The organism is Edwardsiella hoshinae NBRC 105699 = ATCC 33379 (assembly GCF_000474215.1).
GTDB lineage: Bacteria > Pseudomonadota > Gammaproteobacteria > Enterobacterales > Enterobacteriaceae > Edwardsiella > Edwardsiella hoshinae.
In genome coordinates, this window is the sequence record NZ_BAUC01000021.1 from 1 (window position 1) to 57,671 (window position 57,671).

Consider the following 57,671-nt stretch of genomic DNA (forward strand, 5'->3'; position numbering starts at 1 on the left):
TCAACAGTATACCGATAACGCGCAACAGGCGGCACAAGTAGATACCAACAATAAGCTCTCGGCTATGCATGATAAAGTGAAAGCATACAGTGATCAGCTTAACCAGGCAGAGTCCGCAGCACGCCTAGAGGCCGATAAAACAGAGCTCTCCGCCAGACTTGCAGGGGATAAGCAGGAACAGGCAACTCGCCTAGAGAGCGATCAAAAAGAGCAAAGCGCAAGAGCGCAGGCCGATTATGCGGAAAGCATTGCTCGCGCTAACGGAGATAAACAGACACTAGCCTCAGCGAATCATTATACCGATGAAAAGGTAAATCGCACCGAAAAACGGCTCAATGCCGGGCTCGCTGGCATCGCAGCAATTTCATCAATACCTTATGTTAATGGAAATACATTTTCTTATGGCGTCGGCGTCGGTAATTATCGCAACGGTAATGCGGCTGCGATGGGGATGCAATATAAAATCAGCCATAACATCAATGCTCGGCTCAATGCATCCTGGGACTCATCACATAATACAGCGGTAGGGTTCGGCTTGGCCGCGGGTTGGTAACACAGATAATGATATCAAGTTGTTATTGCCATTAATTAAAAATAACCGAGCTATAAATAAAGTGCTGCTATGCGCATTAGCTTATTAAGGCTATAACAGCACTATTTTATTTCACTGGATAAATATTAGAAACCTGTTTTTAAATGTATTGGTGGTATAATGACTCAAGTAACCGTCTATACGGATAACAACCTACTTGCCAATTTTATTTGTGATCTTATCTTAAACATAGAAGAGAATGCATCCATCCTGGAATATCAACCATTAAAACTACTAAGATGTGAAAATGAGATCATCGTCTTTAATTTAATTAGAAGCAGTCATAATATTGTGGCAACAATTAACTTTCTCAACAAATACAAAATCAGACTCTCACGCATGATAGTTTCTATGATTGTCCCCAGTAAACTAATCGACTTATGCCTGGAGCTCTCTTTATTTAAAATTAGTTATCTACTAACGGAAAAATCGACACCGAATGATTATGCTCGACTTCTGCATGGCAATATACCTAGCGCTGCTCCTCGTAAAAACATACTCAGTTGCCGGGAGAGAACCATTTTACAGCTACTCTTGCAAGAGTATAGTCCCCAGGGAGTGGCTAACGAATTGCATATATCGTATAAAACCGTCTGTGCCCATAAGCTAAATATAATGAAAAAACTACAATTAAAAAACCTAAGCGGCATCTTTATGTATTGCTAACATAGGAATAAAATACCCAGAGATGACTAAATATCTTATTCCCTTCCCCCAACCTTCTCGTCGCGCAAATGTCGCCCCCTATAAAGTGCTAAAGCCATCGCGACTGAGCGTACCCTTGCAGCTCCATGCTAGTTACTGAACGCCACTGGGCATTGCCGCCTCGATAGGCGTTTGGCTTTACCTAAAGTAAACAATTGCCCCTGAGATACGTCATAAGGAAGAGAAAGCTAATACATTTTAGCGTCCATGGCATGTATCAACACACTCCGCTACATATTGGTTTTCCTGGCCTCGACTGCGCGTGATGCTCCCCTTAGCAGAGTCAGGAGTAAACACAGGTCTGGTGCGCCGGCACCGCCCCCTTCCCCACTGTCATCCTGCAAGATAGTAACCCGGTGGATTATCGTCCTGGCCCGAGCAATGCCGAACATCCCCGCAACGCCGATGTAATACGGTCACGCGCTGTCATAAAATAGGATTATTTTACTCGTACTCCCCCATTTCAGGGCTCGGTCAACACCTCAACGGGACAGCTGAAACGCAATAATCTGGCTGTCGCACTCGTTATCCAGCTTAACTTTTTGGTACGCCTCAAACTCAGCCTTGCTGATCACCACAGCCACTGCACCATTACGGCGGGTGATTTCCACCACCTCTCCGCGGCTAACGGCATCAAGAACAGCGGAAATTTTGGCGCGAGCCTGTGTGGATGTATAAATGAGCATAATCCCTCCGGTCTCCGATTTAATCGTACAGTTACAGCGTACATACTCGCATTGGGCATGGGGAAAGGTGTCCGCTGCCACTCCGCGCGCTACGCAACGGCTAGGCCAGTCTCTTAATTCCCCGCGCATATCCATGGTGTCTTGCCAGGCTGTTTTACCCTAGGGAAAAGCACCTCCCGGACAACGCCCGCCGAGTCGCTCATCGGGTAAAGATAGACGACAGCGCGCCTGATGGTGCTTACTGGGCCATGTCACACCACTTACGGGACAAGCAACGCGAAAAATAAATGATGGCCTGATCGGCGCAGTCGAGACGAAAGAATCCTGCAACGCGTCAGGCGCCCTCTCATCGCTGAAAACGATGTTGAATGTGGTCCGCCACCGAGGCCTCGAACCTCGCACCTACAACCTCGAATCGTCGTCGGCTCTTACCATGCTGAGCTAGTGGCGGATAGTTGGAGCGGGCAGCGGGAATCGAACCCGCATCATCAGCTTGGAAGGCTGAGGTAATCGCCATTATACGATGCCCGCTTATCTGGTGGCCCTTGCTGGGTTTGAACCAGCGACCAATCGGTTATGAGCCGACTGCTCTAACCACTGAGCTAAAAGGCCAGACGCTGTAATGGGGTGGCTTATCCCCAGACTTAAGCACCCGACTCTAACCAAGGGCCCCATTACAGCGGGAGAGGATGGTAGCGACGGCACGGACAATGGGCAATGGCCAGATGCTATTTTCAGACATTCCCCACACAGGTCAGCGAACACCTGCACAAGGGGAGAATCGCATAGCCGACAACGCCAGCGGTAGTGAGTCACTGCATGTGCTCAATGGGCAACGCTAGGGGTTCACCGCCTTGCCAACGCCGCAGAAAAACGCTCGTGCTTACGCCCAATGCGCACCGAACGAATGCCGGCGGCGCAATAATTATTGTCGTTTATCCCCTAATGCGTTAGCTAACACCATGGCATATGAACGGGGAAAACGCCACAACCTCACCTATCGCTACCCCCACCGCCAGCGCCGGAAATCAATCACAAGGGTAGATGTCACACCCTAAGACAGCGCATTGTGAGAGGGATGGCCCCGTCCTGCATTCTATTCTCATCGCGAAAGAAACGGAGGCGTCAATCGAAATGGTGCGCAGATATGCACATCTGGTACCAAATCACCTGACCGAGCACGCGAGAAAAATAGACCAACTTTTTGAGCTTAACGACACAAAAACGACACAGGAGGGAAAGCAAGCAGGATTGAAAATTGCGTAACTCATTGAAATAAAATGGTGCGCCCTACAGGATTCGAACCTGTGACCCACGGCTTAGAAGGCCGTTGCTCTATCCAACTGAGCTAAGGGCGCATCGGGGATAACCGCTGCATCTGCCTGATGTTTCAAGCGGGAATGGATTATACGGTCCCACTCTAATGAGTCAATGCCTTTCACGGTAAATCATGGATTTCCCGCCTAGAATGGGGAAATAGCCTGCATACTCAGCGCCAGGTTGATGCTTGATAGAGATCAATATCTACCTGACAGCGCACCAGCCATCTGCGACAATGAAGACTTACCCCGCAACATAACCAGGATGGATTAACTCACCATGACAGCAAAAATTATTGATGGAAAAACGATTGCGCAACAGGTCAGAAGTGAAGTGGCGGCGCAGGTACAGCAGCGTCTGGCGGAGGGTAAACGTGCGCCCGGACTGGCCGTCATCATGGTCGGCGACGATCCGGCCTCCCGAATCTATGTCGGTAGCAAGAAACGCGCCTGTGAGGAGGTGGGTTTCCTCTCACGCGCCTATGCGCTGCCGGAAAACACCCACCAAGCGGAACTGCTCGCGCTGATCGACACACTCAATGCCGACGCCGCGATCGATGGCATTCTGGTGCAACTGCCGTTGCCTGTCGGGATCGATAATAGCAAGGTCTTGGAGCGAATTCGTCCAGACAAAGACGTCGACGGTTTTCATCCCTATAACCTGGGCCGTCTATGCCAACGCACCCCCAAACTCCGCCCCTGTACTCCGCGCGGGATCATCACCCTATTGGAGCGCTGCGGCATCGAAACCCAGGGAATGGATGCCGTCATGGTCGGTGCCTCTAACATCGTAGGGCGGCCGATGGCACTGGAGTTACTATTGGCAGGCTGCACCACCACCATCACCCATAGCCGCACGCGAGACCTGCAACAGCATGTTGAACGTGCCGATCTGATCGTGGCCGCCGTCGGTAAACCGAACTTTATTCCTGGCGCATGGGTGAAACCGGGAGCGGTGGTGATCGATGTCGGTATCAACCGGCTAGAAAGCGGCAAAGTGGTCGGCGATGTCGACTTCGCCGGTGCTGCCCAGCGCGCCAGTTGGATCACCCCAGTTCCCGGCGGGGTAGGGCCGATGACCGTGGCGACCCTGATGCAAAACACCCTGCAAGCCTGCGAAGCGTTCCACGACTGCTAGTGGCCACCTGTGCGGCAGCGGGCGTACCTTTCCCGTGCGCCCAGCCTCTCACACTGGCACAATAGTGGCGTGTCCGCCTATGCGGCGGTTAATTTTTCAGGCAAGAGACAAGAGCATGCAAACTTTCCATCTGGACAATCATCCACACGTCGAGCTGTGCGATCTGCTGAAGCTACAGGGCTGGTGTGACAGCGGCGCCCAGGCCAAAAACCTGATCGCCGACGGCCAGGTCAAGGTCGACGGCGTCATCGACACACGCAAACGCGCGAAGATTGTCGCCGGTCAGGTGGTCGACTTCGCCGGGCAACAGGCTCGCGTCGTCGCCTAAGCGAGCGGCAGACGTAAAAAAGCCGGCGCTCAGTCCGGCTTTTTGTCCCCTGCCGCGCTTATTTGCGGCGCCAAGTGGTTCCCTGCGGGCCATCTTCCAGCACGATCCCCAAGGCGTTCAGTTGATCACGCGCATCATCGGCACGCGCCCAATCCTTGGCGGCACGGGCATCGTTTCGCTGCTTAATCAACGCCTCAATCTGCACCACTTCAGCGTCATCGTTGCCAGCACCACTCTGCAAGAAGGCATCAGGTTCCTGCGCCAAGAGCCCTAACACCCCGGCCAGACGACGTAATTGCGCCGCCAGCGCGTTGGCCTGCGCCATATCTTCCCCCTTCAAACGGTTCACCTCGCGCGCCATGTCAAATAGCACCGAGTAAGCCTCCGGGGTATTGAAGTCGTCATCCATCGCCGCACGGAAACGCCCTTCGAAGGTTTCATCCGCCGCTGGCTGCGCCGTGGCATCCGTTCCGCGCAGTGCGGTATACAGACGCTCTAGAGCCGCCCGCGCCTGCTTCAGGTTCTCTTCACTGTAGTTCAGTTGACTGCGATAGTGTCCAGACATCAGGAAGTAACGCACCGTTTCCGCATCGTAGTGCGCCAGCACGTCGCGGATGGTGAAGAAATTCCCCAGCGACTTGGACATCTTCTCGCGGTCGATCATCACCATACCGGAATGCATCCAGTAATTGACATAGGCTCCATCGTGCGCACAAGTGGACTGGGCTATCTCGTTCTCATGGTGCGGGAACATCAGATCCGAACCGCCGCCATGGATATCAAAATGGGAGCCGAGTTGCTTACAGTTCATCGCCGAGCACTCGATGTGCCAACCGGGACGCCCTGCTCCCCACGGTGACGGCCAGCTCGGCTCGCCCGGCTTAGACATCTTCCACAACACGAAGTCCATCGGGTTGCGTTTCACCTCCGCCACCTCGACGCGCGCGCCAGCCTGCAACTGTTCTAAATCTTGGCGCGACAACAGGCCATAATCCGGGTCAGTGTCAACGGCGAACATCACGTCGCCGTTGCTGGCCACATAGGCGTGACCACGGGCGATCAATTGTTCGACCAGCGCGATAATTTCAGCGATGTGGTGCGTGGCGCGCGGCTCCACGTCCGGACGGGCAATATTCAAGGCGTCGAAATCGCGATGCATCTCCGCCAACATGCGCTCGGTCAATTGCTCGCAGCTCTCTTTGTTTTCCAGCGCACGCTTGATGATCTTATCGTCCACATCAGTCACGTTACGCACATACTTCAGCTTATAGCCCAGGTAACGCAGGTAGCGTGCTACCACGTCGAAACAGACGAAAGTACGCCCATGGCCAATATGACACAGATCGTAAATGGTTACCCCACACACATACATACCGACTTCTCCGGCATGAATGGGTTTAAATTCCTCTTTCTGTCGACTGAGTGTATTAAAGATTTTAAGCATCGGGGGTATCCGTGATGGTTGCTGATAACAAAGAAACGTTAGAGTTATACTAACGCAGCACCAAGGGAGAATGAAGCCCACACCGGTGCCTGGGGCGAATATTCCCCGAGAAAGAGGTGCCAGCGGCAGGGGCATCGGCTACAATCATCCCGCTCGCTTCAATCATCATAAAACAGGATTATTGTTATGGTTACTTTCCACACCAATCATGGTGACATCGTCATCAAAACCTTTGACGACAAAGCGCCGGCTACCGTTGCCAACTTCCTGGAATATTGCCGCGAAGGCTTCTACGACAACACCATCTTTCACCGCGTGATCGATGGTTTCATGATCCAGGGCGGCGGTTTTGAGCCAGGCATGAAGCAGAAGGCTACCAAGGCGCCGATCAAGAATGAAGCCAACAATGGCCTGAAGAACAGCCGTGGCACCCTCTCCATGGCGCGGACCAACGATCCGCACTCGGCTACTGCCCAGTTCTTCATCAACGTCGTCGACAACGACTTCCTGAACTTCCGTTCCGAGCGCCCGGACGGCTGGGGTTATGCCGTATTCGCCGAAGTGGTAGAGGGTATGAATGTGGTCGACAAGATCAAAGGGGTCTCCACCGGTCGTCACGGCATGCACCAGGATGTACCGCGTGAAGACGTGATCATCGAACGCGTCACCGTGAGCGATTAATCGCCCGAATGGCAACGCTGTTCATCGCTGATTTACATCTCAGCCAACAGGAACCGGCGATCACCGCCGGTTTTCTGCGCTTTCTCGCCACGGAGGCGCGCCAGGCCGAGGCGCTCTATATCCTGGGTGATTTCTTCGACTACTGGATCGGCGACGACGATCCGCAGCCGCTGCACCAACAGGTCGCCGACGCACTGCGTCGCCTGAGCGATAGTGGTGTACCTTGTTACTTCATTCACGGCAATCGCGACTTCCTACTGGGCAAGCGCTACGCCGCACGCTGTGGCATGACCCTATTGCCGCAAGAGCAGGTGATCACCCTGTATGATCGACGTATCTTGCTGCTGCACGGCGATACCCTATGCAGCGATGATCGGGATTACCAACGCTACCGGCGCAAGGTACATAATCCGCTACTCCAGTGGCTATTCCGCCGCCTCCCCCTACGGCTACGCCTGAAGATCGCCGCCGGTATGCGTCAACAAAGCGCACGCAGCAATAGCGCCAAGTCGCTGACTATTATGGATGTCAATCAGGAGACGGTCTGTGCCACCTTGCAGCGCCACGCAGTACACTGCATGATCCACGGCCATACGCATCGCCCAGCCATTCACCACTTTACTCTGGCTGACGGCAGCCGCGCCCAACGGGCGGTGCTCGGTGCCTGGCACCAACACGGCTCCATGATCCGCGTCGATGCCGCAGGGCTGGCGCTAATCGACCTGCCCATCCATCCCGCTTAAGACGTGCCGGGGGCGAGTACCACCCGATTACGGCCCGTCTGTTTGGCTTGGTATAACGCACTATCCGCCTGTACCATGTATCCCTCCGCGCTCTGTCGCGCCGTGCGACAGACCACGCCCCCGATGCTCAGGGTTAATGCCACCGGCTGCCCATCTTGTGCCCTGAAGGCCAACGCGGCGACCTGCTCACGGATCTGCTCCGCCAACCGATAAAGCCCCGCCTCATTCTCTACCGCCAGCAGCAGTACACAGAGTTCATCGCCGCCGATACGCGCCAGTACATCGCCGGCGCTAAGGGACTGTTCGATCACGTCGCTCACGGCAATCAGGGCGCGATCACCGCTCAAATGGCCGTAACGATCGTTGACCTGCTTAAAGTGATCAATATCGATGATCAGGATCGCCAATGGACGCTCGGCGCTTGCCTGTGGCAAGGCGTGGTGTAACGCATCATAGTAATAGCTACGGTTATAGGCGCGCGTCAATCCATCACGGATGGCGTTATCGTGGGTAATGACATAGGCATGCTGCATGCAGCGATAGCGTTGAAAAATATCATAGAGAAAGATCGCCATCACACAGAAGTTCGCCAATAGACCGAACAGTAACGAACCGTACCAACCGACACTGTTCACGTGCGGCGCCCGCCACTGCAAGAGAAACCCCCCGACGATGGCCAAACAGGCCAACGTCACCGCCAACCAAAAATGCGTCGCCAGACGCGTCTGCCATATCAGTAACAGCGCCACCCCGGCCCATAGGGCCCCCATCGTCGGCAAGAGTAGATAGCGATAATCGGCGTGATAAGAAAGACTCTCTTGCAGAATGGCGGGATTCGGCCAAGCCGTCCGGCTGGAGAGCAACAGTGCACTCAAGGTGACAAGCGAAACGATCGCGGCACAAATCGCCGGCACTGAACGGTGCCCGCCCAGCCCTGTACGACCGCGTACAAACAGGTACAAGGCATACAGGAATAACATGCCCATACCGCCGTAACGCAACAGATAAAATAACACGAAGTCATTTAGGGTCAGCGCGTGCGAATTCCTGCTCTGAAATACATCTGGATAGAATAATAAGCTATAGGACAGAATAAGCGCCGAGAGAATATAGGCCGCGATCAACGGCAATTTATATACCTGCGTCCGATCACAATTAAATTGCATAAAAATAAATATCGCAATTAACAGATGAAGAATGAGCAGCACGGCGTTACATACCGCGACGAAGCCATACAATAAGGTGATCGGGTACTCGGCAGCATACAGTATCAATACGTAGCTAATGATCGTCAGTGACAATAAAGAGACGCCTAACGGTCCCCCGCAACGCGATACTCGCGGCGCTTTTCCTTCCATGGTAATCCTTAACTAACAACTTATTTATCCATTTATTAGCGGCTGCGCAGCATAACGCTGCACGAACAGGCGGGTACTCCATGAGCTAATATTTTTAGCTTAGCATAAACGTATCGCGAGAGCAGATGACTAATCTTATGCTATGCCCTACCCAGCCACTTTCACCGCGCCCGCTGTCGCCGCACGCCGACCATCACCGTACACATCAGTCCGTTTTTCCCCCGTCTCACAGCGACGCAAACGTTTTCCTGTGTGAGATAGCTATGTTATGCTTGGCTCCTGTTAACGCCGCCCATCGGCGGTATCTATCGATAACCGAGCCACCACAGGAGCACGCCATCCATGTCCGTCAGCGCCGCACCGGCCAAGATTGCCATCGTCATGGGATCGAAAAGCGATTGGGCCACCATGCAGTTTGCCGTCGAAATCCTGAGCCAGCTTGACGTGGCATACCACGTCGAGGTGGTTTCCGCGCACCGCACCCCGGATAAGCTGTTTCGTTTCGCCGAGCAGGCCGAGGCGCGTGGACTCCAGGTGATCATCGCCGGTGCCGGCGGAGCGGCACATCTGCCCGGCATGCTGGCCGCCAAGACCCTACTGCCCGTGCTCGGCGTTCCGGTGCAGAGTGCCGCATTGAGCGGAGTCGATAGTCTTTACTCCATCGTCCAGATGCCGCGTGGAGTCCCGGTCGGTACCCTGGCCATCGGTAAGGCGGGGGCCGCTAACGCCGCCCTGCTGGCCGCCCAGATCCTGGCGCTGCACGATGCCGCTCTCGCCGGCCGCCTGGCTGCTTGGCGTCAGGCCCAGAGCGATGAGGTGCTGAATCATCCCGACCCGCGGGAGGAAGCATGAAACCGGTCTGCGTATTAGGTGACGGCCAATTGGGACGCATGTTGCGCCAAGCCGGGGAGCCCCTGGGTATCGCGGTCTACCCCATCGGCATCGAGGCCGATCCGCACAGTGTGCCCTGGCAACAAGCGGTGATCAGCGCCGAGATCGAGCGCTGGCCTGACACCGCCCTGACCCGCGAGTTAGCCCGCCATCCGGCCTTCGTCAATCGCGACGTCTTCCCGCTCTTGGCCGATCGCTATAGCCAAAAACAGCTATTGGATGAACTGGCGCTACCGAATGCGCCATGGCAGTTACTGGCTAGCCCCGCGGCTTGGCCGACACTATTCGAACGCCTCGGCCCGCTGACTATCGTCAAACGGCGTAGCGGCGGCTACGACGGGCGTGGCCAATGGCGGGTGCGTCCCGGCGAGCAGCATCAACTCGATCCGGCTCTGTATGGCGAATGCATCGTCGAACAGGGGATCAACTTTCGTGGCGAGGTCTCGCTGATCGGGGCACGTGGACGCGATGGGCACTGCGTGTTCTATCCGCTGACCCATAACCTACACCAGGATGGTATCTTGCGTGCCAGCGTAGTTTTTCCGCAGCCAGAGACCTTCTTGCAGGAGAAAGCGCAAACGATGCTGCAACGCATCATGCAACGCCTGGAATATGTGGGGGTCATGGCGATGGAGTGTTTCGTTGTCGATGACGACACTCTGTTGATCAATGAGTTAGCCCCACGGGTACACAATAGTGGTCACTGGACCCAAAACGGCGCCTCGATCAGCCAATTTGAACTGCATCTGCGGGCCCTACTCGATCTGCCCTTACCACGCCCCGATGTCTCGACCCCTTCGGTGATGATCAACCTGATCGGCACCGAACGCGATACAGCCTGGCTGGCCGGACCGTTGGTGCATCTGCACTGGTATCACAAGGCAGTACTCCCCGGGCGCAAAGTCGGCCACCTCAACCTGAATCACTTCCAGTCTCAGCGTCTGGTCGGCGCGCTGGAAGCCCTGCGCACGCAGCTACCAGCGGCGTATCAAGACGGCTTGGCATGGGCTATCGCCCACCTGAGCTAACCCTGACGCGGGGGCCTGCCCAGAGCGACACGCCCCCTCCGGCCACATGCGCGAGTCAACGAATACACTGGCGGCGGCCGAGCAGCCCGTGGCCCAGTGCTGCCCCACAGGCACCGAGCAGCAAGGCCGCGCCCGACGGCAACAGCCACCACAACGACCAGGTAGGCTGCCAGGGGAAGTCAAAAACCCGACGCTGCAACAGCCACAATGCCGCCTCAGCCCCGGCGGCAGCCACCATTCCCGCGACCCATCCCAACAAGATAAACTCGGCATACAGCGTCGTACGCAACAGGCGACGCGGCGCGCCGAGGATACGGTATACCCGCAGCTCCTGGCGCCGTCGCTGCATGCCGACCTGAACCTGCGCCAGCAACAACAACACGCCACACAGCACCACCAGCGCCACCATCACCTCCAAGGCACGCCCGACCTGCGTCAACACCTGCTGCGCCTGTCGCAGGATCGCCCCCATATCCACCAACGTCAGAGTCGGAAACTGACGATTCAACTGCACCAACAGGCGTGTATCCCCCTGATAACGGAAGCTGGTCAGCCAGCTCTGCGGTTGGGCATCCAGCGCCCCCGGAGGAAAAATAAAGTAAAAGTTGGGGCGCAGACTCTCCCAATCCACCCGGCGTAAGCTGGTGATTTTGGCGCTAAACTGGCGGCTATCGCCGCTAAAGGTCAGGCGATCGCCCAACTTTAGCCCCAGACGCCCAGCCAGCCCTTGCTCTACCGAGACCCCACCCTCACCCGGTGGCCAATGACCGGCCGTCAAGGGATTCCCCGCCGGCAAATCCGCCAGCCAGGTAAGATTTAACTCGCGATTGAGCGACTCCTCTTGTCCCTGGCGTACGGGCCGCTGGTCATTGATCGCCGTCAGTCGTGCCAGCACGATGGGATAAAAGCGCTGCGGCGTCACCCCATGTTGCCGCAGAAAATCCAGCAACGGTTGGTGCTGCTCCGCGCCAATATTCAACAGGAAGTAGTTGGGACTATCGGCCGGCAACTGCTGACGCCAACGCTCCAGCAGATCACCACGCAAGGTTAATAACAGGGCCAACAACATGAAAGAAAGGGAAAAGGCCGCCAACTGACTCAGCGTGGCACCCGGCTGGCGCAACAGACGCCCCAAAGCCAGGCGTAACGCCAAATGCCCTGGAACCAGACGACGTAGCCCACATAGCGTCAGCCAGCCGATCACCGCCAACACTAGGGCCAACAACGCCATACCGAACAACAGCGACCAGAGCAGCGGACTGGCGCCGATCAGCCCCAGCAACACCGCCAGTAACACCACTGCCATCAACGGTAAGTAATAGCGCAACGGCCAGACCGGATGCAACGCATCGGCGCGCAGTACCCGCAGCGGCGGCGTCGCCAACAACTGGCGATAGGGACGCAAGCCGACCAGTAGCGCCATCAACGGCATGCCGGCCAACGCCCACAACCAGGGCCATGCGCTTGGGGCCGGGAGATCGGCGGGCAGCAAGGGGGCGAGCAACCACAGTAGCCCGCCCTCGACGGCCAATCCGAGCCCGACACCGACCAGCAGTGCCGAAGCCAACAGCCATAACCACTGGCCCGCTATCCAGCGGAATACGGTGCGCCGTCCCCCTCCCAGCGTTTTCAACAACGCCACCCAGGCATAACGGCTGCGGCAGTAATGGTTCATCGCGATAGCGACAGCAGCCATCGCCAACAGCAACGTTAACAGCACCGACAACAGCAGGAACTGTTGCGCCCGCGCCAAGGTACGACCCAACACATTCGAACCTTGATCGGCCTGGGTCAGACGCTGATCAGGCTGGAGACGCGTGCTCAGATAGGCATCGTAACGCGCCAACGCCGCACGACTCCCCGCCAACCCGTAACGGTAGCTCACCCGACTGCCCGGTTGCACCACACCACTGCGCCGCGCATCCGCTAGGGTGATCACGAGGCGTGGCGCGGTAGGCAACAGGCTAAAGGCGGCATCCGGCTCCTGCATCACCTCTCCGGCGACGCGCAGGCGGATATCGCCCACCTCCACGGTATCGCCGGGGCGCAAGGCTAACTGCGCCATCAGCCGTGGGGCGAGTAGGGCCTCGCCGGGGCGGGGCAGTAAGCCGGGCGGCTGTGTCGTCAAACGACCATACAGGGGATAGGCGGCATCGACCGCCTTGACCTCCGCCAATTGGAGCTGGCCTGCGGCATAGACCATGGTTGAGAAGACCCACTGCTGGCTGACACGCACCTCATCACGCCGTGCCTGCGTCAACCATGTCTCGGCCAGTGGCTGGTAACTGCGCACCACCCGATCGGCGGCGATCGCCTCACGCCCCTGCCGTTGCAACCCCTGCTCCAAACGGTCACCGATGCGCCCCAGCGCCAACACGCAAGCCACCGCCAAGGCCAACGCCAGCCAGACGATCAATAACGACGGGGTACGCCATTCGCGCCAGAACCAGCACCGGATCACGCAACCTCCCGCAGACAACCCTCTTGCAAGCGCAGGCGCCGCTGACAACGCGCCGCCAACTGTGCATCGTGCGTCACCATCACCAGCGTCGTTCCTTGGCGCAGGTTCAGTTCGAAGAGCAGATCGGCAACGCGCTCTCCAGTCTGGCGATCCAGGTTACCCGTCGGCTCGTCGGCAAACAGGATCTGTGGCCGGGCGCTAAAGGCACGCGCCAGTGCTACCCGCTGCTGTTCACCGCCAGACAGTTGCGCCGGAAGATGTTGCAGACGTTGCCCTAGACCAACCTGTTGCAGCAACGCCACCGCACGCTGGCGACTCTCGCGCTCGCCCTCACCACGCAGTAACGCCGGCAGTTGCACATTTTCCAGCGCCGTCAAGGTCGGTACCAGCATAAACGCCTGAAAGACGAAGCCGATGTCGTGAGCCCGCAACGCGGCACGCTGATCCTCGTCGAGATGCGCGAGGGATTGACCCAGTAACCACACCTCGCCGGAACTAGCATCATCCAGCCCGGCCAAGATGCCCAACAGCGTCGACTTTCCCGATCCGGACTCCCCGATCAGCGCCAAGCTCTGCCCACGTTTGACAACTAGCTCGACAGCAGTGAGGATGGAGATCTGACTTTCACCCTCACCGACGCGTTTGGCAACATGATGAACTTCAATAACGTTTTGCGCTGGCATCTCCCGCTCCTGTTGGTGATGTGCCTATTGAGCCTGACAGCGGCGCGCGCCGACACCCTGTTGGTATTGGGTGACAGCCTGAGCGCCGCCTACCGCCTGCCGGAACAACAAGGCTGGGTCGCTCGCCTCGCCTTACGTGCTCAGGCACTGACGCCGCCAGTGACGGTGATCAACGCCAGCATCAGCGGCGATACGGCTGAGCAAGGGCTGCATCGTCTAGCGGCACTGCTGCGCCAACACCAGCCCCGCTGGGTCCTGATCGAGCTTGGTGCCAACGATGGCCTGCGCGGCTTCCCGCCTGACGCCATCGCCGCCACCCTGACGGCGATCGTCGCTCAGGTGCGTGCGGCCGGGGCCACACCACTGTTGATGCAGATCCGCCTGCCTCCCAACTATGGCCGGCGCTACGGCGAGGCCTTCGCCGCCCTCTATCCTCAACTGGCCGAGCGCCTCCATCTGACGCTACTGCCCTTCTATATGGAGCAGGTGATCACACGGCCCGAATGGATGCAGGACGACGGTTTGCACCCCAACGCGCAGGCCCAACCGTTCATCGCCGACTGGATGGCACAGCAGCTATTACCACTACTGAGACCGATGAAAAAAACAGCGGCATCCCATTAATTAAACATGAATATTCAGCGACCAACAGAGCAACTTAGGTAAAATTATGCAAAAAGCCATCTTAATCACCGGCTGTTCGAGCGGTATCGGCCTGGCAGCGGCGCAGGATCTTCAGCGGCGCGGCTACCGGGTACTGGCCGCCTGCCGCAAGGCCGAGGATGTGGCGGCGATGAACGCCATGGGGATGGAGGGGATCCTGTTGGATCTCGACGACGCGCGCAGCGTCGAGCACGCTGCCCAGCAGGTGCTGGCGCTGACCCATGGCCGCCTGTACGCCCTGTTCAATAACGGCGGTTTCGGTCTCTATGGCCCCCTCAGTCAGATCAGCCGAGCCGATCTGGAGCGCCAGTTTTCTACCAATCTATTCGGAACTCATCAACTGACGCGCTTACTGCTGCCAGCGATGCAGGCCCAGGGCGAAGGACGCATCATCCAGACTAGCTCGATCATGGGGATCGTGGCGACCCCGGGAAGGGGCGCCTACGCCGCCAGCAAGTTTGCCCTGGAAGGATGGTCGGACGCATTACGCATGGAACTACGGGGTAGTGGCATTCATGTGGCGCTGATCGAGCCTGGTCCCCTCACCACCCGCTTCACCCACAACGTGCATCAGTGTAATCACGAGCAACCGGTCACCAATCCCGGCATCGCCGCCCGCTTTACCCTGACGCCAGAGGCGGTGCTGCCCAAGCTGCGCCATGCATTGGAAAGTCCGCGCCCACGCCAACGTTATCCCGTCACCGTAATCGCCCATGTTCTCAGTCTGTTGCGGCGCATTCTGCCCGGTCGACTGCTGGATCGCATTCTCAGTGGCCATGCGACGGCACGCTAGGCTTGCAATCGCGGCAACAGCCCCCATATCTAAGATCATCTAGCCGAAGGGATCGAGAGAAACCACCATGATCAACGCTACCGTAGTCAATATTACCGAAGCCAACCTGCACCAGACCCTGGAGCAATCCATGTCCGTGCCGGTCCTGTTTTATTTTTGGTCGGCCCGCAGCCAGCATTGCGAGCAGCTCACGCCGCTGTTGGATAAGCTGGCCAACGAATACGCCGGGCAGTTTATCTTGGCCAAAGTCGACTGCGACGCCGAGCAGATGGTAGCGGCACAGTTCGGCCTGCGCGCCATCCCGACGGTCTACCTATTTAAAGACGGTCAACCGCTTGATGGTTTTCAGGGGCCACAACCGGAAGAGCAAATCCGTGATCTGCTAGCACGCGTATTGCCGAAACCGGAAGAGCTGAAAGCCGCCCAGGCCGCCGAGCTAATGGCCAATGGCGACATGGCCGGCGCGCTGCCGTTACTGAAAGAGGCTCATGCGCTGGCTCCGACCCGCAGTGACATCACCCTGGCGTTGGCGGAGACGCTGATCGCGCTCAACCGCAGCGAGGATGCCAGCGAGTTGCTGACTCGCGTGCCGTTACAGGATCAAGACAGCCACTATCAGAGCCTGATCGCCCAGATAGAACTGCTGAAACAGGCGGCCGATACGCCGGAGATCCAGCTACTGCAACAACAGGTTGCCGAGCAGCCGCAAGATGTCTCTCTGGCCGTACAGCTGGCGTTGCAACTCCACCAGGTGGGACGCAATGAAGAGGCGTTAACCTTGCTGATGGATCACCTGCGCCACGATCTGAACGCCGGCGATGGCGCCGCGCGCAAGACGCTGATGGATATTCTGGCCGCGCTAGGCACCGGTGATGCGCTGGCTGGTAAGTTCCGCCGCCAACTCTACGCACTGATGTACTGATGTGCTGATGTACTGATGTGCTGATGTGCTGATGTGCTGATGTACTGATGTGCTGATGTGCTGATGTGCTGATGTGCTGATCGCTACAGGCTGTCTGCCGCCGCCGCGTCTGTCCACTACCCCGTTCGCTTTCCGCCGACGGGGTATTTTATTGCCTGCCGTGTAAAGGTTCCCGGTAACATTTCTGCGATACCGAATGGTTAGCACGGAATTTCAATTTTTTCCCCTGCCAGACCTCAAATTCTCGATAAATCATATAAATAACCAAACTTTTTATTGAGCAAAGTCATATATTCTGCAAAAGTATTGCTGAATATTCTAAATCTTGTATTTTGTAACACTTCTACCCCAGGCATAAGGAAATGATCCATGAGTAGTCCAATCTCCCCCCATGTACCCCCCAGCGCAAGCGAACCGCGCGTCGGTTTTGGGGCATATATCGCCCTGCTGTTTGCAATGGTGTTCTTCTCCGGTCTATTGGGCGGCAAAGAGTGGTATGGCGTCTTCGACTTCACCACGCTGAATGGTGCATTCGGTAAAGTCGTCACCGGTGTCAACGGTGCCGGCGAGACGATCAACGCCGCCACCAGTTCTTTCCGTGGTAAGGGCGGCTCCGGCGCTATGGACGGTTTTCTGTTCGCCGTCGGTCTGATCCCGGCGGTCATGTTCGCCTTGGGGATGATCAACGTGCTGGAGCACTACGGTGCATTGAATGCGGCGCGCAAGCTATTAACCCCGCTGCTGCGTCCGCTGCTGGGCATCCCGGGCTCCGCAGGCCTGGCGATGATCGGCTCCCTGCAAAGCACCGACGTTGGTGCCTCGCTGACCCGTAATCTGTCCGACGACCGACAGATCACCGAGCATGAGCGCGACGTCTTCACCATGTTCCAGTTCTCCGCCGGCGCGATGATCACCAACTTTTTCTCTTCCGGTGCGGTCCTGTTCACCCTGATGACCATCGATGGTACCCCGGCGGTTCCGGCCTCCATCGGCCTGTGCGTAGCAGTGATGTTCGTGATGAAGATCTTCGGCGCCAACCTGCTACGTCTCATCCTGCGCCTCACCGCAGGGAAGCACGCTAAAACCGACATCAATCCGGCACAGGGAGAAGCCTAATGTCTGCACCGACTTCAAATCCGATGATCACCGACGTCTTTGTCGCCGGCGCGCGCAAAGGTTGGAATATCGCCACCACCAGTACTCTACCCAACGTCTTGATGGCCTTCGTGTTGATCAAAGCGCTGGAAATCACCGGCGCCCTGAAAGGACTGGCGTTGGTATTCGGCCCGCTGATGGGACTGTTTGGCCTGCCGGGTGAAGCTGCCGCCGTTCTGATCGGCGGCTGGATGTCGATGGGCGGCGGTGTTGGTGTTGCCGTGGCGCTGTTCGACCAGGGCATGCTCACCGGCACCCACTTGGCAATCCTGGCACCGGCTATCTACCTGATGGGCTCGCAGATCCAGTACGCAGGGCGCATCCTCGGGGTGATCGGCACCGCCGCGAAACGCATTCCGCTGATGATCGGCATCTCGGTCATCAACGCCTTCCTCGCCATGTTGATCATGCGCGTCATCCTGTAACGTCACGGAGCGATAAGACGATGCAAATGGAACAGTATCTGGACGAACTGCGTAGCGTAGTCAACGTCGATTGTGGCACCCAGACCCGCGAGGGCGTGGCCCACGTCGCCGACACTTTCACCCGCCTGTATCGTGATGCCGGCTGGCACGCGGAGCAGGTCGATCTCGGCGATCAGGTCGGGCCGGGGGTCTTTGTCACCAACCAGCCGCAGGCCGATCACTACGATGTGCTGCTGGTGGGCCATATGGACACCGTCTTCCCGCCGGGTACCGCCGCCGAACGGCCGCTAAGCGTACGCGACGGCCGTGTCTACGGGCCGGGCGTCTCCGACATGAAGAGCGGGCTGCTCAACATCCTGTGGGCATTACGCGGCCTGGAGGCATCAGATCGTCAGCGTCTGCGTATTGCCGTCGCCATGAACCCGGACGAGGAGACTGGCTCGGTCTACTCCCACCAGTGGATCGGCGAACTGGCCAAGCGCAGTGGCTGCGTACTGGTATGCGAAGCGGCACGGGCCGACGGCTCGTTAGTGAAAGCGCGTAAGGGTATGGCGCGTTATCGCCTCAACTTCCACGGTGTCGCCGCTCATGCTGGTAACGATCCGGACAAGGGCCGCTCCGCCATCACCGCGCTGGCCCATGCCATCATCGCCATCAACCAGCTAGCGGACAGCGATAAGGGCACCACCCTCAACGTCGGGGTAATCAACGGTGGCGACGCGGCAAACATCGTCCCCGATCACGCCCAGGCGGTGGTCGATCTGCGCTTCTGGTGCAATGACGAATACCAACGCGTCAGCCAAGCGTTGCAGGCACGCTGCCAGAAGCCTTTCCTGGAAGGGGTTAGCTGTGAGCTGCATCAGGACGCACACACCCCGGCTATGGCACCGTCGGCGGATACCGAAGCCCTGATGGCACGCGTCGAGCAGGCGGGGCGTGAAGAGGGGATCGCCATCACTTGGCAGGCGGTCGGTGGCGGCTCCGATGCCAACCACACCGCCGCGCTGGGTATCCCCTCGCTGGATGGCTTCGGCCCGATCGGCGCCGGTTTCCATAGCCCGGCGGAGTACCTAGAGCTGGAGAGCATCGCACCCCGCATCCGTCTGCTACGCCGAGTGATCGCGGGTCTGTAATCTAACCCGCGCCATCCCAGGGGGGGAACCTCCCCCCTGATTATCGCGACAGTTTCCCTTTTGCCTATCACGCCCCCCTCACCACGCCTGAATCCTCTGTCTTCGCTATCTGCTCGGTGTAACACATCGACGTAACATATCGTCCTAAACTTATCGCGCAACATCACCCCATCCCCAAAAGTGCGAAACAGAATATTGTCAAGCATAAAGATTAATGTTATTAAGTTTAATATCAATTGATAATAGCCTTATATCTGCTGTCACTATTTTTAGTTAAAAGATAAATAAGTCGTTTCCAATCTACCAGATGCTATCTATCTTCGCGAATAGCATAAATCTGGTTATTTTCATTGCGCCGCACACAACGGATGCGCGGACTTCGCCACCAACCTCAGCGGCGTCGGGTTAAATAGCTTTATCTTCTTACTCATGTAGTCCACAAAAAAATGCAAAGCAAAAACAATAGGATAAAAAGGAAAACCCATGGCGAACACGGTATTAACGGCACTACCCTTATTCTCAACGCCTAGACTTTTATTTATATGTAACAATAGATATAGGGAATTAAATTAATAAATAAAATAGATGAAAAGGACCATCTATTGCGTCATATAACGCATCAATTCACTGAAAGTTTTATTTTGTTTTATTCATAATATTTTTAGGTCATATTAATGAGCATCTCTCACACGCTGCATCACCGTACCGCTTTCGGGCTGCTGATCTACTGGCTGCTAAGCACGCTGATTCTTCCCCTTTACCCACCGCTGGCACAGGCCAGTCGCGGCGACGAGTCACTCCCTTCGTTAGAAATCAACGCAACAGACACCGGACAGTCCGGGGATGAGAACGCTATCGCCGAGCATATGCGGTTATGGGGAAATGTCCTGGCGGCACCGTCGCCAACGGCAGCCGTTGGGCAACTGGCAGGCAACCAGATAAGCGCGCAAGCTAATCAGTTTGCCAATGAGACGCTGCGCGACTGGCTCGGGCAGCAAGGCAAAGGGAACGTGAATGTGCAATTTACCCGGCACGGCACCGGCAGTGCCGACCTCCTACTGCCCTGGTACGACACCGAAAACCGCCTGCTCTTTAGTCAATTAGGCGGACGCATTGACGAAGATCGCACGATCTTAAACGGCGGTATCGGCTGGCGGCAGTATATCGCTGAACGCTGGATGCTAGGCGGCAATGCCTTTTACGATTATGACGCCAGTGCAGGTAACGCCCGCTGGGGATTAGGGCTGGAAGCCAGAACCGATTGGCTCAGCCTCTCGATCAATCGCTACTTCCGTCTGACCGACTGGCGAGCATCCTCGCAGGCCGGTTATGATGAACGCCCGGCGGAAGGCTATGACACCCAACTGAAATATTGGCTACCGATGATGCCAACGCTGGGTGGTGAACTGAGCTATGAAAAATATTTTGGTGAGGGTGTGGCGCTTTCCGGCACCGGCGCGGTAAATGCGCTGAAAACGTCACCCTATACTTTGACAACCGCCGTCAACTATACCCCTTTTCCGCTGCTGACCCTCAGCGTTGGGCAGAAAATGGGCGACGTGTCGGAGACCGTCGCCAAACTGGAATTCAACTGGCGTTTCGGTCTGCCACTGGCGGCCCAACTCGACAGCGCTAATATGGCGATGCTGCGCTCGCTGCAAGGCAGCCGCTACGATTTGGTGGCGCGCAACTACGACATCGTGATGCAGTATCGCCGCCAGCCCAGCGCGACACTCTCGTTGCCGTTAATCAGCGGCGTGGCGACGAACCGCGTCGAAGTACACGCCCGGGTGCAAGCAAGCGCGGGCCTACGTGATGTGCTGTGGCAAGCGGACGCATTGCAAGCTGCGGGCGGCGCCCTTTTCCCCGGCAACAAGCCGACAGATATCACCCTGCTGTTACCGCCGTGGAATCCGCCGGAAAGCGGGCGACCGAACCAGTATGCATTAAGTGCACAACTGATTGATACAGATGGCAACCGTAGCGAACCTGTGGTGACGACGATCACCGTGTTAGATGCTGGCTATAGCCCGCAGGTCAGTCTATCGACCGCACACGTCGCCGCCGGCAAGGAGATCAGCGCCGATTTGACGGTGACCGATGAGCAAGGCAAACCGGCGGCAAAGATGCCGGTACATGTCACTGTGACGGCGCAAAGTTCACCGCCAGCCCCCTTGCAATACGGTGCGCCGGCGGCATTAATCAGCCCCGCGCTAGAGCCGACCTGTCTGATTAACGGCCAGCCCCGCTGCGACGGCTTTGATACCCAAACCGATGATGCCGGCAAACTGCCTCTGCGCCTCGCCAGTACTAAAGCGGGCGTGCATCAGCTAACAGCAAGGCTGGCCACGGGCAACCAAATAAGCCAGGAGATTATCTTTACGGCGGACCCGGCCTCCGCCCAGATGGCGGCAGGTGCATTGTCGGTCACGACGAATAACGCCCCTGCTGATGGCCTCAGCGCTAACCGAGTGACGGCGCGGGTGAGCGATCATTACGGTAATCCGCTAAGCGGGCAACGCGTAACCTTTACCGCCCGCGATGAGGCCCAACTCGCCCCGGCGGGGCAAGCCAGCGGTCAGGGGGCCAAAACTGCCGACGTACTCACCGACAACAATGGCAGGGCGGCCGTTGACGTGACCCAAACGCGGGCTGGGAATAGCGTGATCGACGCCCAACTGAACGGTAGTCGACAACAAGTAACGCTGCACTTCGTCGCCGACAGCGGTAGCGCACGACTGGTACCCGGCAGTTTACATGTGACTCAGCGTAGCGCCACCGCCAGCGGCCCGCGCGTGAATCTGGCGTCGATCAAGGTAACGGATAGCAACGGCAATCCCTTACCGGGCGAGACGGTGATCTTCACGGTAACCCAAGGCGCTTACCTGGCGCCGGTTGGCATACCGAATGAGGCACAGGGTACCGCGTTAACCACCCTCAGTCGTGTTACGGACCGCGATGGCTTAGCGCAGGTAGTACTCCACAGCCGCTCCGTTAGTCGCGCCACGCTGAGTGCAGCCTTGGCAAACCAGCCATCGGCGCAAACCGTCGAGGTAAGTTTTGCCCCCAGCGTTGCAGACCCTGGCCGTTCGGCGTTACAGCTCAGTCAGAGCACCATTGTGGCAGATGGTAACACGAGCAGCACACTCCAGCTGACGTTAAAAGACCGCCAGGGCAATCCGCTGGTACGCACTCGCGGCGTCGCCTTTCAGGTTATTCAGGGAAATACCGCCGATTACACGCTAAGCGCGGTGGACTACCGCCAGGCGGCGGCTGGCATCTATAGCGCCAGTCTAACGGCGACCGGTGTAGGGCACGCGACTCTCGGCGTCACACTGGACGGACAGCCATTGCCACTTAGCCCGGTAGCGGTGCAGTCCACGCCGCCTGGCAATACCGTCACGCTAACGTTGACGGCCACCCCCCCAGGCCCCCTCACCGCAGACGGCACCAGCAGTGCGACCATCACAGCAACCGCGCAAGACGCTTTTGGCCAGGCATTGCAAAACATCCCACTGCGTGTGAGCGCCAGCAACGGCGCCATCCTTGCCAGCGGGGCCGGCAATACCGGCTCGACGCTCGTCGTACCAAGCGGCGCTAACGGCAACGCCACTTTCACCCTCCGCAGTCGGTTAGCCGGGATCAGCACGGTCAGCGTCCAGCTCGACGCCGCGCCCGCGTTGGCAAGCGTTACATCGCGGCTGGATATCCGTTTTGTCCCGGGCGATATCAGCGTCACCCGCTCGAGCCTGACGGCCAGCACCGCTACCATGCCTGACGGCAACGCTCACACTGTGGCTATCGAGGCTAACGGTACGGACAGCGTCACCTTAACGCTGGATCTGCGAGACAGCCAAGGTAACCCCATCAACGGGCTTGATAGCGGTATCGCGTTCAGCGTGACCGATAGCGACACGGCGTCTCCCGCAACGACGCGTCTGACCCTCAGCCCGGTAAACTATGAGCAGGCTGAGCGCGGGATTTACCGTGCGACGCTGACGGGCACCCAAGCCGGGCGTTTCACGCTAAGCGCCCACGTCACGCTAGGCGGGCAATCGTACACGATTGGCACAGCAGCATCGGTACAACTGCTATTGCTGCCTGGTCCCCCGCAATCGCCGGTGTTGACCAGTAGCGCCAGTTCGTTGGTCGCCGACGGCCAATCCACCACGCTGATAACGCTACGCCTGGTCGATCGTCACGGGAATCCCCTGGTGGATAAGGCGCCACGGCTCACGCTTTCCGGCGCCGCGGCGACATTCAGCGCGGGCACCGCGCTGGATACCACCTCGGGCACCATGCAGCATAACGGTAACGGCGAATACCGTATTACCCTGCGCAGTGGCACCACCTCCGGTACCACCGTGGTGACGCTGGAGCCGGCCTCGGTAGGTCTCGCCGCCGACGCGGCAGCCACCACACTACAGATTGTGATGATGAAGCCCGTACTGAAGCTTATGGCCCAGGCGGCCGACTACTCGTTCGCCAATGACAGCGGCTTTCCACACACCGGATTCGCTCGTGCCACCTTTACCCTAAAATTCCCTAATGGCACGGCGCCCTTGGATGCGAAAGCCGTCGTCACGGGTAGCCAGAATACACCGGCCTGGCTAACGGTAAACGATAGCGGAGTGGTAACCTTTAACCGTCGGCCTGCTAGCGGCGAGCAGCATGTCACGATTACCTTAACTAGCCTCGACGGGGAGCGCGGTGAATATCACATTAATCTGCGCCACTGGTTTGTTAACGAGGGGGCCTCCCGGATGAATCCGTCCGTGGCACAACAGTCGTGCCAAGTTGTGGGGGGACGCTTGCCGACGGTACGCGAGTTAACCAATTCAAGCCAACGCGCCTATCATGATCAGTATGGTTGGGAGTACCGCGGCAGTTATAGTCAGCGGCGCGCGGTGGGAAATCTGTGGAGTGAATGGGGCAATATGGCGTTCTATCCCGGTTCAAACTTTTACACCAACGACTACTGGACCCGCGATGAGGCCGGGCGCGACGCCTATATGACGGTGTCGTTGCAAAACGGCGATGTCAATGGCGGCAGTCTCAGTGATGTCTACAACGTCACCTGCCTCCTGGCACTGTAATCGCCGCTCTCCTGCGCTGGCATGGCGCAGGAGGGCAAATAGCGCCGGCTAACCGATAAGCTGAGAGCCTGGTTACAAACTCGCCGCCGTTTCTGTGCCATAGTTAGCGATGGGTTCTGACCAAAAGGAGGGCTTATGTTCCCAGAGTATCGTGATCTGATCTCCCGTCTGAAAACCGAAGACGTCCGATTTGCCACCCTGTTCCATGAGCATAACCAGCTGGATCATGAAATTAGAAGGGCTGAAAACAGACCCGGCGCGCTATTCAATGAGCAAATTAGTGCCATGAAGCGCGAAAAACTGAGGATCAAGGATGAGCTGTACCAGATCCTGCGCAGTGAAGAGGCGGTCAGTTGATCGTTACACCGCGGACATGAAAAAACCCGCCATAAGGCGGGTTTTTTGCATCGGTGAAACGGCAGCGATTAGTGCTGGCCTTTCACTTCTTTCAGACCGTTAAACGGTGCAGCCGCGCCCAGCGCTTCTTCGATACGGATCAGCTGGTTGTACTTGGCTACACGGTCAGAACGGCTCATAGAGCCGGTCTTGATCTGGCCTGCCGCGGTACCTACCGCCAGGTCGGCGATGGTGGCATCTTCGGTTTCGCCAGAACGGTGAGAGATGACAGCGGTGTAGCCAGCATCTTTCGCCATCTTGATCGCGGCCAGAGTCTCGGTCAGAGAACCGATCTGGTTGAACTTGATCAGGATGGAGTTAGCGATACCTTTCTCGATGCCTTCTTTCAGGATCTTGGTGTTGGTTACGAACAGATCGTCACCGACCAGTTGCAGCTTGTCGCCCATCACTTTGGTCTGGTAAGCGAAACCGTCCCAGTCAGACTCGTCCAGGCCGTCTTCGATAGAGACGATCGGGAACTCTTTGGTCAGACCTTCCAGGTAGTGAGTGAACTCGTTAGAGGTGAAAGATTTGCCTTCGCCTTTCAGTTCATACATGCCGGTTTCTTTGTTGTAGAACTCAGAAGCTGCACAGTCCATCGCCAGAGTAATGTCTTTACCCAGCACGTAACCCGCTTTCTCAACGGCTTCTTTGATAGCTGCCAGTGCCGCCGCGTTGGATTCCAGGTTCGGCGCATAGCCACCTTCGTCACCGACAGCGGTGTTCATACCTTTGGCTTTCAGAACTTTAGCCAGGTTGTGGAACACTTCAGAACCCATACGTACGGCTTCTTTCAGAGTCTTAGCGCCAACCGGCTGGATCATGAACTCCTGGATGTCGACATTGTTGTCGGCGTGCTCACCACCGTTGATGATGTTCATCATCGGCAGCGGCATGGAGTATTTGCCCGGAGTGCCGTTCAGTTCGGCAATGTGCGCGTACAGCGGCATACCTTTCGCGGCAGCGGCAGCTTTGGCGTTAGCCAGGGAAACCGCCAGGATGGCGTTAGCACCGAACTTAGATTTGTTGTCGGTACCGTCCAGCTCGATCATGATTTGGTCGATGTTAGCCTGGTCTTTCGCGTCTTTGCCGATGATGGCTTCAGCGATCGGGCCGTTGACGGCGGCAACCGCCTTCAGGACGCCTTTACCCAGGAAACGTGACTTGTCACCGTCGCGCAGTTCCAGTGCTTCGCGAGAACCGGTAGAAGCACCTGACGGCGCAGCAGCCATACCGACGAAACCGCCTTCCAGATGAACTTCGGCTTCTACAGTCGGGTTACCGCGGGAGTCGATGATTTCGCGACCGATGACTTTAACGATTTTGGACATTAGGTTTTCCTCGATACAAGTTAAACTAAAACTCCAGACGACAGACGCGGAACAAAAGTCCCGCGCCTGCCCATAATCACTTATTTCACCTGACGTTTCTGGTACTCCGCTGCCGCTTTAACAAAGCCGGAGAATAGCGGATGCCCATCACGCGGGGTGGAGGTGAACTCCGGGTGGAACTGCGAGGCGACGAACCACGGGTGGTTCGGCAGCTCGATGATCTCCACCAGGCTGTTGTCCGCAGAGCGGCCGGAAACACGCAGTCCCGCGGCTTCGATCGGCTTCAGCAGCATGTTGTTCACTTCGTAGCGATGGCGGTGACGTTCAACAATGCTCGGGGCACCGTACAACTGGCGCGCCAGCGTACCTTCCACCAGGTTGCACTGTTGACCGCCCAGGCGCATGGTGCCGCCCAGGTCACTCGCTTCGCTACGCACTTCAACGTTGCCTTCTTCGTCACGCCACTCGGTGATCAACGCCACGACCGGATACTTGCAGTCCGGCATGAACTCCGTTGAGTTGGCGCCTTCCATGCCCACGACGTTGCGAGCAAACTCCATCAGGGCGACCTGCATCCCCAGGCAAATGCCCAGATACGGAATATTGTTTTCACGCGCGTAACGTGCGGTGGCGATCTTTCCTTCGATACCACGGTAACCAAAGCCACCCGGTACTAGGATAGCATCCAGATCTTTCAGGATCTCGGTGCCTTTGGTTTCTACATCTTGCGAATCGATCAATTTGATGTTGACGCTAACACGATTTTTCAGACCACCGTGCTTCAACGCTTCGATCACCGACTTGTAAGCATCCGGCAGTTCGACATACTTACCGACCATCCCGATGGTAACTTCACCGGCCGGGTTGGCTTCTTCGAAGATCACCTGCTCCCACTCGGAGAGATCGGCCGCCGGGCAAGTCAGATTAAAGCGTTTGCAGATAAACTCATCCAACCCTTGTGATTTCAGCAGACCCGGGATCTTATAGATGGAATCCACATCCTTCAGGGAGATGACCGCCTTCTCCGGTACGTTACAGAACAGCGCGATCTTGGCGCGCTCGTTTGCCGGGATAGCACGGTCGGAACGGCAGATCAGCACGTCCGGCTGGATACCGATAGACAGCAACTCTTTCACCGAGTGCTGAGTCGGCTTGGTCTTCACCTCGCCAGCGGCCGCCATATAGGGCACCAGGGTCAGGTGCATAAACATGGTGTGTTCACGGCCAACATCAACCGCCAGCTGGCGAATAGCTTCCAGGAACGGCAGCGATTCGATGTCACCGACGGTGCCGCCGATTTCGACCAGTACCACGTCGTGGCCTTCGCCCCCTTCCAGGATGCGTTCTTTAATGGCATTCGTGATATGCGGGATCACCTGTACGGTGGCGCCCAGATAGTCACCGCGGCGCTCTTTGCGCAACACATCGGAGTAGATACGCCCGGTGGTGAAATTATTGCGGCGGGACATCTTGGTGCGGATGAAACGCTCGTAGTGACCCAGGTCCAGATCGGTTTCCGCGCCGTCTTCGGTAACGAAAACTTCCCCGTGCTGAATCGGACTCATGGTACCCGGATCGACGTTGATGTACGGGTCGAGCTTCATCATGGATACATTGAGGCCACGGGCTTCAAGAATGGCCGCCAGGGAGGCTGCGGCAATGCCTTTACCCAGAGAGGATACGACCCCGCCGGTCACAAAAATATAATTCGTTGTCATGCTGAACCTGAGAGTTAGGTTTAAAGACGATGGAAGAACCAGGACGGGACAGTAGTATACCCGAAGGTTTTATTTGCCACAAACGATCTGATCCTGCCTACGCCCTTTACTGCGTCCAAACACCGCCCGCAATAATCTTCTTTCACTTATTAAACAAAAAGATACAGAGAAAAAACCCCAAAAAATCCCATTAATGCCTATCAATTTATGTCAAACAGGCAAAATAAGGCGGAAAACTTGTCGAATCAGGCGCTCCACCCTACTGTTTTTCTTGCTGTTTTACCTGCTGCCACATCGCTTCCATCTCCGCGAGTGAGGCGTGTTCCAGGGTGTCTCCCCCCGCGATCACCGCCTGTTCTAACGCGCGAAAACGGCGTTCAAACTTGCGATTGGCCTGTTCCAGCACATTCTCCGCCCGACAACCGAGGTGGCGTGCCAGATTGACCGTGGCAAACAGCAGATCGCCGACCTCTTCGCTCAGCCGAGCCTCATCCACCACCGCCTGTTGCGCCTCATCCATCACCTCGTCGATCTCTTCGTACACCTTGTCCAGCACCGGCCCTAGGGTGTCCCAATCGAATCCCACCGAGGCGCAACGCCGCTGGATCTTATCGGCGCGCATCAGCGCCGGCAGTGCCAACGGGATATCATCCATCAGCGAGTCCATCGCCTTCTGCGCTCGCTCCTGTTGCTTACGCTGTTCCCAGCGGGCCACGGAAGCCTGAGCACTCTCGTCGTAGTCCGCGTCGAACACGTGAGGATGGCGGCGTTCCAACTTGTCACAGATGCCCTCGCATACCGCATCAAAGTCGAACAGCCCCTGTTCCTGGGCCATCTGCGCGTGAAACACGACTTGAAATAACAGGTCGCCTAGCTCTTCTTTCAGTCCATTGAAATCGTTGCGCTGAATCGTGTCAAGCACTTCATAAGTTTCTTCCAGCGTATAGGGGGCGATTGTGGCAAAAGTTTGACGTAGATCCCATGGACAGCCGCGCTGCGGGTCACGTAGCGTGCGCATAATGGTCAAAAGGCGTTGTAAAGCAGGGGTGGTCATCGCGGTCGTTTCACTCAGCAAACTGCCGCCATTGAGGCGGCGAGCAGCCCGGCACGGCAGTGCACGTCCCGGGCCAAGGGTATCGGGTCACACGGCGGTGCCGCGCCCGGCATTCAGCCGACGCGCGTCTAGCACGTCCGGCAGTTGATTCAGCTTGGCCAGCACCCGGCCCAACACTTGCAGATTATAGATCTCGATCTCCATATCGATGGTCGCCATCTGCTGCTTAGTGTCGCTGCGGCTAGCGACCCCCAACACATTGACCTTTTCGTTGGCCAAAATAGTGGTGATGTCGCGCAGCAGGCCGCTGCGATCATTCGCGGTCACACGCACCACCAGCGCATAGCCGCTGGAGTAGCTCTCCCCCCACACCGCGTCAATGATGCGCTCCGGCGCATGGCGACGCAATTCATCCAACTGGTCGCAGTCGGCGCGGTGGATAGAGATCCCTCGCCCTTGGGTGATAAAGCCGACGATCTCATCGCCGGGGATCGGCTGACAGCAACGGGCGATGTGGTGCATCAGGTTACCCACCCCTTCGACCACCACTCGGCCACTGCTCTTATCGCTGCGCGCGCTGGATTGCCCCTTCTGGGTCAGTTGTTTCAACGCCTCGCGATCCGCCTCCTCGGCACTGGGTTTGTTGATCTTGCCTTGGAGGAAGTTAACCATCTGGTTGAGACGAATATCGCCACCTCCGATGGCGGCCAGCACCTCATCCAGACTATGCACGTTGTAGCGCGGCAACAGTAACTTCTCCGCCTCTTTCAGGCTGATACCCAGACGCGCCAGTTCATCGTCCAAGATCTGACGCCCGGCCAGGATATTCTTATCGCGATCCAGCTTACGGAACCAGTTATGGATCTTGGCGCGTCCACGACTGGTGGTCACATAGCCCAAGTTAGGATTAAGCCAATCGCGACTCGGGTTAGGCTGCTTCTGGGTGATGATCTCCACCTGATCGCCCATCTGTAACTGGTAGGTAAAGGGGACGATGCGCCCGCCGATCTTGGCACCGATGCAACGGTGACCGACATCGCTGTGAATGTGGTAGGCGAAGTCGAGCGGCGTGGAGCCGGCAGGCAGATCGACCACATCCCCTTTGGGAGTAAACACATACACCCGATCGTCCAGCACTTGGCTGCGCACTTCATCGATCATCTCACCGGTGTCGGCCATCTCCTCTTGCCAGGCCAACAGCTTGCGCAGCCAGGCGATGCGATTCTCATAGCCAGCGCGTCCCCCTGCCTGTGGCCCCTCTTTGTACTTCCAGTGCGCCGCCACACCCAGCTCGGCATCTTCATGCATCTGGCGGGTACGGATCTGAATCTCCAGGGTCTTACCGTGCGGACCGAGTACTACCGTGTGGATCGACTGATAACCGTTGGGTTTGGGGTTTGCTACGTAGTCGTCGAACTCGCTGGGCAGATGACGATAGTGCGTGTGTACTATCCCCAGTGCCGCATAGCAATCTTGCAACCGTTCGACCACCACCCGTACCGCACGCACGTCGAACAGCTCATCGAAAGCCAGCGATTTCTTCTGCATCTTGCGCCAAATGCTATAGATATGCTTGGGGCGACCATAGATCTCCGCTTTGATGCCCTCTTTAGCCATCGCCTTACGCAGATCATGCACAAAATCATCGATAAACTGCTCACGATCGATGCGCCGCTCATGCAGCAGTTTGGCAATGCGTTTATACTCTTCCGGGTGCAAGTAACGGAAACAATAGTCCTCCAACTCCCACTTCAGTTGGCCGATACCTAAACGGTTAGCCAACGGCGCGTAGATGTTGAAGCTCTCCTTGGCCGCCAGCACACGCTCCTCCTCCGGCGCATCCTTCACCTCGCGCAAGTGGGCAATGCGCTCCGCCAACTTGATCACCACACAGCGGAAATCTTCCACGATGGCCAGCAGCATGCGGCGAATATTGTCTACCTGCTCCGATCCGGCCGCCCCGCTCTGGGTCGCCTTCAACTGGCGGATGGCATCCATCTCCCTCACCCCACGCACCAGATCGGCGATGGCGCCACCAAAGTCGTCGCGCACCTGCTGATCGTCGATCACGGCGCTATCCACCAGCGGGAACAACAGCGCGGCGCGCAGACTATCGTTATCCATGCTCAGGGTCGAGAGGATTTCGACCATCTCGACGCCGCGCCAGAGCAGCAACGGCGCTGCCGCATGACCGGCCGTTTTCTCCTGGCAATAGCGCCAGGTGGCGGTGAGACGCTCACACGACTCGGGGCTGGATATATTTAAGCTTGCCACCCACTGTTCGGGGACAAATTCACCAGCCGTATTCAAATGAGCGCTTCTTACCGCGACCATGGTACTCTCCCTCTGACTGCCTAACCGCTAATCCACTGTCTACTGCGCCGTAGACTCAAACAGCGCCATCGACTCCAAATGCCCCGTATGGGGAAACATATCCAACAGGCACAATCGTGTCAGCTGATAGCCTCCCTGTAACAACACCCGGCTATCCCGCGCCAGTGTGGCCGGGTTACAGGAGACATACACCACCCGACGCGGGGCCAAATGAACGATATGCTGCATCACACCGGGGGCTCCTGCGCGCGCCGGATCGAGCAGGACTTTATCGAATCCCTGCGCCGCCCAAGGCTGACGCGTCACATCCTCTTCCAGATTCTGATGGAAGAATTCTACATTACTCAGTCCATTGTGACGTGCATTATTCTGCGCACGCGCCACCAACTCGGGTACTCCCTCGACGCCCACCACCCATCGGGCCTGTCGTGCCAGCGGCAATGTGAAGTTCCCCATGCCACAGAAGAGATCTAACACGCACTCGTCGGCACGCACAGCAAGCCAATCGAGAGCGCGGGTGACCATCTGCTGATTGACCTGAGCGTTAACCTGGATGAAATCCTGTGGATCGAATTCCAGGCGCATCCCCGCCACCTGATAATAGGGGGCCTCACCGAGCAGGCGGTGCGGCGCTCCCTGACCGTCGCTCAGATAGAGCGCCAAACCGTGCTGCCGAGCGAACGCCAGCAGCGCCGCCTGATCCGCGGCGTGCAGCGGATCGAGATGGCGCAACACCATTAGCGGCCCATTATCCGCCAACACCAGCTCTAGGTGTCCAAGGCGACGACGGGCGCGTAACGCCGATAGACAGTCACCCAACGGCAACAACAGCGCCTCCAACGGCGGGGCTAACACCGGACAGGCGCGTAGCGCCACCAATGCGTTAGACGCCGCTTGGCGGAAACCCAATACGACCCGCTGGCGCTTGGCGTCAAATTGCAAGCCGAAACGGGCGCGCCGCCGGTAACCATAGGGCTCCGCGGCGATCAACGCCGACGGCGTGATGCTGACTCCCGCCTCACGCGCCATCAGGCGCTGCAACATCTGCGATTTGCTCTGCTGTTGTAGCGCGATCGACGCATGTTGCTGCTGACATCCGCCGCAGACGCCGGTGTGCGGGCAGCGTGCAGCTACCCGCTGTGGGCTCTGGCTGAGCAGCCGCTTAACGTGCCCGCGGGCAAACTGGCGCTTATCCTCCGTCAGGATCACCTCGGCCTGTTCTCCGGGTAGCAGACCGTTAATAAACAGCGTCTTGCCCTGATCGCGCGCCACCCCTTGACCGAAGGCATCCAGATCGTCGGCGGTCACAATCAGGGTTTTACGGGTCGCGGTACGGCGCCCCGGTGTGTAAAATTGAGCCATGTCGATTGCTTATCTGTGCGGTGGGTTAAGCTAGGGCTTAACCGAATCTGTGTTGACCGCCAATTCTCCCACATCGGAACGCCATGACCAAATATAGCCTGCGGGCGCGCATGATGATCCTGACGCTAGCCCCGACGCTACTGATCGGGTTGCTGCTCAGCACCTTCTTCGTCGTGCACCGCTATAACGAACTCCAGGATCAACTGGTCGATGCCGGTGCCAGTATCATCGAACCACTGGCCGTCGCTAGCGAATATGGGATGACCGCGCGCAACCGCGAGGCAGTTCGTCAGTTAATCGGCCTGTTGCATCGTCGCCACTCCGACATCGTGCGCGCCATCGCCGTCTTCGACGGCCAGAACCGACTGTTTGTCACCTCAAACTACCACCATAACTATGCACCGTTGCAACTACCAGAGAATAGCCCACCGCCAACGGATCTGATGCTCAGCAAGCATGGTGATGCGTTAATCCTGCGCACCCCGATCATCTCGGAGCGCAACCAGGCCCAAACGCCTAACGGTGCCGACAGCTCGCTGGGCTACATCGCCATCGAGTTAGATCTACGCTCGGTGCGGTTACAACAATACAAAGAGGTGTTCATCGCCACCCTGCTGCTACTGATCAGCATGTGCATCGCGCTGTTGTTCTCTTACCGTCTGATGCGCGATGTCACCGGGCCGATCCGTAACATGGTCAACACCGTCGACCGCATCCGGCGTGGCCAGCTCGACAGCCGTGTCGAGGGGCATATGCTGGGCGAGTTGGACATGCTGAAAAACGGCATTAACTCGATGGCCATGTCGCTTACCGCCTATCATGAGGAGATGCAGCAGAATATCGACCAGGCCACCTCTGATCTGCGCGAAACCCTTGAGCAGATGGAGATCCAGAATGTCGAACTGGATCTGGCCAAAAAACGCGCCCAAGAAGCGGCGCGCATCAAGTCCGAATTCTTGGCGAACATGTCTCATGAACTGCGCACCCCACTCAACGGGGTGATCGGCTTTACCCGCCAGGTGCTGAAGACCCCTCTCAGCGCAACCCAGATAGATTACCTGCATACCATTGAACGTTCGGCAAACAACCTGCTCAGTATCATCAACGACGTACTGGACTTTTCCAAACTGGAGGCGGGCAAACTGGTGCTGGAGCATATCCCCTTCATGTTGCGCGAGACCATCGACGAGGTGGCGACCTTATTGGCCCCCAGCGCCCACGACAAGGGGCTGGAGCTAACGCTGAACGTTCGTAATGACGTGCCGGAGCATGTCTTGGGCGACCCGATGCGCCTACAGCAAGTACTAACTAACCTGCTAGGCAACGCGATCAAATTTACCGAGAAGGGTAATATCGACATCCGTATCGAACAACGCAGCCTAAGCGCCCAAACCGTGGAGCTGGAGGTGCAGGTGCATGATACGGGCATCGGGATCTCCGAGCGCCAACAGTCGCAGCTGTTCCAAGCCTTCCGTCAAGCGGATGCCAGCATCACCCGCCGCCATGGCGGTACCGGCCTGGGACTGGTGATCACCCAGAAACTGATCAACGAGATGGGCGGTGATATCGCCTTCCACAGTCAACCGCACAAGGGGTCGACCTTCTGGTTCCACATCAGCCTGGAGCTCAATCATAACGCGCCGCCAGCCTCGCTGCCGCTGGAACGGCTCAGCGGTCAAACGCTGCTGTATATCGAAAGTAACCCCGTTGCCGCGCAGTGTACCCTCGACATATTGAAAGCCACGCCACTGGAGGTCACCTACTGTCCCCAGTTTGCCCAGGTGATCCCAGACAGCCACTACGACATCCTGCTGTTCGGTCTAGCGGTCCAGACCCCCCTTGGCTCGGAGCACATGCAAGAAAAGTTGAACCGTGCGCTGCGTCTGGCCGACCGGGTGATCCTGGCGTTACCCAGCCATACGCTGCACGACAGCGACACCCTGAAGGCGCGCGGCATCCGTCGCTGCCTGTTCAAACCGCTCTCCAGTAGCCGCCTGCTGCCCGCGCTACTGGATAACGCCCTGCCGCCACGCTCGCCGCAAGTGGTCTCGACGCAGGGTGCCCGACTCCCCCTAACGGTCATGGCGGTGGATGACAATCCGGCCAACCTGAAGTTGATCGGGGCTCTACTTGACGAACAGGTGCAACATACGCTGCTGTGCCACAGTGGGGAGGAGGCGCTGCTCACCGCGCGCGACCGTCACGTGGACATCATCCTGATGGATATCCAAATGCCGGAGATGGACGGCATTCGCACCACTGAGCGGCTACGCCAACAACCGCTCCATACCCATACGCCGATCATCGCCGTCACCGCACATGCGTTAAATGGCGAACGTGAGCGTTTACTCCGCGCTGGGATGGATGACTATCTGGCGAAACCGATCGACGAGAACCGTCTGCGCCAACTGCTCACTCGCTACAGCGCAGAGGAGCAACCCGCTACCCCAACGAGTGCGCCCGCACCGACGGTAAGCGACCTCTCCTTCGACTGGCCGTTGGCGCTGCGCCAGGCGGCGAATAAAGCCGATCTGGCTCGCGACATGCTGCAAATGCTGATCGCGTTTCTGCCGCAGGTGCATGAGCGCATCGAACGCCAACTGGCGGGCGAGGCGGAGACGACAGAGGGTGAACTGTGTGCCCTAATCCACAAGCTACACGGCAGCAGTAGTTACAGCGGAGTGCCTCGCCTGCGGCGGCTGTGCCACTACCTGGAGCAACAACTGCGCGATGGCGTCGCGGCCAGCGATCTGGAGCCGGAGTGGTTAGAGTTGCTGGATGAGATCGATAATGTCATCCGGACCGCCCAGCCTTATCTGAGCACCGGCACCCCGACGGCAAGCGGAGCCAAAGAAACATCACGCTGAGACCGAGCGCCGCCACAGGTGGCGCTCGGATTGAACGGCAGGGCTACGCCCCTTCGGCGATCACCGTGGCGCAGGCATAGCGACGCTCATCGGCCAGCGAGACATGCAGCGTACTGATACCCATCTCGGCCGCCAGTTCGGCGGCCCGTCCATGCAGTACCAGCCCCGGCTTGCCTAACGTATCGTTGACCACCTCAAACTGGGCGAAGGCCAGTCCCTGACGGATCCCGGTGCCCAAGGCCTTCGCCGCCGCCTCTTTAACGGCGAAGCGTTTGGCCAAATAGCGTACACGCTGCGCATGCGTCTGGTACTGTTGCCATTCCGCCGGCGCGAGAATACGCCGCGCCAGTTGGTCGCCGCTGCGCTCCACCACCGCCGCGATACGGGCGATCTCGACGATGTCGGTGCCCAGTCCCCGTAACGCCATCAGCGACGCGCCTCCAGCAACAGCTGTTTCATGTCACTGACCGCTGTGCTCAATCCAGCGAACACCGCACGACCGATGATGCTGTGGCCGATGTTCAGCTCATGCATCTCCGGCAGGGCGGCGATCGCCTGGACATTGTGGTAAGTCAGGCCGTGACCGGCGTTAACCTTCAGTCCGCGTTCGGCGGCGAAACGTGCCGCCACGGCGATGCGCGTCAACTCCGCCGCCTGGGCCAGCTCATTCGCGGCATCGGCATAGGCACCGGTGTGGATCTCAATATACGGTGCGCCAACGGCGACCGCCGCCTCGATTTGGCGTTCATCGGGATCGATAAACAGCGAAACCTGAATCCCCGCCGCGCTCAAGCGCGCGACCGCCGCCGTCATCTTGTCACGTTGACCGGCGACATCGAGCCCCCCTTCGGTGGTCACCTCCTGGCGTTTCTCTGGTACCAGGCAACAAAAGTGCGGACGCAGCTCACAGGCGATGTCGAGCATCTCATCGGTCACCGCCATCTCCAGGTTCATGCGTGTCTGGATGGTCTGACGCAGCAGACGCACGTCACGATCGGTGATATGGCGCCGATCCTCTCGCAGATGGACAGTGATGCCATCGGCGCCGGCCTGCTCGGCAACGAAAGCCGCTTGTAACGGATCGGGGTAGTGTGTCCCGCGCGCATTGCGCAGCGTAGCGATGTGATCAATGTTAACGCCCAGCAGAATATCGGCCATGACAGCTCCTCAAGGATGATCGGTCGGGATAACCCGGTTATCAGACACCATATTACCCGCCCACCGACGGCAGACAAGCGGCGGCAGGGTATCTGACTAGTCTACCCTCGACGAGTCCGCGGCGCGTGGGACAGCCGGCAGGCAAACAGGGGGACAGTGTGCTCGATTCAGGTCGATGGCATGACCGGCGGACGGCGCGGCACGAATTGGCGGAACAGCTCACGGCTCTTTAACGGCTTACCGCCCAGATAGGGCTTCAGCGCCAGACGAGTAAAGCGCTTAGCGGCACGCAGGGTAGCGACATTGGGGAATTCGCGACTGGCGAGCGCCTTAAGATCACGCCCGGTAAAGCTTTGCTGATCCACCACCAGGCTAGCGATAAAGCCCTTCTCTTCACGGTAGCGGTAGGTCATGCTATCGACCACCGGCTCGCCACTGCCAGCGCAGTGCAGGAAGTCGATGCCATAGCCCAACTGGGCCAATAGCGCCAACTCGAAACGGCGCAACACCGGCTCCGGTGAACCATTATGCCCGGCCAGTTGTTGGATGCAATGCAGGTAATCGAAGAACAGGGCGCTGTAGCAGGTCTCCTGCTCCAGCACCCGCGCCAGCAGTTCGTTGACATACAACCCGCTGTAGAGGGTGATGCCGCTGAGTGGCAGCGCCAGCGAAACCGCCTCGGCGCTGCGCAGGGTCTTCACTTCCCCCTTTCCCCCCCAGCGCATCAACAAGGGAGTAAAGGGTTGCAACGCCCCTTTCAGTTGGGAACGCCGGCTGCGCGCGCCCTTAGCCAACAGCCGCACCCGCCCCTGCCCCTCGGTGAAGGTGTCCAGCATCAAGCTGGTTTCACTGTAGGGCCGTGCGTGCAGCACGAAGGCGCGTTGCCAGCCGTCTATCATGATGAGACTTACAGATCGTCGACGTAACCCAGGCTGCGCAGCGCACGCTCGTCGTCCGCCCAGCCGGATTTCACCTTCACCCACAGTTCAAGATGCACCTTAGCGTCGAACATGGCCTCCATATCCTGGCGGGCTTCGATGCCGATGGTTTTAATCTTGCTACCCTTATTGCCGATCACCATTTTCTTCTGACCGTCGCGTTCGACCAGGATCAGGCCGTGAATGTCGTAACCGCCACGCTCGTTGGTCGCGAAGCGTTCGATCTCCACGGTAACCGAATAGGGCAACTCCTCGCCGAGGAAACGCATCAGCTTCTCACGGATGATCTCCGAGGCCATAAAGCGCTGGGAACGATCGGTAATATACTCTTCCGGAAAGTGATGTTCCGCCTGCGGCAGGTGCTGACGCACGATGCGCGCGATGGCATCGACATTGGTCCCCTTCTCCGCCGAGATCGGCACAACATCCAAGAAGTTCATCTGCTGACTGAGGAACTGAATATGCGGTAACAACGCGGTCTTATCGGCCACGTTATCTACCTTGTTGATTGCCAGAATCACCGGACACTTCAGATCGCGCAGCTTATTGAGCACCATCTCGTCATCCGGCGTCCAATGAGTGCCCTCAACAACGAAGATCACCAGCTCGACATCGCCGATAGAGCTGCTGGCCGCACGGTTCATCAGACGGTTGATCGCCCGCTTCTCCTCGATGTGCAGCCCCGGCGTATCCACATAGATAGCCTGGTAGGCCCCCTCCGTGTGGATGCCCATGATGCGGTGACGGGTGGTCTGCGGCTTACGCGAGGTGATGGAGATCTTTTGCCCCAACAACTGGTTCAACAGCGTTGACTTACCGACATTAGGACGGCCAACGATGGCAATGAAGCCGCAGTAGTTTTTTTCTTCGCTCATTCAAGCTCCAACTGTTTTAACGCCTGCTCGGCGGCGGCCTGCTCGGCCTTACGCCGGCTGGAGCCGACGCCGACTACCGGCGCGGACAGCCCGCTGACCTGGCAGTGAATAGTAAATTCCTGATCATGCGCCTCGCCGCGCACCTGCACTACCAGGTAGGAAGGCAGCGGCAGGTGACGCCCCTGCAAGAACTCCTGTAAGCGCGTCTTGGGATCTTTCTGCTTGTCTCCCGGGCTGATCTCCTCCAAACGGGAGTGATACCAGGCGAGGATCAGGCGTTCAATGGTCTGGATGTCGCTATCGAGGAAGATGCCGCCGATCAGCGCCTCAACCGTATCCGCCAGGATCGACTCGCGGCGGAAACCGCCACTCTTTAGCTCGCCCGGCCCCAGGCGCAGACACTCGCCCAGATCGAACTCGCGCGCCATCTCCGCCAAGGTATTGCCGCGCACCAGCGTGGCGCGCATGCGACTCATGTCGCCCTCATCCACACGCGGGAAGCGGTGATACAGGGCGTTGGCGATGACGAAACTCAGAATCGAGTCGCCCAAAAACTCAAGCCGTTCATTATGTTTGCTGCTAGCGCTGCGGTGAGTCAGCGCCTGCATCAGCAGATCCTGTTGTCTAAAAGTGTAGCCCAGCTTGCGTTGCAGCCGGTTAATTACGATGGGGTTCATGAGATACCAATAAATTCAGAATGCGTCAAAAACCGCAGCATACGGAACAGGCCTGCCTTGCCATTAGCCAATCCAAAGCTGTTTCGTTTGCAGTGGCCCCCTTAAGGGGGGCCAAACATGTCACGCGGAATATTCTACAACGACTGAAGGGAGAATGCTGCGTAAATAGGGGGGTTATTTAATGAATTCCCCCGATCCGCTCCAAGCGTACGCCGGTCGGCCACTGACCTTCCTGCTTCTTGAAGCTCATCCAGATGGCCGTCGCCTTGCCGACCAGGTTCTTCTCTGGCACAAACCCCCAGTAACGGCTATCCGCGCTATTGTCGCGGTTATCGCCCATCATGAAGTAGTGACCCGGTGGGACGATCCAAGTCCCCAGCGGCTGACCCGGTTGACGGTAGTAACGGGAAACCATGTCCTGCGCCTGCGGTACGGTCAGGATACTGTGGGTCACCGTGCCCAGCGTCTCCTGACGCTGATCCATGCGATAACCGTTCGGCACGCTTGCATCGATCGGATACTGATAAAAACCGCTGCTCGGCTCGTTGCTGCTCATCTGGTTAAAGGTCTGCACCCACTCACTCGGGCGCAACGGGCTATAGGTGATCGGCAGTAGGCGCTCACACTTCTCGCCCTGTTGACAAGATGGGTAGACCGTCAACTCCTTGCTATAGGGATCGTACACCACCTTGTCACCCGGTAGGCCGATGGCGCGCTTGATGTAATCCAGACGCGGATCGAGCGGATACTTAAACACCACGATATCACCGCGCTTGGGATGACCCGTCGGGATCAGCGTCGTCTGTGTTACCGGGTCCTTCAGACCGTAAGCGAATTTCTCCACCAGGATGAAATCGCCGATCAGCAAGGTCGGCATCATCGATCCCGAGGGGATCTGAAAGGGTTCATAAATAAAGGAACGGATCACCAACACCAGCGCCAACACCGGGAACACCGAGACGCAGGTTTCGATCCAGCCCGGCGCCTTGGTCGCCAGACGGGCATTTTCCGCATCCAGCCCCTGTGCGGTCTGGCTATTGATCGCCGCCAACTTGGCGCGCCGCGCCGGTGCCAGTTTGAAACGGTCGATACACCACACGATACCGGTTACCAGTGTGGCGATAACCAGGATCAAGGCAAACATATTTGCCATGTCCATCACTCCTTACAATCAATACCTAACATTGCTCAAGCAGGCAGAAACACAACGGGCGCGGAATCGACCGCGCCCGTTGTGTCGCTGTTAATCCTTGCCGACGTGCAGAATGGCCAGGAACGCTTCCTGCGGCAGCTCGACGTTACCGATCTGCTTCATGCGTTTCTTACCTTCTTTCTGTTTTTGCAGCAATTTCTTCTTACGGCTAACGTCGCCGCCGTAACACTTGGCCAAGACGTTCTTACGCAGCTGTTTCACGGTCGAGCGGGCGATAATCTGGGTGCCGATCGCCGCCTGGATGGCGATGTCGAACTGCTGACGCGGGATCAGCTCTTTCATTTTCTCCACCAGCTCACGACCACGGGTATGCGAGTTCGCTCGGTGGGTGATCAGCGCCAAGGCATCCACCCGCTCACCGTTCACCATCACGTCGACCCGCACCATGTCGGAGGCCTGGAAGCGCTTGAAGCTATAATCCAGCGAGGCGTAACCGCGCGAGGTGGACTTCAGACGGTCGAAGAAGTCCAACACCACTTCGGCCATCGGAATATCATAGGTCAGCGCCACCTGATTACCGTGGTAGACCATGTTGGTCTGCACACCACGCTTCTCGACACACAGGGTGATCACGTTACCCAGAAACTCCTGCGGCAATAGCATGTGACACTCGGCGATCGGCTCGCGCAACTCTTGAATGTTGTTCACCGCCGGGAGTTTTGAGGGGCTATCGACGTAGATCACCTCTTTACGGGTAGTCTCCACCTCATACACCACTGTCGGCGCAGTGGTGATCAGATCCAGATCGTACTCACGCTCCAAACGCTCCTGGATGATCTCCATGTGCAGCAAGCCAAGGAAGCCGCAGCGGAAACCGAAGCCCAACGCCGTGGAGGTCTCCGGTTCATAGAACAGGGAGGCATCGTTCAGGCTCAACTTGCCCAACGCGTCGCGGAAAGCATCGTAGTCATCGGAGCTCACCGGGAACAGGCCGGCATAAACCTGCGGTTTTACCTTCTTGAAGCCCGGCAACGCCGCATCGGCGGGATTGCGCGCCAGGGTCAAGGTATCGCCCACCGGAGCACCGTGAATGTCCTTGATGGCACACACCAGCCAACCGACCTCGCCGCAGTTCAATACGTCGCGGTCGAGCTGTTTCGGGGTGAAGATCCCCAGGCGATCGGCGTTATAGGTCTGCCCGGTGGTCATCACTTTGATCTTATCGCCCTTACGCAGGCTACCGTTCTTGATACGGATCAGTGATACCACGCCCAGGTAGTTGTCGAACCAAGAGTCGATGATCAGCGCCTGCAACGGCGCTTCCGGGTCGCCTTCCGGCGGCGGAATGTCGCGTACCAACCGCTCTAATACGTCCCCCACGCCCACGCCCGTCTTCGCCGAGCAGCGTACCGCATCGGTGGCATCGATGCCGACGATATCTTCGATCTCCTGAGAGACCCGATCCGGATCGGCAGCAGGTAGGTCAATCTTGTTCAGTACCGGCACCACCTCAAGGTCCATTTCGATGGCGGTATAGCAGTTGGCCAGCGTCTGCGCCTCGACCCCTTGTCCGGCATCCACCACCAGCAGCGCCCCTTCACAGGCGGCCAGCGAGCGAGAGACCTCATAAGAGAAGTCCACGTGCCCCGGCGTGTCGATAAAGTTCAACTGATACACCTGACCATCCTGCGCTTTATAGTCAAGCGTGACGCTCTGCGCCTTGATGGTGATGCCGCGCTCGCGCTCCAGATCCATGGAGTCCAACACCTGAGCCTCCATTTCGCGGTCGGACAAACCGCCGCAAAGTTGGATGATACGGTCAGACAGCGTCGACTTACCGTGGTCAATGTGCGCGATAATGGAGAAATTACGTATGTTCTTCATTATTAATATATTTGCCTGATGATTTCTGAATTACTCGCCTAAGGACACGCGGACGGGCTCAAAGCGATGATTTTGGGTTTGTGGCGCCAGGCGCCGAATCGCTGCATTTTACACAGCCCCTCGGTCAAAACCTAGCGCTCTTCACTCGCGCGTGGATGGATCCGTTACGCTGCGCAACTGGCTGGACGGCAAGGCGACTTGTAGCAGCACCGGTTGATAGTCGACGCCCCGCGCCATGCGGCGCGCTTGACGACGCGCCAGCACAAAACCCGCCACAGCGCCCAATAGGGCAGCCAACGCGCTGGCGCCATCCGATCCCAGCCACAACTGCCCCATGACGGCACCGCCCAGCAAGCCAACCAATGGGGTGAGATAGACCACCAGCGCCGATCGCAGCACGCTCGCTTCCCGCAGGCCAATCTCGACTCGTTGCCCAACTTGCAGGGGTTGTGACACTGCCAGGCGTAGCTGATGGCGCGTCTGCGGCCCCAGCTCGGCCAAGGCTGCCGTGCCGCATCCCTGACGTGCTCGGCAACCGTTGCAGCCAGCATGCGCCTCACACTGCAATAGCGCCTCGCCATGCTGCCAACGGATCACCGTCGCCCATTCCCGCATCATGTGCGCATCACCGCGTGAAGCGGACGGCACTAGCCACCCGCTTGGCCGTCATCGGCGGCAACTCACCGACGATGCTGATTTCGACGTTGTTACGCACCTCGGTATGGATGGTTCGCCGCCCCTGGCGCAGGTATTGGTTATCACTGCTACCGTCACGGGCAGGACTGACATTGACCGAGAAACTGAACAGACCATCACTATAGAGGCGAGATTCGACCGGCTCGGCCAACGAAGGCAAGGTCCGCCGGCTACGTGAGATCTCTTTGAAACCGTCCGGCAGCCAAGCGGCACGCCAGTTAAAGCTGACGCTGTCGTTCGGCGGCAGACGCAACAGCGGCGGCAGCGTCAGGCGCGAGAAGCTGCGCATCTCATCGGCGACCTGCTGGCCGATATCGAAGGCAATGACGCGGAACTGCTCCAGGGTTTCACCGTCACGATCCAACAGATCGACCCGCAGCGGCAGCTTGGAGTCCTCATCGATCCACACGATATAACTGAAGCGCATGCCATCGCGCGCCACCACGCGGATCACTTCGCAGGGGCGATCGGCCACTCGGGTGCGGCCCACGGAGATGAAGTTATAGTAAGGCGCGAGTTGTTTCACATCGGCGAAAATCACCGACGGCAAGGCGTCAACGATGTGATCGCCATTGAGGGTGAACGGCTCAAGACCGGGCTCGAAGTAGCTGACCTCATTGCCACGCAGCACCACCTCGCGACGCGGACCATCCATCTGCAACAGTTGCGCCAGCGGCTGCTGATTTTCCAACGCATGGCGATAGCGCAACGACTCTACGCCCTGCTTAGTGATATTGATGAAGGCCAGTTCATAATCGAGTGAACGGCTGGCCTGGTTCATCTGCTGCAACAGCAGCCCCGGCGCAGTATCCTGGGCCAGGGCTGAGGAGGAGATGAACAGGCTGCCGGTCAACAGAGTCAGGGCAAACCAAAATTGCTTCATTACTGCTGTTGGGTTCCTAATGACAGCGTACCGGGCACCTGAATCGATGCTTGTGCATTGTTATCCTCGGCCTGCAACTGCTCGGCGTGAAGACGACGCTGCAACTCGTAATCCTGTAAGATAGCATTAATGCGCTTACGCTGCTGCTGGATCTGCTGCTGGGCGTTATTGCCCTCGTTCGGCACACCGAAGCTAACCGGCGATGCCTGACCACCTAACGGCAGAGTGTTGAATACCGGCGACTCCGGCTCGGCTACCCCCTCCTGCGGTGCATTGTAGTGCTGCACCCCGAGCAAAACCGCCAACGAAACGCCGGCGGCGATACCCATCTGTGAGAGCTGACCGACCCACGGGCGCACTTTATGCCAGAAAGGCATGCGTTGCCATTGGGCGGGTTGGGGTTGAGATTCAGGGATTGCATTGGGAACCAGACGCACCGGCTCCGCGTCCAACGCGGCGGCGATGCGATCGGTGATATCGATCTGTACCGTCTCGCCTACGTCGCCACGCAGCGTGTCACGAACCAGGTGATAGCGCTGCCAAGTCTGCTGCAACTCGGGATCCTTGACCAGCGAAGCAATCAGCTCGCTATCCAGCAATTCGCCATCCATGAGAGCCGAAAGTTTTTCTTTCTGCATGCCTTATACCCTTTGCTGTGACCGCATGACTAACGCTGAATCAGCGGCTGAACTTTACTGTCGATCGCTTCCCTCGCCCGGAAAATGCGTGAACGCACTGTACCCACCGGACAATCCATGATGGCGGCTATCTCTTCATAGCTCAGTCCATCCAGCTCCCTGAGCGTGATTGCCATGCGTAAGTCCTCTGGCAATGACTCAATGGTGCGAAAAACGATCTGCCTTAGCTCATCTGACAACATTAAGTTCTCAGGGTTCGAAATTTCTTTCAGCGCACTGGCACCGTCAAAATTTTCCGCCTCACCAGCATCCACATCGCTGGACGGCGGGCGACGCCCCTGAGCAACCAAATAATTCTTCGCCGTATTGACGGCGATACGATAGAGCCAGGTATAAAACGCGCTATCACCGCGGAAGGAATCCAGCGCGCGATAGGCTTTGATGAACGACTCCTGCGCCACATCCGGCACATCGCCCGATGGAACGTAACGGGATACCAGACTCGCCACCTTATTCTGGTAGCGCGCTACCAGCAGGTTAAACGCCTTCTTGTCCCCCTTCTGGACGCGTTCGACCAATACCTGATCCGTTAACTGCTCGCTCATCCGAGGTAATGTCTCCCCAAAACTGTCTCCACGTATGAAATAGATCGCCAGTCGTCAAAAAACTTGAGCAAGCATTTAGTTAGAGTCCATACGCACCCAAAAGTTCCCCGCCCATTCTTTTTCCATGCAGGCAGTCTGGCCACAGCGTCTCGCCCCGAGGCTCCATAGCCAATACCGGCCATAGGCTAACACGATTTTTCTCATTCGGCTGCACTCTGACAGACGCATCGCCAAAAATCAGACTGTGGTGTGAATAACGAGCAGAAAAAAACCGGGCGTCCATCTGGACGCCCGGCCTAGCCATGAAGATTAGCGCGTAATTTTTACGCAGCCTGCGGCGCACCCGCATCACGCGCGCCCGGTAGCATCAACGCCACCAACAACGCGAGCGCAGAAGGCAGTACCCAAGCCATACCATCGGCAGCCAACGGCATCGTACGCATCTGCCAGGCCAGCAGCTCACCCAACCAGCCGCTCTCGGCACCGGCGGCACGGGCACCATCCATCAAGCTGCACAACAGCGCCACCAACATCACCAAGCGATACCCCAACACCGGATTACGCAACCAACGGCGAACGAAGGTCAACACCACCAAGGCGATCGCCAGCGGATAGAGTGCCATCAATACGGGTACCGACAGCGCGATCAGGCGACTCAGACCAACGTTGGCCACCACCGCACAGATGAGGCTCAACAGCACCACCCACTGGCGATAGCTCAAACGCGTCAACGTCGAGAAATAATCGGAGCAGGCGCTCACCAGGCCAACCGCAGTGGTCAAACAGGCCAACAGCACCACCAGTGACAAAATCCACTGTCCTGGTTGACCAAACAGCGCCTGAACATAGGCTGCCAGCACTACCCCGCCATTACTCGCCCCGGCGGCGATAGTGGACGAGGTAGCCCCCAACCAGAACAGGGAGACGTAAACAAAGGCCAGACCGATAGCGGCGATCACCCCGGCGATGCTCAGATAACGGAAGCAGGCACGCGGTGAGGTCACGCCCTTGCCACGCAGCACGTCGACCAGCAACATGCCGAACATCAACGCGGCAAAGGTGTCCATTGTGTTGTAACCACCGATAAAGCCTTTGCTAAACGCCATCGTCTGATAGGCTTCGACCGGGGCGGCGATCTCACCCTGCGGGCGGAACAGCACGCCCAAGGCCAACACCACCAACAACAGGAATAGCATCGGTGTCAACAGCTTACCAACGCTGTCGATCAGCTTACCACGGCTCCAAGCCAAGGCCAGCGTTACCAGGAAGAACAACGCCGTCACGCCCATCTGCACGCCATCCAACGGCACTCCCGCCAGTTGGAACGCGCTTTCGCCTTGGCTACCGAGCAGCGGTTTGATCGCCATCTCAAAGGCCACCAGACCGGTACGCGGTGCTGCAAAGGCTGGGCCAATAATGATAAACAGAAGCACCGCGGCGAAGGTGCCAGTGCCTCGCGGCAAGTCGCGGGTCATCGCCGGCAAGCCACCGCCGGCGCTGGCGACGGCGATGATGGAAACCAGCGGTAGGCCAACAGCGGTCAACAGGAAGCCGCTCATGGCGTACAGCACGTTCTCACCGGCCATCTGGCCTTCTAATGGGGGAAAAATGATATTGCCGGCACCCAGGAAGAAGGCAAAGGTCATCAACCCTAATCCTAATGTATCCGCCATAGATAAACGTTGTTGCATATTCTGCCCTCTTATCTCTTTTACCCGCCGCATACGCCGCAGAAACGCACGGGGGTACCGCATCGAAACGCTGTCTGTCCAAAGGTAAATTCAGGTGTCTTGCTATCCAGCAGAGGTGCGTCGGGGATCACGCCCTGAATCCCTGCACTATCCCACCCACCGGGTGAGATAGCAGGCAGGATCATCGCTGCCCTAAGGGGCATATTGGAATAACGTGCTAACTAAAGCAACAGCACTAGAAGAAAAGGTAAAAATCTTTCGTGAGCGAGCGAAAAATACAGGAGTATTCACTGGTATTATCACGTATAACCAGTGTATCTGACTGAAAGGGGCCCGGAGTACGCCCCAGCAACAGCAAAGCACGGCGTACCGGTTTCTCCGCCCGATCACGTACCGCCGTATGGCGTAGCAGATACCAACCACAAGCCTGACCATAGCGGATCACGGCTTCGGCGGCATCACTCGGCAGCACCAACGCCAGTCGCCCCTGCGCCGAACTCAAAGCCGCGGCCTGCTGCAATAGCGTCTGATGATCGAGAGAATCGGTATAGCGCGCCGTCGCGCGGGCGGCGGTGCGGCAGGCGACGCCGGGAGAAAAGTAAGGCGGATTACTGACGATCAGATCGTAACGCTGCCGACTGGCAGCCGCGAACGCTTGCAGGGAAAGCGGGTGCATCGTCAGCCGATGTGGCCAGGGAGAAGCCAGGAAATTCTCCGCCCCTTGCCCCGCCGCCAGTGGCTCGATCTCCACCCCATCGATCTGCGCCATGCTGCGCTGGGCCATCATCAGGGCTAAAACCCCACTGCCACTGCCAATATCCAAGATATGGCGCTCGTCGCCCGTCAGCGGTAACCAGGCTCCGAGTAAAATGCTGTCGGTACCCACTTTCATTTCACAGCGATCGTGGGCGACAAAGAAACGTTTCAGGGTAAATCCATTACGCGGCAGGGGTTGGTCGGCTGACGTCAGACACGGCACAGCAGGCTCCTTGGAACGAGTTCGATCACCGGCATACCATACCTGCCCGGCTATAAAAAGGAAATGACCGCAACCCTAGCCTACACGGGCTGCGAACGGGGTATTCGCCTAACGGCCAATGACGATGCGCACGCGCCGCGTGCTTTAATGGGTGAAGATCGCCGCCAACCCGTCTATAATCTGCGCCCCAAGCAGAGGTAGACCATGACAGCAACCAATTTTTCCGAACTCGAACTCGACGAGCGCCTGCTCGACGCCCTGCGCGATAAAGGCTATGAGCGCCCTACCGCCATCCAGATCGCCGCCATCCCACCCGCCATGGACGGGAGGGACGTTTTGGGTTCTGCGCCGACGGGGACCGGCAAGACCGCCGCCTTCCTGCTGCCCGCATTACAGCACCTGCTCGACTTCCCACGTAAGAAATCCGGCCCGCCGCGTATCCTGATCTTAACGCCGACGCGCGAACTGGCCATGCAGGTGGCCGATCAGGCCCGGGAGCTCGCGCGTCATACCACGCTGGACATCACCACCATCACCGGTGGCGTCTCTTACATTAACCATGCCGAGATTTTTAGCACCAACCAAGATCTGGTGGTCGCCACCCCCGGCCGTCTGCTGCAATATATTAAAGAAGAGAACTTCGATTGCCGCTCGGTAGAGACCCTGATCCTGGATGAGGCCGATCGCATGCTCGACATGGGCTTCGCCAGCGACATCGAGACCGTCGCCGCCGAGACCCGTTGGCGCAAACAGACTCTGCTGTTCTCCGCCACTCTCGAGTCGGACGCGGTGCACGACTTCGCCGACCGTCTGCTCGACGATCCGGTCGACGTTAGCGCCGAACCGCCGCGCCGCGAGCGCAAGAAGATCCAACAGTGGTACTACCGTGCCGATAGCCTGAAGCATAAGACCGCTCTGCTGTGCCATCTGCTGCGCCAGCCAGACGTTACCAAGTCGGTGATCTTCGTACGCAAACGCGAGCGGGTCCATGAGCTGGTCACTTGGCTGCATCAAGCCGGCATTCAAGCCTGTTTCCTGGAGGGGGAGTTGGTACAGGCCAAGCGTAACGAAGCCATCAAACGCATGGTAGACGGGCGCGTCAAGGTGCTGGTCGCTACCGATGTAGCCGCGCGCGGCCTGGACATTCCTGACATCAGCCACGTGTTCAACTTCGATATGCCGCGCAGCGCCGATGTCTATCTGCACCGCATCGGCCGTACCGCGCGCGCCGGACGCAAGGGTACAGCCATCTCCCTGATCGAGGCGCACGACCAGTTGCTGCTCGGCAAGGTGAGCCGCTACCTACAAGAGCCGCTGAAATCGCGTGTCGTCGATGAGTTACGCCCCGAGACTAAGGCGCCTAGCCTGAAGAACAAGGGCAAGCCGTCGAAAAAAGTACAGGCCAAGCGCGCCCAGAAAAAGCTCGATGAGCAGAAGAAAAAGGGCAAGACCAAAGTACGCCATCGCGACAGTAAGAATGTGGGTAAGCGCCGTCAACCCAGTGCTAACCACCGGCCGGCGACAGACGGCGGCGAGCCGCGCGGCGAATAATCGCCCCCTCCCCGGCGCCCCAAGCGCGTGTCTAATGAAACAAGGAGCCCTTCGGCTCCTTGTTTCATCTCACGGCTCACCGTGGCTCACGCCGCCGTCAGCGAGCGCGGACACGGATAACACCGCTGGGGAAAACGTCGATGCAACGCCTCCCCCAGATGATCACCGGCGCCCTCTGGCGCAGCGACGCATACAATCAGCAACCAACGCCCGTTAGCGGGTTTGGCGATCGGAAAAAAAAATCGAGGAGCCCTTCGGCTCCTCGATTCGAGACGTCCCATCGCGCGGCTCACGCCGCCCCCCTTACAGGCTTTCGGTAAAGGTACGAGCGATAACGTCGCGCTGCTGTTCCGGAGTCAGCGAGTTGAAACGTACAGCATAACCGGATACACGGATAGTCAGCTGCGGATACTTCTCCGGATGCTTAACGGCATCTTCCAACGTTTCGCGACGCAGCACGTTCACGTTCAAGTGCTGACCACCTTCGACACGCACGGTCGGTGCAACGTCCAGTTCAACTTCACGGTATTCGAAGTTGCCCAGCTCGCTTTGCGCGACGATCTGATCGTCCGCGTAACCTGCCTTGGCACACAGGCAACGGGCTTCGCCCTTTTCCGTGTCCAACAGCCAGAATGAGTTCAGCAGATCGGCGTTGTCAGCTTTGGTGATCTGGATACCTTTAATCATGTGTTGCCTCCAATTGAGATAGAGCAAAAATCCACGAATTCGGTCATGGTTACGGCCAACCGCGGGCCATTTGGTAAAACCAATGTTGTCTTGATGTGTTATATACCAGTTAAAACAGTCGCATTCTTTGATCTAAATCAATTTTATTGGGTCTGTCATTTTTACCACTGAGGCAAATTTATGTTTTACATCAATTTAGAGAAAATTGCGCTCATTAAAAAAGAGTAAGGTTTTTCACCGGATTGACACGATACCGGCGCGCACGGATCAGAGAGAAGCGAGAAAGGGGGGCCGCGGCGGTTTCCCTGTTCGCAGCGACAAGGTAAGCTAACCCTAGCGCCGCGCCATGCCGCATGCTGGCAACCCATACGGCGGAAGAGCGTAGTAACAAATTGATAAGCTATGAATAAACGACAAAGGAAGCGCAGATGATCCCGTCACTCACCTGGCATGACGTAATCGGTGCCGAAAAAGAGCAACCCTATTTCCGCGACACCTTGGCCTTTGTCGCCGCCGAGCGGAAAAATGGTAAGACCATTTACCCACCGCAACAGGATGTGTTTAACGCTTTCCGTTTCACCGAGTTTAACCACGTCAAGGTAGTGATCCTCGGGCAAGACCCCTACCATGGCCCGAACCAGGCGCATGGCCTGTCGTTTTCGGTTCGCCCCGGTGTCGCGACGCCGCCCTCGTTGCAAAACATGTATAAAGAGCTCCAGAACGACATCCCTGGCTTCACTATCCCGCAGCACGGTTACCTGAAGAGCTGGGCGGATCAAGGGGTGTTGCTGCTCAACACCGTGCTGACCGTCGAGCGTGGTCAAGCACACTCCCACGCCCATCTCGGCTGGGAGCAATTTACCGACCGTGTCGTAGCGGCGCTGAATAGCCAACGCGAGGGCATCGTCTTCCTGTTGTGGGGGGCCCATGCGCAGAAAAAGGGGCGCATCATCGACAGCCAACGCCATCATATCCTGAAGGCACCACATCCCTCCCCGCTATCGGCTCATCGCGGCTTTCTCGGTTGCGGTCACTTCTCCGCCACCAACCGCCTACTCCAGGCACAGGGGCTGGCGCCTATCGATTGGCAACCGCAGTTGCCACAGGCAGACGAAGCGCAGGCATAAAAAAACCAGCCTAAGAGGCTGGTTAACTCATGCAGTGGCCCCGCGCACTGGGCGGGACCGGCGGGGCTTAGCCCTTGGAGACGGCAACCATGGCCGGGCGGATCAGACGGCCATTCAGCGTGTAGCCTTTCTGCATCACCATCATCACCTGATTCGGCGCATGCTCCTCCGACGGCAGCATGGTCATCGCTTGGTGGATTTCCGGGTTAAACGGTACGTTGACCTCGGCCACCTGCTCAACACCGAACTTACGCACCACGTCCAGCAGGGACTTCAGGGTCAGCTCCACGCCTTCGATCATCGATACCAGCTCACTATTGGACTTGTCGGCCACGTCTAACGCGCGCTCTAAGTTATCGATCACCGGCAGTAGTTCACTGGAGAACTTCTCCAGGGCGAACTTGTGCGCCTTCTCCACGTCCTGCTCGGCGCGGCGACGGATATTGTCCATCTCGGCGCGGGCGCGCAGCATGATGTCGCGTTCCTTATCACCCATGGCTTTCAGCTGAGCTTCCAGCTCGGCGATGCGGGCATCACGCGCATCCGGCTCAGCCTCGCAAGCCTGAGTCTCAGCCTGAAGCTCTGCATTGTCCACCTGTTCTGCGTTAGCCGGCTCTTGCGTCATGTTTTGTTGTTCACTGCTCATGGAATTCTCCGCGGTTTTTGGCATTTATCTCGCTACTTGGCTTATTATGGGGATGAAAGTTGGCGATTCAAGATAGCCAGGCATAATGGGCGTCATTCTGTCGTCTGCACCAGGAAAACCGGAACATGAACAAACGCTTTGAATCCATCGGGCTAGTCGGACATCCGCGCCACCCCGCCGCGCTGGCCACCCATGAGATGCTATTTCACTGGCTGGTGGGAAAAGGCTACTCGGTGATCGTGGAGCAGCAGATCGCCCGCGATTTAAAGCTACAGAATGCACAAACTGGCACCCTGGCCGACATCGGCCAGCAGGCCGATCTGGCGGTGGTGGTCGGTGGCGACGGCAACATGCTGGGGGCGGCGCGCATCCTGGCGCGCTACGACATCAACGTCATCGGCGTCAACCGCGGCAACCTGGGTTTCCTCACCGATCTCGATCCGGACAACGCCAAGCAACAACTTTCTAGTGTGCTGGAGGGGGAATACAACCACGAGCGCCGCTTCCTACTGGAAGTCCAAGTATGCCGCGAACAACAGATGCACCGGCGCAGCACCGCCATCAACGAGGTGGTTCTGCACCCCGGCAAAGTGGCACACATGATCGAGTTCGAGGTCTACATCAACGACACTTTCGCCTTTTCGCAACGCTCCGATGGGCTGATCATCTCCACCCCGACCGGCTCCACCGCTTACTCACTCTCCGCCGGCGGGCCGATCCTGGCTCCGACCCTGGATGCCATCGCCTTGGTGCCGATGTTCCCCCACACTCTCTCGGCACGCCCACTGGTGATCGATAGCGACAGTAAGATCCACCTACGCTTCTCCCACTTTAGCAGTGAGTTGGAGATCAGCTGCGACAGCCAGATCGCCCTGCCGATCCAGCACGGCGAAGAGGTGCTCATCCAACGCAGCCAATACCACCTCAACCTAATCCATCCTAAGAATTACAGCTACTTCAATACGCTGAGCAGCAAACTCGGCTGGTCGAAAAAGCTATTTTGACTCCATTGCCGCGCCACATCACGCGCGGCAAACAAAAATTTGCGTCGCTCACTTTACTGGATAAAAAACCAGTTTATACTGGTATTAAATACAGTAGTGTGATTCCGTACAGGGGAATAGCCATGCTGACGCAGCTCACCGTCTCCAACTTTGCCATCGTGCGTGAACTGGAAATCGACTTCCAGCGCGGGATGACCGCAATTACCGGGGAAACTGGCGCCGGTAAATCCATCGCCATCGACGCCCTCACCCTCTGCCTCGGCGGACGCAGCGAGGCCGCCATGGTGCGGATGAATATGCCCAGAGCCGACATTTGCGCCCGCTTCTCATTAGCGGATGCTCCCTCGGCACGAACCTGGTTAGAGGAGAATCAACTGGACGACAGCAACGAATGCCTGCTACGCCGAGTGATCAGCGCCGATGGCCGCTCACGTGGCTTTATCAACGGTACTGCGGTGCCCCTCTCCCAACTGCGCGATCTCGGCCAGTTGCTGATCCAGATCCACGGTCAGCACGCCCATCAGCTACTGCTCAAACCTGAACATCAACGCCATCTGTTGGACGCCTACGCTCAACAACATGCCTTACTGCAAGAGATGCGCGCGGCCTACCGCCAGTGGCACCATAGCGTACGGCTACTGGCTGACCACCGACGCCAGGTCAGCGAGCGTGAGGCGCGCCGCGAGCTGTTGCAATACCAGTTGAAAGAACTAAACGAATTTGCCCCACTACCCGGCGAATTCGAACAGATCGACGAGGAATACAAACGCCAGGCCAACAGCGGCCAATTGCTGAGCCTGAGCCAGCAGATCCTGGCGGCGCTCGCCGACGGCGAGGAGGGTAACGCCTTGAGCTTGTTACATAGCGCCCGCCACAGCCTGAACGAACTCGTCAGCTACGACGCACGCTTCACCCCGCTGCTGGAGATGCTGGAGGAAGCCGCCATCCAGATCGATGAGGCGAGTAACGAACTGCGCCACTATGGCGACGGCATCGAGATGGATCCCGCCCGCCTGCAACAGCTGGAGCAACGTCTGTCGCGCCAGATCGCCCTGGCGCGTAAGCATCAGGTGGCGCCGGAAACTTTGCCACACCTGCACCAACAGTTGCTGGACGAGCAGCAGGCGCTGGATCGTCAACAGGATGACGAGGCATTGCTGGAGGAGAACGTACGCCACTATCACCAGCAGGCCCTCAGCCTGGCGCAATCCCTGCACCAGCAACGCAACGCCTACGCTCAAGAACTGTGCAGTCAGATCAGCGCCCGCATGCAGGAGCTGTCGATGCCCCATGGCCGTTTCGCCATTGATGTCACTTTTACCCCGGATGCCCTAAGCGCCGAGGGAGCCGATCGCATCGAGTTTCGCGTCACCACCAACCCGGGCCAACCGCTGCAACCGCTGGGCAAGGTGGCTTCCGGCGGCGAACTGTCGCGCATCGCGTTGGCTATCCAGGTGATCACCGCGCAGAAGATGGATACCCCGGCGCTGATCTTCGATGAAGTCGACGTGGGGATCAGCGGCCCGACCGCCGCTATCGTCGGCCGTCTACTGCGCCAGCTCGGCGAGTCGACCCAGGTGATGTGCGTCACCCACCTACCTCAGGTGGCGGGCTGCGGGCATCAGCACTACTACGTCAGCAAGGAAACCGACGGCGCAGAGACGGAGACGCGCATGCAACCGTTGAACAAGAAAGCGCGCTTGCAAGAATTGGCGCGACTGCTGGGCGGCAGCGCGGTTACCCGCAACACCCTGGCTAACGCGCGCGAGCTACTGGCGGCCTAATCCGCGCCGGCAAAGGGAGCCCTCGTCGGCAAGGGGATGGCGTAGAATCAGGGAACCAACCCGCCGTGCCGTTGCCTACACTCCCGTCGGCGTGGTAATCTCGACGCCCAGAGAATCCTGCAGCGAGATGCAGGGTTGCGCCGCAGCTACCCTGGCTTCGTGTCCAAAAGGAATGAATGAACTATGCGTTGTAAAATGCTGACTGCCGCCGCCGTGGTTCTGGTAATGCTAACCGCCGGTTGTTCCACCGTGGAAAAAGTGGTGTATCGCCCCGACATCAACCAGGGCAACTATCTGACGGCAGCCGATGTTGCCAAAATCCACCGTGGCATGACGCAGCAGCAGGTCGCCTACACCCTGGGCACGCCGCTGTTGCAGGATCCGTTCGGCAGTAGCACCTGGTACTACGTCTTCCGCCAAGAGCCGAGCCATGAGGGCATTAGCCAACAGACCTTGACCCTGAGCTTCAACGGCAACGGTGTGTTGACCAACATCGACAACACCAAAAAACTACCGGATGCAGACAACGACTGATCGTTATCTGCACTGCTCTCGAGAAAGGCGCCGATGGCGCCTTTTTTACGCGCTAGTGGACGCGAACGCGCCGGATTACTTCTTGTTGGCGCGTTCGGCGCGCTGACGGCGCAGCTCGCGCGGATCGGCGATCAACGGACGGTAAATCTCCACCCGATCGCCGTCATGCAACGGATCGTTGAGCTTTACCGGGCGGCTAAAGATGCCTACCTTGTTCTTGTTCAGATCGATCTCGCTCCGCAGGTTCAACAACCCGGAACGCTCGATAGCCTGCTCGACACAACTGCCCTGCGGCAACGTCAAACGCTGTAAATACTGTTTTTCCGGCAGTGCGTACACCACCTCGATAGTCATCTCAGACACGGTAAACCTCTTTGGCCCGCAAGGTAAACGCCTGCACCATGCTGCCAGCCAACTCCTTAAACACCTTGCCGAAAGCCAGTTCGACCAACTTGTTGGTAAACTCAAATTCCAGATGCAATTCGACCTTACAGGCCTCCTCGCTCAACGGGGTAAAATGCCACTCCCCCATCAGGCGGCGGAAGGGCCCTTCCACCAGACGCATCTGGATGTTGCGATTGTCGGCCAGGGTATTGCAGGTAGTGAAGGTTTTACTGATGCCCGCCTTACAGACATCCACCGAGGCGGTCATGCTCTGCGGTGTACTCTCCAGAATGCGGCTACCGACGCAGCCCGGCAAGAAGTCCGGGTAGGCAGTCACATCATTGACCAACTGGTACATCTGCTGAGCGCTGAATGGCACCAGCGCGGAACGGCTAATCTGCGGCATATCGATTCCTGGACGACATAAACCCCAACATAATACCATTTATTGCTAGACAGAGAGAATTGGCTTACGCACACTGGATGCCGACCATAAATCTGCGGCCCGCCGCGGCGCAGGGTATTCAGACGCCGCGCGCAACAGTATAATGACGCTACTATGACCAAGAAAAAAGCACATAAACCGGGTTCGGCAACCATTGCCATGAACAAGCGCGCGCGCCACGAATACTTCATCGAAGATGAGTTCGAGGCCGGGCTGTCGCTGCAAGGCTGGGAGGTCAAATCCCTACGGGCCGGTAAGGCCAATATCAGCGAAAGTTATATCTTGCTGCAAAACGGCGAGGCATTCCTGTTCGGCGCCACGTTCACCCCACTGAGCGTCGCCTCCAGCCATGTGGTATGCGATCCGACGCGCACTCGCAAACTGCTGCTCAAAGAGCGCGAGCTGGCGAGCCTGTTCGGCAGCGCCAACCGCGACGGTTACACCATCGTTCCCCTGTCGTTGTACTGGAAGAACGCCTGGGCCAAGCTGAAGATCGGTGTGGCTAAGGGTAAGAAAGAACACGATAAACGCGATGACATCAAAGATCGCGAGTGGAAGCAGGACAAAGCAAGAATTATGAAACACGCCAACCGCTAAGGCTGGCACAACGGCGCTAAACTCTGGTATACTGCCGTTTACACACTTGGGCCTGATTCTGGATTCGACGGGATTTGCGAAACTCAAGGTGCATGCCGAGGGGCGGTTTGCCTCGTAAAAAGCCGCAAAAAAATAGTCGCAAACGACGAAAACTACGCACTCGCAGCTTAATAACCTGCGCAGAGCCCTCTCTCCCTAGCCTCCGCTCTTAGGACGGGGATCAAGAGAGGTCAAACCCAAAAGAGATCGCGTGGAGCTCCTGCCTGGGGGTGAAACGTTAAAACTAATCAGGCTAGTTTGTTAGTGGCGTGTCTGTCCGCAGCTGGCAAGCGAATGTAAAGACCAGACTAAGCATGTAGTACCGACAGCGTAGTAATTTCGGACGCGGGTTCAACTCCCGCCAGGTCCACCAAATTTGGAAAGTGAAAAGCCCGCCCGGCGCAAGTCTGGCGGGCTTTTTTGCGTCTGTCGTTTGTCTTCATCGGCAGAATCCGATGATTATTGGTATATGTTTAGGTATACGGCACGAGCGCGTCGATCGGTTTATCCCATATGCGCACGCGGTAATCACCGCGCCCTCACCCTCGCCAAAAATAAGAAAGTTTTCAGAAAGTCAGGCACGCCAACAGGCTTTCGCGCTTCGCAGCACTCCCCTGCATCGCTTATCCAAGCTCGGCGCGATTGATAACTTTTTGCGCCGATGATCAAGTAAATCATGTTGATTTTATGAGAGAATTTTCAATAACTGCCTCCTGAGGAGAGAAGCCTGCTTATGGCCGAGATCAACAAGAGCACACTCACGGAAAGTGACATCATCAGCAAATACCTGCTGCCCGCGATCAAAGCCGCAGGCTGGGACGACTTCACTCAGATTCGCCAAGAGGTGAAGCTGCGGGATGGGAAAGTGGTGGTACGCGGCCAGATGGCGGCGCGTAAGGCGGTTAAATCGGCCGATATCGTGCTCTATCACAAAATGGGCATACCGTTGGCGGTGATCGAGGCCAAGGCTAACAAATATCAGGTCAGCAAGGGAATGCAGCAGGGGCTTGACTATGCCCACCTGCTGGATGTGCCTTTCGTGTTTGCCAATAACGGCGATAGCTTCGTCTTTCATGACAAGACTAACCCCGCACAACTTGAATCCGAAATCGCGCTAAACGATTTTCCCAGCCCGGCTCAGCTCTGGGACAAGTTCTGCCATTGGAAAGGATATACCCCGGCGCAACTGCCCATCATCGGCCAAGATTACTATTCAGACGGTAGCGGCAAATCCCCCCGCTACTACCCGTTGCAGGCGATCAATAAGAGCATCGAGGCCATCTCTCAAGGTCAGCAGCGGGTTTTATTGGTCATGGCCACCGGCTAGAATTTACTATGCAAAGGTCGCTGGTGGAACAAGTAGTTCTATGAAGAACGTCTCTAGGAGCCA

Annotated in this window: 50 protein-coding genes, 3 tRNA genes, 1 other RNA gene and 2 pseudogenes; 26 read left to right on the forward strand and 30 right to left on the reverse strand. The window is 57.7% G+C overall.

What is annotated here, in order from left to right:
- Window positions 1-553 (forward strand): YadA C-terminal domain-containing protein (locus EHO01S_RS17955; RefSeq protein WP_024523758.1); only part of this gene is annotated, 553 nt, incomplete at its 5' end.
- Window positions 554-943: 390 nt separating this feature from the next.
- On the forward strand, window positions 944-1,258 hold the full coding sequence (locus EHO01S_RS19410; protein ID WP_369400530.1) for a response regulator transcription factor: 315 nt from the start codon (window positions 944-946) through the stop codon (window positions 1,256-1,258).
- Between the two features lie 521 nt (window positions 1,259-1,779).
- Here the strand turns inward: EHO01S_RS19410 and EHO01S_RS09645 are convergent.
- From EHO01S_RS09645 to EHO01S_RS09660, 3 genes are all read right to left on the reverse strand, one after another.
- Window positions 1,780-1,983, reverse strand: a complete 204-nt coding sequence (locus tag EHO01S_RS09645) for a type II toxin-antitoxin system Phd/YefM family antitoxin (RefSeq protein ID WP_024523760.1) — start codon at window positions 1,981-1,983, stop codon at window positions 1,780-1,782.
- Window positions 1,984-2,439: 456 nt separating this feature from the next.
- Window positions 2,440-2,514 (reverse strand) — tRNA-Gly (locus tag EHO01S_RS09655).
- A 5-nt stretch (window positions 2,515-2,519) separates the two neighbouring features.
- Window positions 2,520-2,595 (reverse strand) — tRNA-Ile (locus EHO01S_RS09660).
- A 513-nt stretch (window positions 2,596-3,108) separates the two neighbouring features.
- Between EHO01S_RS09660 and EHO01S_RS18860 the strand changes: the two are divergent.
- Window positions 3,109-3,249, forward strand: a pseudogene (locus tag EHO01S_RS18860) (integrase); the annotation flags it as partial.
- Between the two features lie 15 nt (window positions 3,250-3,264).
- On the opposite strand, the gene EHO01S_RS09670 reads toward EHO01S_RS18860, so the two are convergent.
- A tRNA-Arg gene (locus EHO01S_RS09670) sits at window positions 3,265-3,341 on the reverse strand.
- 241 nt (window positions 3,342-3,582) lie between these two features.
- Between EHO01S_RS09670 and folD the strand changes: the two genes are divergently transcribed.
- Together folD and ybcJ are read left to right on the forward strand one after the other, a co-directional pair.
- The gene (gene folD / locus EHO01S_RS09675) at window positions 3,583-4,440 is read left to right on the forward strand and encodes a bifunctional methylenetetrahydrofolate dehydrogenase/methenyltetrahydrofolate cyclohydrolase FolD (RefSeq protein ID WP_024523762.1); all 858 of its coding nucleotides are present in this window, start codon (window positions 3,583-3,585) and stop codon (window positions 4,438-4,440) included.
- Window positions 4,441-4,555: 115 nt separating this feature from the next.
- The gene (ybcJ, locus tag EHO01S_RS09680) at window positions 4,556-4,768 is read left to right on the forward strand and encodes a ribosome-associated protein YbcJ (RefSeq protein WP_024523763.1); all 213 of its coding nucleotides are present in this window, start codon (window positions 4,556-4,558) and stop codon (window positions 4,766-4,768) included.
- Window positions 4,769-4,826: 58 nt separating this feature from the next.
- Here ybcJ and cysS read toward each other — a convergent pair whose 3' ends face one another.
- On the reverse strand, window positions 4,827-6,212 hold the full coding sequence (gene cysS / locus EHO01S_RS09685; RefSeq protein ID WP_024523764.1) for a cysteine--tRNA ligase: 1,386 nt from the start codon (window positions 6,210-6,212) through the stop codon (window positions 4,827-4,829).
- A 186-nt stretch (window positions 6,213-6,398) separates the two neighbouring features.
- On the opposite strand from cysS, the gene ppiB reads away from it, so the two are divergent.
- Both ppiB and lpxH read left to right on the forward strand, forming a co-directional pair.
- Window positions 6,399-6,893 (forward strand): peptidylprolyl isomerase B, encoded by a 495-nt coding sequence (ppiB, locus tag EHO01S_RS09690; RefSeq protein WP_024523765.1) that lies wholly within the window; start codon window positions 6,399-6,401, stop codon window positions 6,891-6,893.
- An 8-nt stretch (window positions 6,894-6,901) separates the two neighbouring features.
- The gene (gene lpxH / locus EHO01S_RS09695) at window positions 6,902-7,636 is read left to right on the forward strand and encodes a UDP-2,3-diacylglucosamine diphosphatase (RefSeq protein WP_024523766.1); all 735 of its coding nucleotides are present in this window, start codon (window positions 6,902-6,904) and stop codon (window positions 7,634-7,636) included.
- On the opposite strand, the gene EHO01S_RS09700 is transcribed toward lpxH, so the two are convergent.
- Entirely contained in the window at window positions 7,633-8,994 is a 1,362-nt protein-coding gene (locus tag EHO01S_RS09700; RefSeq protein WP_024523767.1) for a sensor domain-containing diguanylate cyclase, read from the reverse strand. The two genes, lpxH and EHO01S_RS09700, sit on opposite strands and share 4 nt — an antisense overlap.
- 342 nt (window positions 8,995-9,336) lie before the next feature.
- Here EHO01S_RS09700 and purE point away from each other — a divergent pair, with 342 nt between their 5' ends.
- Both purE and purK read left to right on the forward strand, forming a co-directional pair.
- Window positions 9,337-9,846, forward strand: coding sequence for a 5-(carboxyamino)imidazole ribonucleotide mutase (purE, locus tag EHO01S_RS09705; protein WP_024523768.1), 510 nt, complete (start codon window positions 9,337-9,339; stop codon window positions 9,844-9,846).
- Window positions 9,843-10,913, forward strand: a complete 1,071-nt coding sequence (gene purK / locus EHO01S_RS09710) for a 5-(carboxyamino)imidazole ribonucleotide synthase (protein ID WP_024523769.1) — start codon at window positions 9,843-9,845, stop codon at window positions 10,911-10,913. Before purE ends, purK begins: the two co-directional genes overlap by 4 nt.
- A 55-nt stretch (window positions 10,914-10,968) precedes the next feature.
- On the opposite strand, the gene ybbP is transcribed toward purK, so the two are convergent.
- Complete coding sequence (ybbP, locus tag EHO01S_RS09715) at window positions 10,969-13,374, reverse strand: putative ABC transporter permease subunit YbbP (RefSeq protein WP_024523770.1); 2,406 nt, start codon at window positions 13,372-13,374, stop codon at window positions 10,969-10,971.
- Window positions 13,371-14,057: a putative ABC transporter ATP-binding protein YbbA gene (gene ybbA / locus EHO01S_RS09720; protein WP_024523771.1), complete on the reverse strand. Its 687-nt coding sequence runs from the start codon at window positions 14,055-14,057 to the stop codon at window positions 13,371-13,373. The genes ybbP and ybbA overlap by 4 nt, the downstream gene beginning before the upstream one ends.
- Between ybbA and tesA the strand changes: the two genes are divergently transcribed.
- The 8 genes from tesA (at window position 14,028) to EHO01S_RS09760 (ending at window position 24,601) form a co-directional block, all read left to right on the forward strand.
- Window positions 14,028-14,681 carry a multifunctional acyl-CoA thioesterase I/protease I/lysophospholipase L1 gene (tesA, locus tag EHO01S_RS09725; protein WP_035370467.1) on the forward strand — a complete coding sequence of 218 codons (654 nt, stop codon included), beginning with the start codon at window positions 14,028-14,030 and terminating at the stop codon, window positions 14,679-14,681. The two genes, ybbA and tesA, sit on opposite strands and share 30 nt — an antisense overlap.
- 46 nt (window positions 14,682-14,727) lie before the next feature.
- The gene (locus tag EHO01S_RS09730; protein WP_024523773.1) at window positions 14,728-15,513 is read left to right on the forward strand and encodes an SDR family oxidoreductase; all 786 of its coding nucleotides are present in this window, start codon (window positions 14,728-14,730) and stop codon (window positions 15,511-15,513) included.
- 67 nt (window positions 15,514-15,580) lie between these two features.
- Window positions 15,581-16,435 (forward strand): thioredoxin family protein, encoded by an 855-nt coding sequence (locus tag EHO01S_RS09735; protein WP_024523774.1) that lies wholly within the window; start codon window positions 15,581-15,583, stop codon window positions 16,433-16,435.
- Between the two features lie 369 nt (window positions 16,436-16,804).
- Window positions 16,805-17,551, forward strand: coding sequence for a nucleoside recognition domain-containing protein (locus EHO01S_RS09740; protein WP_024523775.1), 747 nt, complete (start codon window positions 16,805-16,807; stop codon window positions 17,549-17,551).
- Window positions 17,551-18,015: a YjiG family protein gene (locus EHO01S_RS09745; RefSeq protein WP_024523776.1), complete on the forward strand. Its 465-nt coding sequence runs from the start codon at window positions 17,551-17,553 to the stop codon at window positions 18,013-18,015. Before EHO01S_RS09740 ends, EHO01S_RS09745 begins: the two co-directional genes overlap by 1 nt.
- A 20-nt stretch (window positions 18,016-18,035) precedes the next feature.
- The gene (locus EHO01S_RS09750) at window positions 18,036-19,148 is read left to right on the forward strand and encodes a M20 family metallopeptidase (protein WP_024523777.1); all 1,113 of its coding nucleotides are present in this window, start codon (window positions 18,036-18,038) and stop codon (window positions 19,146-19,148) included.
- A 674-nt stretch (window positions 19,149-19,822) separates the two neighbouring features.
- A complete protein-coding gene (locus EHO01S_RS09755; protein ID WP_024523778.1) occupies window positions 19,823-24,244 on the forward strand; it encodes an inverse autotransporter beta domain-containing protein in 4,422 nt (1,473 codons plus the stop codon).
- Between the two features lie 135 nt (window positions 24,245-24,379).
- On the forward strand, window positions 24,380-24,601 hold the full coding sequence (locus EHO01S_RS09760) for an HP1242/YdcH family protein (protein WP_024523779.1): 222 nt from the start codon (window positions 24,380-24,382) through the stop codon (window positions 24,599-24,601).
- Window positions 24,602-24,669: 68 nt separating this feature from the next.
- Here the strand turns inward: EHO01S_RS09760 and eno are convergent, their stop codons facing one another.
- The 5 genes from eno to rlmD all read right to left on the reverse strand — a co-directional run bounded on the left by eno (window position 24,670) and on the right by rlmD (window position 32,439).
- Window positions 24,670-25,971 carry a phosphopyruvate hydratase gene (gene eno, locus EHO01S_RS09765; RefSeq protein WP_024523780.1) on the reverse strand — a complete coding sequence of 434 codons (1,302 nt, stop codon included), beginning with the start codon at window positions 25,969-25,971 and terminating at the stop codon, window positions 24,670-24,672.
- A gap of 80 nt (window positions 25,972-26,051) precedes the next feature.
- The gene (gene pyrG, locus EHO01S_RS09770; protein ID WP_024523781.1) at window positions 26,052-27,689 is read right to left on the reverse strand and encodes a glutamine hydrolyzing CTP synthase; all 1,638 of its coding nucleotides are present in this window, start codon (window positions 27,687-27,689) and stop codon (window positions 26,052-26,054) included.
- Between the two features lie 259 nt (window positions 27,690-27,948).
- On the reverse strand, window positions 27,949-28,743 hold the full coding sequence (gene mazG, locus EHO01S_RS09775) for a nucleoside triphosphate pyrophosphohydrolase (protein ID WP_024523782.1): 795 nt from the start codon (window positions 28,741-28,743) through the stop codon (window positions 27,949-27,951).
- Between the two features lie 87 nt (window positions 28,744-28,830).
- Entirely contained in the window at window positions 28,831-31,077 is a 2,247-nt protein-coding gene (gene relA / locus EHO01S_RS09780; protein ID WP_024523783.1) for a GTP diphosphokinase, read from the reverse strand.
- A 39-nt stretch (window positions 31,078-31,116) separates the two neighbouring features.
- The gene (gene rlmD, locus EHO01S_RS09785) at window positions 31,117-32,439 is read right to left on the reverse strand and encodes a 23S rRNA (uracil(1939)-C(5))-methyltransferase RlmD (protein ID WP_024523784.1); all 1,323 of its coding nucleotides are present in this window, start codon (window positions 32,437-32,439) and stop codon (window positions 31,117-31,119) included.
- 83 nt (window positions 32,440-32,522) lie between these two features.
- Between rlmD and barA the strand changes: the two genes are divergently transcribed.
- Window positions 32,523-35,306 (forward strand): two-component sensor histidine kinase BarA, encoded by a 2,784-nt coding sequence (barA, locus tag EHO01S_RS09790; protein WP_024523785.1) that lies wholly within the window; start codon window positions 32,523-32,525, stop codon window positions 35,304-35,306.
- 43 nt (window positions 35,307-35,349) lie between these two features.
- Here the strand turns inward: barA and acpS are convergent, their stop codons facing one another.
- The 13 genes from acpS to EHO01S_RS09860 form a co-directional block, all read right to left on the reverse strand.
- On the reverse strand, window positions 35,350-35,733 hold the full coding sequence (acpS, locus tag EHO01S_RS09795) for a holo-ACP synthase (protein WP_024523786.1): 384 nt from the start codon (window positions 35,731-35,733) through the stop codon (window positions 35,350-35,352).
- Window positions 35,733-36,464 carry a pyridoxine 5'-phosphate synthase gene (gene pdxJ / locus EHO01S_RS09800; protein WP_024523787.1) on the reverse strand — a complete coding sequence of 244 codons (732 nt, stop codon included), beginning with the start codon at window positions 36,462-36,464 and terminating at the stop codon, window positions 35,733-35,735. Before pdxJ ends, acpS begins: the two co-directional genes overlap by 1 nt.
- Before the next feature lie 167 nt (window positions 36,465-36,631).
- Complete coding sequence (gene recO / locus EHO01S_RS09805) at window positions 36,632-37,360, reverse strand: DNA repair protein RecO (RefSeq protein ID WP_024523788.1); 729 nt, start codon at window positions 37,358-37,360, stop codon at window positions 36,632-36,634.
- An 11-nt stretch (window positions 37,361-37,371) separates the two neighbouring features.
- Window positions 37,372-38,277, reverse strand: coding sequence for a GTPase Era (gene era, locus EHO01S_RS09810; protein ID WP_024523789.1), 906 nt, complete (start codon window positions 38,275-38,277; stop codon window positions 37,372-37,374).
- Window positions 38,274-38,954 (reverse strand): ribonuclease III, encoded by a 681-nt coding sequence (gene rnc / locus EHO01S_RS09815; protein WP_005295156.1) that lies wholly within the window; start codon window positions 38,952-38,954, stop codon window positions 38,274-38,276. The genes era and rnc overlap by 4 nt, the downstream gene beginning before the upstream one ends.
- A 178-nt stretch (window positions 38,955-39,132) precedes the next feature.
- Window positions 39,133-40,107, reverse strand: a complete 975-nt coding sequence (gene lepB / locus EHO01S_RS09820; RefSeq protein ID WP_024523790.1) for a signal peptidase I — start codon at window positions 40,105-40,107, stop codon at window positions 39,133-39,135.
- Between the two features lie 90 nt (window positions 40,108-40,197).
- Complete coding sequence (gene lepA / locus EHO01S_RS09825) at window positions 40,198-41,991, reverse strand: translation elongation factor 4 (protein WP_024523791.1); 1,794 nt, start codon at window positions 41,989-41,991, stop codon at window positions 40,198-40,200.
- Between the two features lie 141 nt (window positions 41,992-42,132).
- Complete coding sequence (rseC, locus tag EHO01S_RS09830) at window positions 42,133-42,609, reverse strand: SoxR-reducing system protein RseC (RefSeq protein WP_024523792.1); 477 nt, start codon at window positions 42,607-42,609, stop codon at window positions 42,133-42,135.
- 7 nt (window positions 42,610-42,616) lie between these two features.
- Entirely contained in the window at window positions 42,617-43,570 is a 954-nt protein-coding gene (rseB, locus tag EHO01S_RS09835) for a sigma-E factor regulatory protein RseB (protein ID WP_024523793.1), read from the reverse strand.
- A complete protein-coding gene (gene rseA / locus EHO01S_RS09840; RefSeq protein WP_024523794.1) occupies window positions 43,570-44,208 on the reverse strand; it encodes an anti-sigma-E factor RseA in 639 nt (212 codons plus the stop codon). The genes rseB and rseA overlap by 1 nt, the downstream gene beginning before the upstream one ends.
- 29 nt (window positions 44,209-44,237) lie before the next feature.
- Window positions 44,238-44,813 carry an RNA polymerase sigma factor RpoE gene (gene rpoE / locus EHO01S_RS09845; protein ID WP_024523795.1) on the reverse strand — a complete coding sequence of 192 codons (576 nt, stop codon included), beginning with the start codon at window positions 44,811-44,813 and terminating at the stop codon, window positions 44,238-44,240.
- Between the two features lie 323 nt (window positions 44,814-45,136).
- Window positions 45,137-46,504 (reverse strand): branched-chain amino acid transport system II carrier protein, encoded by a 1,368-nt coding sequence (gene brnQ / locus EHO01S_RS09855; RefSeq protein ID WP_024523797.1) that lies wholly within the window; start codon window positions 46,502-46,504, stop codon window positions 45,137-45,139.
- A 235-nt stretch (window positions 46,505-46,739) separates the two neighbouring features.
- Complete coding sequence (locus tag EHO01S_RS09860) at window positions 46,740-47,396, reverse strand: tRNA1(Val) (adenine(37)-N6)-methyltransferase (protein ID WP_232238283.1); 657 nt, start codon at window positions 47,394-47,396, stop codon at window positions 46,740-46,742.
- A gap of 291 nt (window positions 47,397-47,687) precedes the next feature.
- On the opposite strand from EHO01S_RS09860, the gene srmB reads away from it, so the two are divergent.
- Entirely contained in the window at window positions 47,688-49,034 is a 1,347-nt protein-coding gene (srmB, locus tag EHO01S_RS09865; protein ID WP_024523799.1) for an ATP-dependent RNA helicase SrmB, read from the forward strand.
- Between the two features lie 303 nt (window positions 49,035-49,337).
- Here the strand turns inward: srmB and grcA are convergent, their stop codons facing one another.
- Entirely contained in the window at window positions 49,338-49,721 is a 384-nt protein-coding gene (gene grcA, locus EHO01S_RS09870; protein ID WP_024523800.1) for an autonomous glycyl radical cofactor GrcA, read from the reverse strand.
- Between the two features lie 428 nt (window positions 49,722-50,149).
- Here grcA and ung point away from each other — a divergent pair, with 428 nt between their 5' ends.
- On the forward strand, window positions 50,150-50,848 hold the full coding sequence (gene ung / locus EHO01S_RS09875) for a uracil-DNA glycosylase (RefSeq protein ID WP_024523801.1): 699 nt from the start codon (window positions 50,150-50,152) through the stop codon (window positions 50,846-50,848).
- A 67-nt stretch (window positions 50,849-50,915) separates the two neighbouring features.
- Here the strand turns inward: ung and grpE are convergent, their stop codons facing one another.
- A complete protein-coding gene (gene grpE, locus EHO01S_RS09880) occupies window positions 50,916-51,494 on the reverse strand; it encodes a nucleotide exchange factor GrpE (protein WP_024523802.1) in 579 nt (192 codons plus the stop codon).
- Window positions 51,495-51,619: 125 nt separating this feature from the next.
- Between grpE and nadK the strand changes: the two genes are divergently transcribed.
- The 3 genes from nadK to bamE all read left to right on the forward strand — a co-directional run bounded on the left by nadK (window position 51,620) and on the right by bamE (window position 54,816).
- Window positions 51,620-52,498, forward strand: a complete 879-nt coding sequence (gene nadK, locus EHO01S_RS09885) for an NAD(+) kinase (RefSeq protein WP_024523803.1) — start codon at window positions 51,620-51,622, stop codon at window positions 52,496-52,498.
- Window positions 52,499-52,620: 122 nt separating this feature from the next.
- Window positions 52,621-54,282 carry a DNA repair protein RecN gene (recN, locus tag EHO01S_RS09890; RefSeq protein ID WP_024523804.1) on the forward strand — a complete coding sequence of 554 codons (1,662 nt, stop codon included), beginning with the start codon at window positions 52,621-52,623 and terminating at the stop codon, window positions 54,280-54,282.
- Between the two features lie 183 nt (window positions 54,283-54,465).
- Window positions 54,466-54,816, forward strand: coding sequence for an outer membrane protein assembly factor BamE (gene bamE / locus EHO01S_RS09895; RefSeq protein ID WP_024523805.1), 351 nt, complete (start codon window positions 54,466-54,468; stop codon window positions 54,814-54,816).
- Window positions 54,817-54,891: 75 nt separating this feature from the next.
- Here bamE and EHO01S_RS09900 read toward each other — a convergent pair whose 3' ends face one another.
- Both EHO01S_RS09900 and EHO01S_RS09905 read right to left on the reverse strand, forming a co-directional pair.
- Window positions 54,892-55,170: an RnfH family protein gene (locus EHO01S_RS09900; protein ID WP_035370435.1), complete on the reverse strand. Its 279-nt coding sequence runs from the start codon at window positions 55,168-55,170 to the stop codon at window positions 54,892-54,894.
- 1 nt (window position 55,171) lies between these two features.
- A complete protein-coding gene (locus EHO01S_RS09905; protein ID WP_024523807.1) occupies window positions 55,172-55,606 on the reverse strand; it encodes a type II toxin-antitoxin system RatA family toxin in 435 nt (144 codons plus the stop codon).
- Window positions 55,607-55,759: 153 nt separating this feature from the next.
- On the opposite strand from EHO01S_RS09905, the gene smpB reads away from it, so the two are divergent.
- From smpB to EHO01S_RS09915, 3 genes and pseudogenes are all read left to right on the forward strand, one after another.
- Window positions 55,760-56,242 (forward strand): SsrA-binding protein SmpB, encoded by a 483-nt coding sequence (gene smpB, locus EHO01S_RS09910; RefSeq protein WP_024523808.1) that lies wholly within the window; start codon window positions 55,760-55,762, stop codon window positions 56,240-56,242.
- Between the two features lie 48 nt (window positions 56,243-56,290).
- Window positions 56,291-56,654: a transfer-messenger RNA gene (gene ssrA / locus EHO01S_RS18295) on the forward strand.
- Window positions 56,655-57,014: 360 nt separating this feature from the next.
- Window positions 57,015-57,605 (forward strand): annotated as a pseudogene (locus EHO01S_RS09915) (type I restriction endonuclease); the annotation flags it as partial.
- Window positions 57,606-57,671: the final 66 nt, after the last annotated feature.

What these genes read in the sequence shown, in the direction of transcription:
- EHO01S_RS19410 (WP_369400530.1), top strand. Translation starts at nt 944, where the DNA reads ATGATTGTCCCCAGTAAACTAATCGACTTATGCCTGGAGCTCTCTTTA.
- EHO01S_RS09645 (WP_024523760.1), bottom strand. Translation starts at nt 1,983, where the DNA reads ATGCTCATTTATACATCCACACAGGCTCGCGCCAAAATTTCCGCTGTT.
- folD (WP_024523762.1), top strand. Translation starts at nt 3,583, where the DNA reads ATGACAGCAAAAATTATTGATGGAAAAACGATTGCGCAACAGGTCAGA.
- ybcJ (WP_024523763.1), top strand. Translation starts at nt 4,556, where the DNA reads ATGCAAACTTTCCATCTGGACAATCATCCACACGTCGAGCTGTGCGAT.
- cysS (WP_024523764.1), bottom strand. Translation starts at nt 6,212, where the DNA reads ATGCTTAAAATCTTTAATACACTCAGTCGACAGAAAGAGGAATTTAAA.
- ppiB (WP_024523765.1), top strand. Translation starts at nt 6,399, where the DNA reads ATGGTTACTTTCCACACCAATCATGGTGACATCGTCATCAAAACCTTT.
- lpxH (WP_024523766.1), top strand. Translation starts at nt 6,902, where the DNA reads ATGGCAACGCTGTTCATCGCTGATTTACATCTCAGCCAACAGGAACCG.
- EHO01S_RS09700 (WP_024523767.1), bottom strand. Translation starts at nt 8,994, where the DNA reads ATGGAAGGAAAAGCGCCGCGAGTATCGCGTTGCGGGGGACCGTTAGGC.
- purE (WP_024523768.1), top strand. Translation starts at nt 9,337, where the DNA reads ATGTCCGTCAGCGCCGCACCGGCCAAGATTGCCATCGTCATGGGATCG.
- purK (WP_024523769.1), top strand. Translation starts at nt 9,843, where the DNA reads ATGAAACCGGTCTGCGTATTAGGTGACGGCCAATTGGGACGCATGTTG.
- tesA (WP_035370467.1), top strand. Translation starts at nt 14,028, where the DNA reads ATGAACTTCAATAACGTTTTGCGCTGGCATCTCCCGCTCCTGTTGGTG.
- ybbA (WP_024523771.1), bottom strand. Translation starts at nt 14,057, where the DNA reads ATGCCAGCGCAAAACGTTATTGAAGTTCATCATGTTGCCAAACGCGTC.
- EHO01S_RS09730 (WP_024523773.1), top strand. Translation starts at nt 14,728, where the DNA reads ATGCAAAAAGCCATCTTAATCACCGGCTGTTCGAGCGGTATCGGCCTG.
- EHO01S_RS09735 (WP_024523774.1), top strand. Translation starts at nt 15,581, where the DNA reads ATGATCAACGCTACCGTAGTCAATATTACCGAAGCCAACCTGCACCAG.
- EHO01S_RS09740 (WP_024523775.1), top strand. Translation starts at nt 16,805, where the DNA reads ATGAGTAGTCCAATCTCCCCCCATGTACCCCCCAGCGCAAGCGAACCG.
- EHO01S_RS09745 (WP_024523776.1), top strand. Translation starts at nt 17,551, where the DNA reads ATGTCTGCACCGACTTCAAATCCGATGATCACCGACGTCTTTGTCGCC.
- EHO01S_RS09750 (WP_024523777.1), top strand. Translation starts at nt 18,036, where the DNA reads ATGCAAATGGAACAGTATCTGGACGAACTGCGTAGCGTAGTCAACGTC.
- EHO01S_RS09755 (WP_024523778.1), top strand. Translation starts at nt 19,823, where the DNA reads ATGAGCATCTCTCACACGCTGCATCACCGTACCGCTTTCGGGCTGCTG.
- EHO01S_RS09760 (WP_024523779.1), top strand. Translation starts at nt 24,380, where the DNA reads ATGTTCCCAGAGTATCGTGATCTGATCTCCCGTCTGAAAACCGAAGAC.
- eno (WP_024523780.1), bottom strand. Translation starts at nt 25,971, where the DNA reads ATGTCCAAAATCGTTAAAGTCATCGGTCGCGAAATCATCGACTCCCGC.
- pyrG (WP_024523781.1), bottom strand. Translation starts at nt 27,689, where the DNA reads ATGACAACGAATTATATTTTTGTGACCGGCGGGGTCGTATCCTCTCTG.
- mazG (WP_024523782.1), bottom strand. Translation starts at nt 28,743, where the DNA reads ATGACCACCCCTGCTTTACAACGCCTTTTGACCATTATGCGCACGCTA.
- relA (WP_024523783.1), bottom strand. Translation starts at nt 31,077, where the DNA reads ATGGTCGCGGTAAGAAGCGCTCATTTGAATACGGCTGGTGAATTTGTC.
- rlmD (WP_024523784.1), bottom strand. Translation starts at nt 32,439, where the DNA reads ATGGCTCAATTTTACACACCGGGGCGCCGTACCGCGACCCGTAAAACC.
- barA (WP_024523785.1), top strand. Translation starts at nt 32,523, where the DNA reads ATGACCAAATATAGCCTGCGGGCGCGCATGATGATCCTGACGCTAGCC.
- acpS (WP_024523786.1), bottom strand. Translation starts at nt 35,733, where the DNA reads ATGGCGTTACGGGGACTGGGCACCGACATCGTCGAGATCGCCCGTATC.
- pdxJ (WP_024523787.1), bottom strand. Translation starts at nt 36,464, where the DNA reads ATGGCCGATATTCTGCTGGGCGTTAACATTGATCACATCGCTACGCTG.
- era (WP_024523789.1), bottom strand. Translation starts at nt 38,277, where the DNA reads ATGAGCGAAGAAAAAAACTACTGCGGCTTCATTGCCATCGTTGGCCGT.
- rnc (WP_005295156.1), bottom strand. Translation starts at nt 38,954, where the DNA reads ATGAACCCCATCGTAATTAACCGGCTGCAACGCAAGCTGGGCTACACT.
- lepB (WP_024523790.1), bottom strand. Translation starts at nt 40,107, where the DNA reads ATGGCAAATATGTTTGCCTTGATCCTGGTTATCGCCACACTGGTAACC.
- lepA (WP_024523791.1), bottom strand. Translation starts at nt 41,991, where the DNA reads ATGAAGAACATACGTAATTTCTCCATTATCGCGCACATTGACCACGGT.
- rseC (WP_024523792.1), bottom strand. Translation starts at nt 42,609, where the DNA reads ATGATGCGGGAATGGGCGACGGTGATCCGTTGGCAGCATGGCGAGGCG.
- rseB (WP_024523793.1), bottom strand. Translation starts at nt 43,570, where the DNA reads ATGAAGCAATTTTGGTTTGCCCTGACTCTGTTGACCGGCAGCCTGTTC.
- rseA (WP_024523794.1), bottom strand. Translation starts at nt 44,208, where the DNA reads ATGCAGAAAGAAAAACTTTCGGCTCTCATGGATGGCGAATTGCTGGAT.
- rpoE (WP_024523795.1), bottom strand. Translation starts at nt 44,813, where the DNA reads ATGAGCGAGCAGTTAACGGATCAGGTATTGGTCGAACGCGTCCAGAAG.
- brnQ (WP_024523797.1), bottom strand. Translation starts at nt 46,504, where the DNA reads ATGCAACAACGTTTATCTATGGCGGATACATTAGGATTAGGGTTGATG.
- EHO01S_RS09860 (WP_232238283.1), bottom strand. Translation starts at nt 47,396, where the DNA reads ATGAAAGTGGGTACCGACAGCATTTTACTCGGAGCCTGGTTACCGCTG.
- srmB (WP_024523799.1), top strand. Translation starts at nt 47,688, where the DNA reads ATGACAGCAACCAATTTTTCCGAACTCGAACTCGACGAGCGCCTGCTC.
- grcA (WP_024523800.1), bottom strand. Translation starts at nt 49,721, where the DNA reads ATGATTAAAGGTATCCAGATCACCAAAGCTGACAACGCCGATCTGCTG.
- ung (WP_024523801.1), top strand. Translation starts at nt 50,150, where the DNA reads ATGATCCCGTCACTCACCTGGCATGACGTAATCGGTGCCGAAAAAGAG.
- grpE (WP_024523802.1), bottom strand. Translation starts at nt 51,494, where the DNA reads ATGAGCAGTGAACAACAAAACATGACGCAAGAGCCGGCTAACGCAGAA.
- nadK (WP_024523803.1), top strand. Translation starts at nt 51,620, where the DNA reads ATGAACAAACGCTTTGAATCCATCGGGCTAGTCGGACATCCGCGCCAC.
- recN (WP_024523804.1), top strand. Translation starts at nt 52,621, where the DNA reads ATGCTGACGCAGCTCACCGTCTCCAACTTTGCCATCGTGCGTGAACTG.
- bamE (WP_024523805.1), top strand. Translation starts at nt 54,466, where the DNA reads ATGCGTTGTAAAATGCTGACTGCCGCCGCCGTGGTTCTGGTAATGCTA.
- EHO01S_RS09900 (WP_035370435.1), bottom strand. Translation starts at nt 55,170, where the DNA reads ATGACTATCGAGGTGGTGTACGCACTGCCGGAAAAACAGTATTTACAG.
- EHO01S_RS09905 (WP_024523807.1), bottom strand. Translation starts at nt 55,606, where the DNA reads ATGCCGCAGATTAGCCGTTCCGCGCTGGTGCCATTCAGCGCTCAGCAG.
- smpB (WP_024523808.1), top strand. Translation starts at nt 55,760, where the DNA reads ATGACCAAGAAAAAAGCACATAAACCGGGTTCGGCAACCATTGCCATG.